Source organism: Micromonospora sp. NBRC 107095, assembly GCF_030269705.1.
Classification (GTDB): domain Bacteria; phylum Actinomycetota; class Actinomycetes; order Mycobacteriales; family Micromonosporaceae; genus Micromonospora; species Micromonospora parva.
On sequence record NZ_BSTU01000002.1, the window covers coordinates 368,296 to 424,263 of the forward strand.

Sequence of the window (55,968 nt, forward strand, 5' to 3'; positions counted from 1 at the left end):
AACTCCGGACACAACAAAGAGCGCCTGGGGCCACAATCCCGCCAGGCGCACACAGAGTCTCTGGTAACCAAAACTGCAACCCGGTCAACCTACCACGGTTTTCCCCGCAGTGGTCAATGTTGGGCAGAATCCTCGGGCAACTGGGCGATCATGGCCGTGAGGCCCGCCACATCCAGCAGGTCGGCGGGCCGTACGGTCACCCCGTGCCGGACGTAGTGGAACGCCGCGCCCACCCGCTCGACCGGCACACCGGCCAGCTCCGCCCAGGCCAACCGGTACACGGCCAGCTGCACGGCGGCCACCTCCGCCGCCGGCCCGGTGGGCTGCGCGCCGGTCTTCCAGTCGACAACGTCGAACCGGCCACCCGGCCGGGCGAAAACCGCGTCCATCCGGCCCCGTACCACCACCCCGGCGATCACCGTGGCGAACGGCACCTCCACCTCCACCGGTGACCGATCGGCCCACTCGCTGGCCAGGAACCGCTCCTGAAGCTCGACAAGCGCCTCGTCGGGTGCGGCATCGGCGTCGGCAGCGCCGGGCAGCTCGTCCAGGTCCAACAAGCGGTCCGCGCCGAAGCGCTGCTCCAACCAGGCGTGGAAGGCGGTGCCCCGACGCGCGTACGGGTTGGGTTCGGTCGGCACCGGCCGGCGCAGCGTACGGGCCAACGCCGCCGGATCGCGCCGCAACGCGACGAGCTGGGTGACGCTCAGCGCCCCGGGCAGCTCCACCTCGACCGCACCGGAGAGCCGGGTCAGCTCGGCGCGCTCGGCCAGCAACAGGTCCGCCTCGCGCTGCCAGCGCGCCACCTCCGGATCCACCTCCGGCTCGGCCTCCGACCCGGTCGGCGTCACCGGCCCGGCGGGCACTGCGCCGGCCGGCGTCACTGACCCGGCGGGCATCGAGCCACTCGATCCGACCGGCCCGGGCAGCACCGGCCCGACCGGTCCCGGGAGCGCCGCCGCCGGACCGTCGGCCATCAGGCGACGCACCAGCCCGGCCGCCTCGGCCAGCGCCGGCCGGCGACCACCCAACGGGTCGGCCGGCCACTCCGCGCGGAGCACCACCTCGGCCGTGGGGTTCGTCGCGTCCGGGGTCGGCTCCGGTGCCCACACGTCGATCAGGTGCCCCGGCCCACCGTCGAGGCAGGCGTCGTACACCTCACGCAGGAAGACCGACGGACCTCGCGGTCGCTTCGTACCCTCCCCCCACCAGTAACCCGAGCAGAGCAGCAGCCGGCGCGGCCGGGTCACCGCCACGTACGTCAGCCGCCGTTCCTCCCGCTCGTCGTGGGCCCGCCACGCGTCGGTGAAGTCGGTCACCGCCCGCGCCACGGCCCGCTGGTCGCCCGCCTCGTCGAGCGCCAACTCGGGCAGCCCGTCGGCGTCACCGCGCAGCGGGAACGGCAGCACACCCAGCCCGCCCAACCAGTGGTCGGAGTTGCGGACCGGCCCCGGCCACAGCCCGCGACTGAGCCCGGCCACCGCCACCACGTCCCACTCCAGACCCTTGGCGGCGTGTGCGGTGACCACCTGCACCGCGCCCTCCACCACCTCGACCTCGCCCGGTGCCAGACCACGCTCCTCGTCCTCGGCGGCGGCCAGATAGGACAGGAAGCCGGACAGGGTGGCGCCCGGCGTCTCCCCGCTGAACCGGGCCGCCACGTCGCCGAGCGCGTCCAGGTGCCCCCGGGCCAGGCCCGCGTCGCCGGCGCCGTCACGGCCGGCCCGCACCGCGACCTCCACGTCCAGGCCGATGGTCCGCTCGATGTCCGCGATCAGGTCCGGCAGCGCCTGGTCCAGTCGGTAACGCAGCAGCGCCAACTCCCGGCCGTACGCGCGCAGCCGCGCGAAACCCTCCGCCGAGTACGCCTGCGCCGGCCCGAGGTCGGCCAGCGCCTCCACCAGAGTCGCCTCGTCCAACAGGTCGGGGCTGATCTCCGCGCCGTCGTCGGCGGCCACCTGCCGTCGGGCCTTCGCGATGGCCCGGGCCCGCCGGTGCAGCGCCACCAGGTCACGCGGCCCGATCCGCCAACGGGCACCGGTGAGCAGCCGCAACAGCGCGGCCCCGTCGGTCGGGTCGGCCAGCACCCGCAACGTGCAGACCACGTCGCGCACCTCGGGGGTGTCCAGCAGGCCGCCCAGCCCCACCACCTCGACCGGCAGACCACGCTCGCGCAGCGCCGACTCGATCGCCGGGATCTGGCTGCGTACCCGAACCAGCACGGCGGTCGTCGGGCGCCGCGCCACCGGGATGTGCTCCGGGGCCACGCCCGGCGTCCCGGCCGCCCCACGCCACGCGGCCAGCACGCTGTCGGCAATCCAGTCAGCCTCGTCGGCGTACGTGGGCAGCATCGCGCAGTGCACGGTGCCCCCGGCCGCACCGCCGGGGCTGCGGTGCGGGATCGGGTCCCGGACGGTCAACGCCGAGCGCAGCTCCGGCACCCGGGCACCCGCCGCCCGCAGCGGGGTGGAGAGCGCGTTCGCCACCCGGAGGATCTCCGGGCGGTTGCGCCAACTCGTGGTGAGCCCCAGCGCCGGGGCCGGCTCACCATCGGCGCGGGCGAACTCGGTCGGGAACCGGTCCAGGGTGCCCGCGCTGGCCCCCCGCCAGCCGTAGATCGACTGGCACGGGTCACCCACCGCGGTCACCGGGTGCCCCCCACCGAACAGCGCGTTGAGCAACACCACCTGGGCGTGGCTGGTGTCCTGGTACTCGTCGAGCAACACCACCCGGAACCGGTCCCGCTCGATCGCGCCGACCGCCGGATGGCCCCGTGCCACCCGCGCCGCCCGGGCGAGCTGGTCGGCGAAGTCCATCGCCTCGAAGTCCACCTTGCGCCGGGCGTACGCCCGCACCAACGGCAGCAGCCGCAACCGGGTCTGCTGCAGGGTGAGCGCCTTGCGCACGTCGGCGTACACCCGACCCGGCCGGGACTGCACCTCGGCGAAGAACCGGCCGGTCCAGGCCGCCAACTCGTCCGGCGCGACCAGGTGCTCGTCCAACTCCCCGGCGAGCGCCAACACCGCGTCGGTGATGGTGCTCGGCATCCGGTCCACCTCGGACATGTCGCCGTCGTAGTTGCGCACCAGCAGGTCCACCAACTGCCAGCGGGACGCTTCGGTGAGCAGCCGGGTGGACGGCTCGTAGCCGGCCCGCAACCCGTGCTCGGTGACGATCCGTCCCGCGTACGAGTGGTAGGTGGAGACGGTGGGTTCACCGGCGAGCGGATCGTCCAACGGGTCCCGCCCCTGCCGGCCGACGCGGCGGATCAGCTGGTCGAGCCGGGTCCGTACCCGATGGGCCAACTCGCCGGCCGCCTTGCGGGTGAAGGTCAACCCGAGGATCTGCTCCGGCCGCACGTACGAGTTGGCCACCAGCCAGACCACCCGCGCGGCCATCGTCTCGGTCTTGCCCGACCCGGCACCGGCGACCACCAGCAGCGGCTCCACCGGGGCGGCGATGATCGCGGCCTGCTCCCGGGTCGGCGCCGGCAACCGCAGCAGCTTGGCCAGCTCCACCGGCGTGTACCGAGGGCCGGAGTCCGCGAGCCGGGGCGTCGGCGCGGGGCCCGCGCCGAACAGGGTGGGCTGACTCACGGTGTCGTCACAGGCTGCAACACCGGCTCACTCCTCGCCCTCACTGGTGCGTCGGACGGTGGGCGGCTCGACGACCTGGCGCCCCTGCCCGGAGACCGGGCAGCTGGTGCGCACCGGGCAGACCCGGCACTTCGAGTTGGCCACCGCCGCGAACGTGGCGGCTGCCATCGTATCGGCGGTTCGCCGGACCAGCGCGGTCGCCCAACCGGCCGCCGGCCCCTCGCTGGCCGCCGGTTGGTTCTGCTCTTTGGCGTCCTTGGCGGTGGTCCCCAGCTGCACCAGCGCAGCACCCCCGGACTCGTCACCGAACTCGGCGAACGCCCCCGCCTCCACCGCCGCCTGGTAGGCGCCAAGCTGTGGGTGCTCCGCCAGGTCGGCGCCGGTGACAGCGGTGGACTTGCCGGTCTTCAGGTCGATCACCACCAGCCGCCCGGCCTCGTCGACCTCCAGCCGGTCGACCCGACCGGTCAGCTCGACGGGCCGGTGGGGATCGTCCAGGCGGACGGCGAACTCGTGCTCGATGGCGAGCAGCCGCCGCGGGTTGGTGGCCAGCCAGCGCAGCAGCTTGTCGACCATCGACTCGGCGCGTTCCCGCTCCGGCCCGGCCATCCACCGGGCCGCCAGCTCGATCGCGTCGAACCGGGCGGCCACGTAGTCGAGCAGCGCGCCCCGGTCGGCACTGGCGTCCTCGGCGAGCATCGCGGCGGCGTGCACCAGGTTGCCCACCCCCTGCGCGGTGCTGGTCGGCCCGCTGCCGCCGTGCCGTTCCAACAGCCACCGCAGGCTGCACCGCAGCGCGCTCTCCATGGCCGACGGGGTGACCCGCACCGGGTCGCCGTCGTCGACGAGCGGCCGGTCGTCGGAGAGCGCCCGCAACCCCCACCAGTCGTCGGGGTGCGCGCCGGGCACTCCGGCGGCGGCGAGCCGGGCCAGTTCGGCCGCCGCGGCGCGCCGCCGGGTCGCCGGGGCAGCCGGGTCGGTGATGGCGGTACGGAGTTCCGCTACCAACGCCGGCAGGGTGAGCGCCCGGGGTGGACGGGTCACCGGCAGCGCCCCCGGATGGTCCGGCTCCTCGTCGCCGGTCTCGCCCGCGGTGGTGCCACCGGAGGACGGCCCGGTACGCGGACCGGGCGGCGGGCCCGGCGCTGTCGGCGGGGTGCCGGGCGGCGGGGTGCCGGGCGGCGGGGTGTTCGGGATCAGCTCGTGCAGGAACCGGCTCGGCTGCTCCTCGTGATCGTCACCGCCGACGGCGGCCGACGCCACCGCGCTGACCAGCAACCGGTGCCGGGCCCGGCTCACGGCGACGTGGAAGAGCCGACGCTCCTCGTCCAGCAACGCCGAGGTCTGACCCACCACGTTCGCCGCTCTCGCGCCGTCGACCGACCGGCCAGCCAACACGTCGACCAGCCGCTCGGAGCCGAGCAGGCTGCCGCGCAGCCGCAGGTCCGGCCAGATGCCCTCCTGTACGCCGGCCACCGCGACCAGGTCCCATTCCAGGCCCTTCGCCGCGTGCGCGGTGAGCAGGCGTACCGCCGCACCCCGGTCGGCGGTCGGCGCGATGGTGTCGGCCGGCAGATCCTGGGCGAGCACGTGATCGAGGAACACCTCGGTACGGGCCCCGGGCAGCCGGTCGGTGAACCGGGCCGCCGCGTCGAAGAGGACCAGCACGGCGTCCAGGTCACGGTCGGCCGCCTCGGCCCGCCGTCGCCGGGCCAGGTCACCCTCGCCGGCCTCCGGGGGGCCCTGGTTGATCGCGCCGGCCCAGCGTTCGGCGAGACCACTGGCGTGCCAGACGGCCCAGAGCACGTCCTCGGCTGTCGAACCCGGCCGATCGGCGGCCTCGCGTGCGATGGCCAACAGCCCGGCCACCGCCTGCACCGGTTCCGCCCAGCGACGGTCGATGCCGGCCAACTCCTCCGGATCGCGTAACGCCTCGACGATCAGCTCACCGGAGGGGCGTCGGTCACCGGCAGCCAGCGCGAGCGCCCGCAGGCCCTGCCGCAGTCGCCGCTCGGCCAGCGGGTCCGCCCCACCCAGCGGCGAGTGCAGCAGCGCGACCGCCGACTCCTCGTCGAGGCGTTCCGGCTCCAGTGCGCAGCGCAGCAGGAGCAGCAGCGGCGCTACCGCCGGTTGCAGGTGCAGGGGCAGGTCCTCGCCGTGCACCACTGTGGGCACCCCGGCCGCGTGCAACGCCCGTCGCAGGGTGGGCAGCTGCAACGCGGTGGACCGCACCAGCACCGCCATCCGGGACCAGGGCACGCCGTCGAGCAGGTGCGCCGAGCGCAGCGCGTGGGCCAACCAGGCGGCCTCGCTGGTCGCCGAGCGGAACGTGTGCACCTCGACCACACCGGGCGGCGCGTCCGGCAGCGGGTGCAGCCGACGGTGCGCGGCCGGACCCCGCAACCGGCGACCCAGCCGGGCGATCGCCGCGAGCAGACCCGGCCCGGCCCGGTACGACGTGGACAGCAGCACCTGCGCGGCGGGCGCACCGGAGGCCGTCCGGAAGCGGTGCGTGAACGTCGTCACCCCGGCCGGGTCGGCGCCCCGGAAGGCGTACGTGGACGAGTCGGGGTCGGCGAACGCGACAAGCGACTTGCCGCCGCCCGCGATGACCGAGAGCAGCTCCAGTTGGGCGGGGTCGGTGTCGGCCAACTCGTCGAGGTAGACGTGGGCGAGCCGGCGACGCTCGGCGGCCAGCAACTCGTCGTCGTCGCGCAGCAGCCCGGTGGCCGCCCGGACCAGCTCCGCCGGGTCGTACGCGATGGAGCCGCGGTTGCTGACGTCGCGCAGCGCGAGCACTGCCACGTACTCCCGCAGGAAGCGGGCGGCAGCGGGCCAGTCGGCGCGGCCGAGCTTCTCACCCAGCCGGGCCAGGTCGGCCGAGCCGACCCCGCGTTCGGCGGCGCGCATCAGCAGGTCACGCAGTTGGCCGGCGAACGCCCTGGTCCGCAGGGCGGGGCGCAGGTCGGTCGGCCAGCCGACCGGGTCGTCCTCGGGCTCCTCGCCCACCACGTCCAGCAGCTCACGGATGATCAGATCCTGCTCGGGGCCGGTGAGCAGCCGGGGCGACGGTTCGCCCCGCTCGGCGGCGGCGCGGCGGAGCAACCCGAAGGCGTACGCCGGGAAGGTGCGCACCAGTGGCTCGCGCAGCACCCGGTGGCCGTCCTGCGCGATGCGGGCCTCGATGCGCTGCCGCAGTGCGGCGGCGCCTCGGCGGCCGAAGGTCAGCACGAGGATCCGTTCGGGGTCGACCCCGTCGGCCACCCGGGCGGCGACCGCCTCGACCAGCGTGCTGGTCTTGCCGGTGCCCGGGCCACCGAGGACGAGCATCGGCCCGTCGGTGTGCCCGACCACCTCGGCCTGCACCGGATCGGCCCGCCAGCCGCCGCCGACCGCCACCCCAGACCCGATCGAACGCTCGGCCCCACCAACGCCTACGGGCCCATCGGAGCGCGCGGACCCACCCGCCGCCCCGACACCGCCGCCGCTGGCAGGCACGGAAGCGCCGTCAGGCGTCGCCCCGTCCCCCCGCGCCGGCCCACCGGGCCGCCGCACCAACCGGTACGCCTGCATCAGCTCATCCCATCAGACCCATCCGACACCAACCCACCCCCACCCCAACCCACCTCGTCGATCATGAAGTTAGCGGCGCGACACGCCGACAGCGACGTCGATAACTTCATGATCACCGCGAGCGACCGGGGGCGGGGCCAGGGGGTGGGGGGTCAGGTTAGGTGGGATTCGAGGATGTCTACGGCCTCGGTGACGGTGGTGGTCACGGTCAGCAGGTCGCGGCCGGCGGGCTTCAGGAAGGTCTGGTCGGCCAGCGCGTCGAGCCAGTCCAACAGGGGGCGGTAGAACCCGTCGGTGTCGATCAGCACCATCGGCTTGGCGTGCAGGGCGAGGGTGGCGGTCGTCCAGACCTCGAACAACTCGTCCAGCGTGCCCAGGCCGCCGGGCAGGGTGAGGAAGGCGTCCGACTTGTCGATCATCACGGTCTTGCGGGCGGCCATCGAGTCGGTCACCAGCAGCTCGTCCGAGGCCAGGTCGGCGACCTCCAGATCGACCAGCGACTGCGGGATCACGCCGACGGTACGCCCACCAGCGGAGCGGGCGCCGTCGGCCACCGCGCCCATCATGCCGACGCAGCCACCGCCGCTGACCAGCGTGTGCCCGCGCCGGGCCAGCTCCGCACCGGTCTCGGCGGCCAGGTCCAACCACCGCTGGTCGAGCGTACGAGAGGAGGCGCAGAAGACGCAGATCGCCGCCATCAGTCGTGGTCCCGGGGCTGCTCGGTGGCCTGTTCAGCGGCGGCCCGCTGGTCCGCCCCGGTACGGGCGACGGCCTCCTCGCGGACCGCCTCCTGCTCGGCGGAGAGCACGGCCTCGGCCTCGACGATGTACCGGACCGCCTCGTTGACCTCGTCGGTGAGACAGATCAGGTCCAAGTCGACCGGCCCGATCTTGCCGGTGGCGGCCATCGTGTCGCGCAGCCAGTCCAGCAGGCCCTGCCAGTAGGCGACGCCCATCAGCACCACCGGGAACCGGGTGACCTTGCCGGTCTGCACCAGGGTGAGCGCCTCGAACAGCTCGTCCATGGTGCCGAACCCGCCGGGCAGCACGACGAACGCCTGGGCGTACTTGACGAACATCGTCTTGCGGGCGAAGAAGTAGCGGAAGTCGATGGCCAGGTCGACCCAGTCGTTGATGCCCTGCTCGAACGGAAGCTCGATGCCGAGGCCCACGGAGAGCCCACCGGCCTCGCTGGCGCCGCGGTTGGCAGCCTCCATCACTCCGGGGCCACCGCCGGTGATCACCGCGTAGCCGGCCCGGGCCAGCGCGCCGCCCAACTCCTCGGCCAACTGGCACTCGGCACTGTCCGGCGCGCTGCGCGCGGAGCCGAAGACACTGACCGCCGACGGCACGTCGGCGAGGGTGTCGAAGCCCTCGACGAACTCGGCGAGGATGCGCAGCGCGCGCCAGGCGTCCTTGGTCTTCCAGTCGCCACGCCCCCGCGAATCCAGCAGACGCTGGTCCGCAGTGCTGCTCGGGATCGCCCCCCTGCGCAGGGTGACCGCACCGCGATGCCGCTCCTGTCCGGGACCCCGACCGGCCTCCCGCCCGTTGCTCTGGCTCATGGAGCAACCGTAGTGGAGCAGCACCGGCCGGGTGCGCGGGGCGGCGACGCCGAGAAATAGTTCGCGATCAAGGGCAACTATTCGGCTTCCCCGTACGTCTTACTATTCACATACCGGGTATGCCCCGGCGCGCGCCTTCGGGGAGGAGCCAGCGTGATCAGCAACAGCGAGATGATCCGGATTCGTCGCCAGATGCAGCGACGGATCCGAGACGTGGTGGCCGAACGCCGCCGCACCCGTGACCTGACCCTCTCCCCCGCAGCTCCCGCACCGACCGGATCCGATCAAGAGGTTTGCGTCGCCGACAACGGGCCAGGCTGACGCAAACCTCTTGATCACCGGCGGGGCAAGGTGGGCGGGGGCGGGGCGTGCGTCAGGCCGGGGCCAGCCAGCGGTGCAGGGTTGCCGCGCCGTCGCGGATCTTGCTGATCTCGACGTGCTCGTCGGGGTGGTGGGCGAGATTCGGGTCGCCGGGGCCGAAGTTCAGCGCGGGGATGCCCATCGCCGCGAACCGGGCCACGTCCGTCCAGCCCAGCTTGCCGATCGGCGCGGCGCCGACCGCCGCCAGGAACTCCTTCGCGGGGGCCGCTTCGAGCCCGGGCGCGGCACCAGCAGCCGTGTCGGTGACCGTCACCTCGAAGCCGGCGAAGACCTCCCGCAGGTGCGCCTCTGCCTCGGCCGGAGTGCGGTCCGGCGCGAACCGGTAGTTGACCTCGACCTCGCAGTGGTCGGGGACAACGTTGCCGGCCACGCCGCCGTTGATCCGTACCGCGTTCATGCCCTCGCGGTAGTCGCAACCGTCGATCGTGACCCGGCGGGCCTCGTACGTCTGGAGGCGTCGCAGCACCTCACCGGCGGCGTGGATGGCGTTCACCCCGTGCCAGGAGCGCGCTGAGTGGGCGCGTACCCCGGTCGTGGTGACCACCGAGCGCATGGTGCCCTGGCAGCCCGCCTCGACGATGCCGTACGTCGGCTCCAGCAGCACCGCGAAGTCCGCCTGCAACCACTCCGGGAACGCCTGGGCGACGAGGTTGAGGCCGTTGTACCGGGACTCGATCTCCTCGGCCTCGTAGAAGAAGTACGTCACGTCGTAGCGCGGCTCGGGCAGGGTGACCGCCAGGTGCAGCGCGTACGCGGTGCCGGACTTCATGTCGGAGGTGCCGCAGCCGTACATCAGGTCGCCGCGCATCGTCGACGGGAAGTTGTTGTTCAACGGCACCGTGTCGAGGTGCCCGGCCAGCACGACACGCTGCGACCGACCGAGGTCGGTGCGCGCCATCACCGTGTTGCCGTGCCGGTGGGTGGTCAGGTGCGGTACGCCCCGCAGCACCTCCTCGACACAGTCGGCGATCGCCTTCTCGTTCAGGGACACGGACTCTATGTCGACCAGAGCGCGGGTCAGCTGCACCGGATCGGCGAGGACCTCGGGGGTCAGCGGGTTCTCCATGGTTCGCACGGTACCTTCAGGTCTGTCAGTGCGAGGAGCGAGCCGAGGTCAGCCCGGCCGTGACCGAGAGGTGTAACAGTGACGTCCGCAGATTCCGCCTGGGGCATCGGCCTGGCTACGGTCACCGCAGACGAGCAGGTGCTCGACACCTGGTACCCGACCGGCAAGCTGGGCCTGGGCGAGCTGCCGCTGGTCGCCGGCGAGGACAAGGCGGACGTGCTCGACCTGCCGCCGGCCGCGCTCGGCGACCGGTCCCTGCCCGGTCTGCGTACCGTGCAGGTGGTCACCGTGATCGGCTCGCTGGACGACCCGATCAAGGACGCGTCCGACGCGTACCTCCGGTTGCACCTGCTCTCGCACCGCCTGGTGCGACCCAACCAGCTCAACCTGGACGGCATCTTCGGCAAGCTGGCCAACGTGGCCTGGACGTCCGCCGGGCCGTGCCCCCCGGAGCGGGTGGACGAGCTGCGGGTGATCGAGCGGGCCGCCGGCCGGCACCTGTCGGTGTACGGGGTGGACAAGTTCCCCCGGATGACCGACTACGTGGTGCCGTCCGGGGTGCGGATCGCCGACGCCGACCGGGTCCGCCTGGGCGCACACCTGGCGGCCGGCACCACCGTGATGCACGAGGGCTTCGTCAACTTCAACGCCGGCACCGTGGGCACCTCGATGGTCGAGGGGCGGATCGTGCAGGGCGTGCTGGTCGGCGACGGCTCCGACATCGGCGGTGGCGCCTCCATCATGGGCACCCTCTCCGGCGGCGGCACCGACAAGATCAGCATCGGTGAGCGGAGTCTGGTCGGCGCGAACGCCGGCGTCGGCATCTCGCTCGGCGACGACTGTGTGGTCGAGGCCGGCTGCTACATCACCGCCGCGTCGAAGATCACGCTCCCCGACGGCCGGGTCGTCAAGGCCCGGGAGCTGTCCGGCGTCGACGGGCTGCTGTTCTGGCGCAACTCGGTCACCGGCGGGCTGGAGGCCCGGCCGCGCACCGGCCGGGGCATCGAGCTGAACGCCGCCCTGCACGCCAACGACTGACGACCCGCCGGGTCCGCGGCGCTCGGCCGCGGACCCGGACGGGGTACGCCTCAGCGCAACCGGTACGCCTGGATGACCCGTTGGGTCACCGTGTTACCGGCGGTGTCCCGGGCGGTGGCCCGCAACGACACGTGGCCGGTGCCGGCCGGATGCCGCAACACTGCCGACCAGGCGTCGGTCGAGGTGCGGACCAGCTTCGCCCTGCCCCAGGTCTTCCCGCCGTCGTACGAGACGTCGACGGTGAGCTTCTCCACCCGGGCGGTCGGCGCGCCCGGCTGCCGCTGCACCCGGACCGGGACGACGAAGCCCTGACCGGCCGGAGCGCTGTTGTCGACCCGCAGCGGCGGCGCGAAGCGCACCACCGACAGGGGCAGTCGGGCCGGCGTGTCACCGGCGACGTGCCGCGACCGGAAGGTCCAGCTGGTCTCCACCTCGGTGCTCAGGTCGGTGAAGCTGCGCTTCGCCGACGTGACGAGCCGGTAGTCCGCCTTGCCCGGTGGCACTGTGAACTCTCCGTAGCCGGCGTACTCGCTCTCGCCGACCAGCTTGCCGTTGCGCCAGAGCGTGGTCTGCGCGCTGTCGTTCAGTGAGCCGCCCGGGTGCCCGGCCGCGTCGCTGTGGATCGGCACGTCGACCACTATCGTGTCGCCGTCGCGGGTGACGCTCTGGTGCGGCCAGCGCGGCTTCGGGAACGACGGTCCGTACGGGCCCTGGTTCCAGATCTCCTGCACCGTCCGCCCGGCCCGGTACGCGGTGGGAACGGAGAAGAGCACCGTCTGCGGGTTCAACCAGCCCTCGTCGTCCACCGTCCCGAAGGCGACCTCGGACTCCCACGTCACCCCCTTGGTGTTGTAGTGCTCGACCCGCTGGCCGGGCACGGCGGTGGGCAGGATCAGGGCGGAGCCGCCGACGTTGTACTCCAGCACGGGGTACACGATCCGCTCGGCCTGCATGCCCGGGTAGCCGCCACGGAACCGGTGCACGACGGTTGCCAGGTCCCGTCGGGTGTAGTCGCGGACGAACCCGGTCGGCATCCGGCCAGGGATCGCCTCGGCCAGCGCGTACAGGTATGGGCTGTTGGTCGGGTCTGGCGTGGTCCACTGGCTGCTGACGGTGGCGACGAACCGGTCGGCGGGGCTCGGCTTGCCGAGCTGACCGCTGGTCAGGTCGGCGAACGTCTCGGCCCAGAGCCCGACGGTGTACGCGCTGCCGTCGTCGGCGGTGAAGTTGCCGCTGACGTCGATCAGGAGCGGAACGGCGGTCCGGTCCGGAACTGTCGTCCGCACCGGCTTGCCCCTGCGGGCGTCCACCACGATCCGGGTGTCCCGCTCGACTGTCACCTCGGGCTGCGCCAACAGGGACATCCCGCGCGGCTCATCCTCCGGGCCGGGCTCGAAGACCAGACCACTGAGGCCGTAGCGCCCCTTGGGCACCCGCACGCTGGCCACCCCGTCGGAGCTGACGACGTCCCAGGCGCCGAAGGTGTCCATCCCGAGCAGCAGGGTCCAGTGGTCGGCGGTGCGCTCACCGGCCCGGTTCAGGTGCTCCACCGTCAGCGTGTAGCTCTCCACCTCCCGGTTCACCGCCAACGGGGTGACCGCGACCGCCGTCCCGGACCGGGCCACGATCCGCCCGGTCCAGTAGCCGTCGGCGTCGCCGAGGCGGGTGTCGGAGGTGACGGTCGTGGCGGCCGTGCCGCCGGCCGGCACGGTGAGTTGGTTGGCACCCAACTGGAACAGTCCGGCCGGCAGCGTGCGACCGTCGGGGCCGGCGCCCTCGACGCTCAGCTCCAGGGTGACCGCTGCCGGACCGTCGTTGCGCCAGGTCACCGTGCGGGTGATCGGCGCGTCGTCATCGTGCGGCCAGAGCGCACGCCCGAACGAGACGCTCACCGGGTCGGTGGTGACCTGCTGGGCGATCGCGTGCGCGACGTCGACCCGGCCGGCTCCCTGCTGGTAGGCGGTCTGCTCCGGGTGCGGCTTGGCGGCGGCCATCAGGGTGGCCTTGATCCGGTCGGCCCGCCATCCCGGGTGTTGCTGGGCCAGCAGCGCGGCCGACCCGGCCACGTGCGGGGTGGCCATCGAGGTGCCGGAGATGGTGACGTAACGGTCGTCGACCGGCTCGCCGATGAAGCCGTTGGCGGACCGGGCGGCGACGATGTCGACGCCGGGCGCGGTGATGTCCGGCTTCAACGCGTCGTCGCCGACCCGGGGACCCCGGCTGGAGAAGTCGGCCAGTTCGTCGTCCCGGTCCACCGCGCCCACGGCGAGCCCGGCGTCGGCGCTGGCCGGGGAGCCCACCGAGCCGTCCGAGCCGTCGTTGCCGGCGGCGAGGACGAAGAGGGTGCCGGTCTGGGCGGTCAGCGTCTGCACGGCCTCCTCCAGCGGGTCCACCTCGGGGGTGTCCCAGCCGCTGAGGCTCATGTTGACCACGGCGGCCTTCTTTTCGACAGCGGCCCACTGCATGCCGGCGAGGATCGCCGAGTCGCTGCAGCCGGCGTCCTCACAGACCTTGCCGTCCAGCAGCGTCGCGTCGGGCGCCACACCCCGGTACTTGCCGCCGGAGGCCGCGCCGCTGCCCGCGATGGTCGAGGCCACGTGGGTGCCGTGGCCGACCGTGTCCCGAGCGTCGGTGGCCTCGGTGAAGTTGCGCGCCTCGGCCACCTTGCCGGCCAGGTCGGGGTGGGTCGCGTCGACGCCGGTGTCCAGCACCGCGACGGACACTCCCGCGCCGGTGAACCCGGCCGCCCAGGCGGCGGGCGCGCCGATCTGCGGCACGCTGTGGTCGAGGGTCACCCGTCGACGGCCGTCCAGCCAGATCCGTTCGACGCCCCCTGCCGCGTCGAGCCGGGCCCCGGCGGGACCGGTGGTCACCGTCTCCCAGACCGCGCCCAGGGAGGACTTGTCACTGCTCAGGGCGGCGCCGCGGATGACCGGCAGGTCGCGGGTCAGCCGGGTGCCGGGCAGCGCGGCCGGGGCACGTCGGGCGGCACCCGTCGAGCCGTACGTCACCAGGAGCGGCAGGGTGTCGCGGTGGGCGTCGTCGTAACCCGCCTCGACCAGCCCGGTGACGTCGAAGAGTCGCCGGTCCACCCGGCCCGAGCGCAGCAACGGCAGCGCGTCCGTCGGCGTCACCGAGAGGCGTCCGCGCTCGCGCCGGACGAGGAACTGCACGCTCTCCCGGCCGGCGCCGGGCCGGACCGCGGCGCCGGAAGCGGTGACGGTGACCCGGTCACCGGTGATCAGCGTGACGGTGGTCGAGCGGTTGGCGGTGGGTCCACCCGGCGTGGCCTGTTGGCCGGTGCCGCCGGGTGGGGCGGGCGCGGCGGGCGCGGCTGAGGCGGAAGCCGGCGCGGAGAGCGCCAGCGTGAGCACGAGACCGAGGGCAGCCAATCTTCTTGCCTGATGCAACGGATCCTCCTGGTCAAGCGTCTTTGATACATGGGAGTCGCATTGACAACCCACAATTGCATACTGGGTATGCAAAAAGAAGTACAAAAAATGACGGACCCGCCACGAGCCGACGAACCGGGCCGGCATGATCGGGCGGTGACCTCCATGAAGGACAAGATGCTCGCCGGCGAGCCATACCTGGCCGACGATCCGGACATCGTCGCCGACCTGGCCCGGGCCGCCCGGCTGATGGAGCGCTTCAACACCAGTCCCGCCGACGACCCCCAGGCCCGGATCGCGGCGCTGCGGGACCTCCTCGGCGAACTGGGCGAGGACACCTGGATCCGCCCGCCGTTCTACTGCGACTACGGCTGGCAGATCCGCATCGGCCCGCGCAGCTTCGTCAACTACAACGCCGTCTTCCTCGACGTCGGTCGGATCACCCTCGGCGCAGACGTCCAGGTCGGCCCGAACGTGCAACTGCTCACCCCGACACACCCGGTCGAGCCCGGCCCGCGACGGGACAAGTGGGAGGCGGCCCGACCGATCACCATCGGCGACAACGTGTGGCTCGGCGGTGGCGCGATCGTGCTGGCCGGCGTGACGATCGGCGCGAACACCGTCGTCGGGGCGGGCGCCGTGGTCACCCGGGACCTGCCCGCCAACGTCGTGGCGGTCGGCAACCCCGCCCGGCCCGTCCGTCAGCTCGACTAGGGTGCGCCATCGAGGCCTAACTCGATCGGGGACACGGAGGACCGCATGGGCACGATCCACATCGACCTGTTCGCGACACTCGACCTGGTCGCCCAGGCACCGGGCGGCCCCGAGGAGGACCCCGAAGGCTTCCCCTACGGAGGTTGGCAGGCACCCCTGTTCGACGAGACCGGTGGCCGCCAGGTGATGGACGGCATGCGGGGCATGGACGCGCTGCTCCTGGGCCGCCGGACCTACGACATCTTCGCCTCGTACTGGCCGCACCAGGCCGACGGCGTCGACGGCGGAATCGCCACCCTGTTCAACAGCATCCCGAAGTACGTCGCCTCACGCGGCAACCCGGATCTGGGCTGGGAGGGCTCCACACACCTCGGTCCCGACCTGGCCACCGCCGTCCGGGCGGTGCGGGACAAGCACGAGAAGGTCCACGTGATCGGCAGCCTGAACCTGGTGCAGACGCTCCTGCACGAGCGTCTCTTCGACCAGCTCAACCTGTGGATCTTCCCCATCGTGCTGGGCGTCGGCAAGAAGGTGTTCGACGGCGGCGCGGTCCCCGCGAACCTGACCCTGCTCGAACCGCCAGCCACCTCCGGAAAGGGCGCGGTGCTCCTGCGGTACGGCCTCGCCGCCGGGACGCCCGGCACCGGGGACATGAGCCGCCCGGGACGCGGCGTCGAGCAGTAGCGCGCCCGGCTCGCCCCCGGTCAGGCCGGCGAGGGCTCCGACAGGCGGACCACCAGGTCGGCCCGGTCGGCGGTGGGAGTGATCAGGGCCGCGTTCGACTCGTCGCTGCCCAGCGCCCACGCCCGCGCCTGCTCCGGGGACCTACCGAACGCCTCGTGCCGGGCGGTCAGCCGGCGGTGCCGCACCTCGGCCTCCAGGTCGAGAAACCACGCCTCGTGCAGCAGCGGTCGGATCTCCTGCCAGGGGAAATCCGGCAACAACAGGTAGTTGCCCTCGGTCACCACCAGCCGGACCGAGGGCAGCACCTCGATGGCGCCGGCCACCGGCTCCTCCAACTCCCGGCGGAACTCCGGGGCGTAGACCGACGTCGGCTCCAACCGGTGCAACCGGCGCAGCAGCGAGACGTACCCGTTGACGTCGAAGGTGTCCACCGCACCCTTGCGGTCGGCGCGGCCCAGGCGGACCAGCTGCGCCTGCGCCAGATGGAAGCCGTCCATCGGCACCAGACAGGCGGCCGACCCGACCTCGGCGACGATCCGTTCCGCCAGGGTGGACTTCCCGGCCCCCGGCGCACCGGCGATGCCGAGCAGTTGTCGCGGGCCCGCCTCGGCAAGCGCCAACGCCCGCGCCACCAGCTCGTCGACGGAGAGCACCCGGGCCGGCGGCATCAGCCCAGAACCGGGTCGCTGATGGTGAACCGCGCCCGAACGGCCGCCTGCACGGTCTGCGGCTGCGGGTCCAGCTCAAGCTCCGGCGGGCCGCCGCCCGCGTCGCCGCCCCCGGCGAAGGCCGCACGGGCGAACATCGGCCGGTCGGCGGGGCCCGCGTCGGCCAGCTCGATCAACGAGGTGACCTGCGCGCCCAGCGCCTCCGCGTACTCCCGGGCGCGCAGCAGCGCGTCGCTGATCGCGGCGTGCCGGGCCGCACGATGGGCAGGGCTGTCGGGCCGGAGCTCCCACCACGGGCCGGCCACCTCGACCTGGTCCTGGTCGGCGAGCCGGAGCATCAGCTCACCCAGCGCGGTGAAGTCGGTGACGGTGACGGTGGTGGTGACACTGCCGTGCCAGGCGACCACCCGCTCGCCCGAGCGCCGGGTCTCCGGTCGCACCCGCAGGTCACCGGTCTCGCGCCGGGCCACCGCCGGCCCGGAGCCGTCCAACAGCACGCGGACCGCTGCGGCCCGCTCGGCCAACCGGGTCAGCGTCGCCTCCCGGTCCCGGTCGCGGGCTGTCGCGGTGACCGCGAACCGGGCCAGCTCGGGCGGCACCTCCTGGTACGCCTCGCCGCGCACCTGCACCACCGGACCGTCCACCGCCATGCCCCTCAGCCTAGTCAGCCACGGGACGCCGCGCCGTGTAGGAGACAGTGTCCGCGTCGACGTGCAGGCGGCTCAGATGGCCGCCGCTCACCCCCAGCTCCCGCAGCCAGGACACCTCCGCGGCGTGGTCACCACCGGCCGGGAACCGCCTGTCGTCCGCGTCGAACCGCCGGTCGCGCAGCGCCGCGCGGGCGGCGCGCGCCTCGTCGTACCGCGCGGTGAGCCCGGCAGCGTCGTCGGCGCGCAGCGCGGTGGTCAGGTCCTCCAGGAACGTGGTGACCTCGGCCAGCTCCCGCAGCACCCGGTCCCGGTTGCCCAGCAGCATGTTGGCGGTCCGGTCGGCCGGGGTCCCGGCGACCCGGGTGCCGTCGGAGAAGCTGCCGGCGGCGAGCGCGAGTATCGCGTCGCGCAGTGGTGCGCGCTGCACCGCACCGGCCAGCGCGCCGGCGAGCAGGTGCGGCACGTGTGAGGCGAGCGCGGCGGCCGAGTCGTGCTCAGTGGCCGACATCGGCACCACCCGGGCCCCGAAGTGCTCCACCAGCAGCGCGGCCAGCCAGCGGAACGCGGTGATCGCCGGCCCGGGGGCCGGACAGAGCACCCAGGCCGCGCCGGTGAGCAGGTCCGCCCGCGCGGCGGTCAGGCCGGCCCGGTCGGTGCCCGCCATCGGGTGGCCGGGCACGAACCGGTGCGTCAGTCCCTGCGCGGCGGCGAACGCCGCCACCTGTTCCTTGGTGCTGCCGACGTCGGTCAGCACACACCGCTCGCCGGTCATCGCCGCCACCTCGACCAGCGTCGACGGCAGGGTGGGCAGCGGACCGCACAGAAAGACCACGTCCCGGTCGGCCACCGCGTCGACCAGCCGGTCCGGCGCGGGTACGCCCGCCCGTCGGGTTTCCCGCCGGGTGGCGTCGTCCGGGTCCCACCCGACCACGTCGATGCCGGCGGCCACCAGCCGGAGCAGCACCGAGCCACCAATCAGGCCGGTGCCGACCACCGCCGCCCGCACCCGCGCACCTGGCCTGTCCACCATCCGCACACCTCGATGTTCCTGCTGGGCTCGTGGCGCCGCGACGGCCCCGATCAGGTCCGGCGCCGAGGATATCGGTCGGCCCCGGCTGGTCGTCGCCGCGAACCCGTGGACGGGCTCGACGGCCCGGACCGCGATCAGGCCAGGCGCGCGGCGACGGCGGCGACGTGCTCGTCGGACTCGGTCAGGGCGACGCGGACATACTGCCCGGCCGTCGGGCCGTAGAAGACGCCGGCGGCGACCAGGATGCCGCGTCGGGCCAGCCAGTCGACCGTCTCCCAGCAGTCCTCACCTCTGGTCAGCCAGAGGTACAGGCCCGCCTCCGAGTGCTCGACGGTGAACCCGGCACCGGTGAACGCCGCGGTGAGCACCTCCCGCCGGGCGCGGTAACGCTCCCGCTGCTCCTCGGCGTGTCGCTCGTCCTCCAGCGCCGCCACCATGGCCGCCTGCACCGGCGCGGGAACGATCATGCCGGCGTGCTTGCGCACCTTGAGCAGCTCGGCGACGAGCGCCGGGTCGCCGGCCACGAACCCGGCCCGGTAGCCGGCGAGGTTGGACCTCTTGGAGAGCGAGTGCAGAGCCAGCACCCCGGCATAGCTGCCCCCGCTGACCTGCGGAGACAGCACCGAAACCGGGTCGGCCGACCAGCCCAGGGGCAGGTAGCACTCGTCGCTCGCGACGACAGCGCCCCGCTCGCGGGCCCAGTCGACCACCTTGCGCAGGTGCGCTGCGGGCAGCACCCGCCCGGTCGGGTTGCCGGGCGAGTTGACCCAGACCAACCGGACCCGCGGGGTCGGCCCCAGCGAGGTGAGCGAGTCGGTACGGACGACGGTGGCGCCGGCCAGCCGGGCACCGTCCTCGTAGGTGGGGTACGCGATCGACGGCACCACCACCACGTCCCCCGGGCCGATCCCGAGCAGCGTGGGAAGCCAGGCCACCAGCTCCTTCGAGCCGATGGTCGGCAGCACACCGAGACCGTCGACGCCAGCACCACAGGCCCGGGACACCCACGCCGCGATGGCGGCCCGCAACGCCGGGGTGCCGGCGGTCAGCGGGTAGCCGGGAGCGTCGGATGCGTCAGCCAACGCCCGCCGGATCACCTCGGGCACCGGGTCGACCGGCGTACCCATGGAGAGGTTGATCAGGCCCTCCGGATGCGCCGCGGCCAGCGTGGCCGCGGCGTCCAGGGTGTCCCAGGTGAACTCGGGCAGCCGCGACGAGACCGGCGCGGGCCGGTTCAGTGGCCCTCGCCGCGCGGCGGCTGCGCGGCGACGAAGGTGGCGTCCTTCTCCACCTTACCGATCTTCGAGGCACCACCGGGCGAGCCCAGGTCCTCGAAGAACTCGTAGTTCGCGCCGGTGTAGTCCTTCCACTGCTCCGGGACGTCGTCCTCGTAGAAGATCGCCTCCACGGGGCAGACGGGCTCACAGGCACCACAGTCGACGCACTCGTCGGGGTGGATGTAGAGCATCCGGTTGCCCTCGTAAATGCAGTCGACCGGGCACTCCTCGATGCATGCCTTGTCGAGCACATCTACGCACGGCTCGGCGATGATGTAGGTCACCGGTCTTCTCCTCCGCAAGACTCGCCGCGATCTCCCGCGACGGTAAGAGCCTAGTATCTCGCCGGGGAGGGGGTCGATCGTGCTCCGACAGCAGGATGTGGGACACCGAATCGTGGTCCGCCGGATTGTGGGGATTCGCGAGGGCCGCCCGCTATTCTCCGACGCTCTCGGCGAGCTGGTCGAGCTGAGCGAGACTCATCTCACGCTGGCCACCGCGCAGGGGCAGCTCCGGGTTCCGGTGGCGCAGGTCCACCGGGCCAAGCGCGTACCGCCGACCCGTCGGCCGACGGCCGCCGCGGTGGTGGCGCTGGAGCGGGCCGCCGACGAGGCCTGGCCGGCACCGACCCGGGGCCGGCTGGGTGACTGGCTGCTCCGGTCGGCCGAGGGCTGGACCGGGCGCGCCAACTCGGCACTGCCGATCGGCGATCCGGACCGGCCGCTGGCCGCCGCTGTCGACGCCGTGCAGCGCTGGTACGCCGAACTGGGCCAACCCGCGCTGATCAACACGCCGCTGCCGCTCGCCGCCCCGGTCGGCACCGAACTGGACGCTCGCGGCTGGGGCACCCGCCCACCGACGCTGGTACAGACCGCACCGCTCCCCCGGCTCGCGTCGGCCTCCGACGACCAGCAGGGCGGCACGGCCGCCGACCAGGGCGACGCCAGGGGCGCACCGGACGATACTGCCGACCCCGCCTCCGGCACACCGGGCGCCGCCTCTCGGATCGACGCCGCCCCCGGTGCGCGAGCCGGCGGGAGCAGTGCGGTCGTCGAGCTGGTCGCCGCGCCGAGCGACGAGTGGCTGGCCATCGCCGCCGGGCGCAAGGGCGGCCTGCCGGACGCCGCCCGGCACGTCCTCACCGCAGTGGACCAGGTCCGCTTCGCCCACGTGTACGCCGACGGCACCCTGGTGGCGATCGGCCGCGGCGCGGTGACCGGCCAGGGGCGCTGGCTGGGCCTCAGCCTGATCGAAGTGCTGCCGGTGGCCCGCCGACAGGGACTGGCTCGCCGTGTGATCAACGAACTGGCCGGCTGGGGGGCTTCCGGCGGCGCGACGCACGCCTTTCTCCAGGTCGAGCAGCGCAACGAAGCGGCGGTCGCGCTCTACCAGCGGCTCGGGTTCGTCACCCACCACACCTACCTGACCCGGGTCGCCCCGGGCAGGTGATCGACTCGACTTTCAGCAAGTCGCGGCATTCCGGCGCCCGGGACACCCCAACTTCACGAAAACCGAGTTGATCAAGCTTCGGGGCGTGGGACGGACCGCCGGACGGGCCGAGGCTGGCGCGGGTCGAGCGGGGCCGGTGGTCAGCGGCGCACGACCCGGCGCGGCTTGGCGGCCTTGACCTCCGCGTACCGCTTGAGCTGCTGAGAGCGGTAGTCACGGCCGAGCGCGGTGAGCACCAGGTAACCGACCAGCACCCCCGCGCCGGTGGCGAGCAGGTAGAGCCAGATCTGGGCGAAGAACGTCCCCGCGCCACCGGCGAACGGGTTGTGACCGACCAGCAGAGGCCCGACCAGCACTGTCAACACCATCGCCACCGGCACCACGAGGGCCATGTCAGCCGACCAGTCCGCCAGCGGCCGGCGACGGCCCCAGCGGAAGGCGACCACGGCGAGGATCAGCCCGATCACCGCGAACATCGTCAGCGACACCCGGTCAGCGGCGGTGTCGTCACCGTCGAAGCCGAACTCGGTGATCAGTCGGGCGACCACGTTGACCGCGAACAACGCTGCTACGAGCACCCCGATGTCACGCCACCGCTTGTCCATCGCCGGACCCTCCTGCCGTACGCCCCGTCGTGGGGTTCGCATCCCTGGCAGGAATATCTACCACCCTTACCTGGGATCCGTCATCAGCCGGCAACAGCCCGACGTCAGCCACCGAGCACGGGCGGCTGCGGGGCGAGAATCTGCCGGAAACCCATCACCGCGAACGTCATCGCGCCCGCCACGATCATGGCCAGCCCGACCCAGTTGTCGCCGGCCAGCAGCAGGTCGCCCTCGCTGGTCCGGATGGCGGCGACCGCCATCAGCGCGAACCACGGCACCGCCGGCAACGCCACCGCCCAGCGACGGCCGACCGCCTCGTGCGCGAACCAGCTCAACGCGATGTTGGCGCCGATGGCGAGGAGCACCGACACACCGATGAGTTGCCCGCCGACGCGGACCGTGGCGAGCAGCAGCTCCAGCACGCCGGTCACCACCCCGGCGACGGCCACGACGATCGCACCAACCAGCCGCAGGCCCAGGTCCACCAGTCGCGGCGGTGGCCCCGCCGGGGGCGGGGCTTCCTGGTCGTCCACGACCGTCACCGGTGCGGCCGGCAGCGTCACCGCAGACCCGCCGCCGCGACCGGGGAACGGTCCGGGGCGGGCTCCGCGGGCAGGCCGGCGAACAGGTCGTCCTCCCAGCCGTACGGCCCGGCGCCCGGCCCCTTCTCGCCGACCGCGAGGGTGAAGAACTCCACACCCATGAACTCGCCGCCGAAGTTGCCGGCGATCGAGTAGAGCCAGGAGTTGGCCGGGATCTGGGTGGCGTGCGCCCGCATCGCGGCCTCCTTGGCCAGGTGCTGGTCGGTGCCGTCGATCCGGGCGGCGATCTGGGCGTCCGGAGTGCCGAAAGGCAGGTCGGCGATGTCCTCGATGCCGCCGAACGGGTTGTCGGACGACTCGGCGAAGTGCGCCATGCCGGCTTCCAGGACGCTGAGCGGCATGGCCGTCCAGTAGACCTTCGCCGGGGCGCAGCCCTGCGCGGCGGCCAGCTCGACGGCGCGCATGGCCACCCGGTGCGCCTGGATGTGGTCGGGGTGGCCGTAGAAGCCGTTCGGGTCGTACGTGACGAGCACCTGCGGGCGTACCTCCCGCATGATCTCCACGAGATGCCCGGCGGCCTCGTCGAGGTCGGCCTGCCAGAAGGCCCGGGGGTGCTCGTTGGTCGCGAGCCCCATCATCCCGGAGTCGCGGTAGCGGCCGGCGCCGCCCAGGAAACGGTGGTCGCGCACGCCGAGCGCGGCACACGCGGCAGCCAGCTCGGTGATGCGGTACCCGCCGAGCTGGTCGGCCTCGGCGGCGGCGAGCTGGGCCAACGCGGGCACGTGGATCTCGCCTTCCTCGCCGAGCGTGCAGGTCACCAGCGTGACGTGCGCGCCTGCGGCGGCGTAGTGGGCCATCGTCGAGCCGGTGCCGATCGACTCGTCATCGGGGTGCGCGTGGACCAGCAGCAGGCGGCGGTCGGGCAGCATCGTCACGACGGTCACTCTAACTGGCAGTTCTCCCCGGCCGAGGCTGACGCGTCCGCCCAGGTCGGCCACATCACCTCCGCTGCGGCTCTACGATTTGGCGTGTGGACTTTCCGGAGCTGGCCGCCCGCACCCGCCGGTTCAGCCACGGCGCGCCACGCGCTGTCTCGGTGGCTGAGGACGGCTCCCGGGTGATCTTCCTGCGCTCCGCCGGCCCCGAGGATCCGGCGGACGCGCTCTGGCTGCTGGACGTGAGCACCGGCGAGGAGCGGCTGGTCGCCGATCCGGCGACCCTGCTGGGCGAGGGCGGGGACGTCCGGTCCCTCTCCCCCGGCGAACGGGCGCTGCGCGAGAGGCTGCGGCTCAGCGCCGCCGGCATCGGCTCGTACGCGTTGGACGCCGCCGGCCGGGTTGCGGTGTTCGCGCTGGCCGGGCGGCTGTTCCGGGCCGACCTGGTGCACGGCGACGTGGTGGAGGTGACGGCCGTCGGCCCGGTGCTGGACCCCCGTCCGGATCCGAGCGGGCAACGGCTGGCGTACGTGACCGACGCGGCCGACGGTGTGCGTCGGGGTGAGCTGCGGGTGATCGACAGCGACGGCACCGACACCCTGCTGGCCGGCGAGGACGCCGGGGTGAGCTGGGGGTTGGCCGAGCACATCGCGGCGGAGGAGTTCGGCCGGTACCGGGGGTACTGGTGGGCCCCGGACGGCCGCATGGTGCTCGCCGCCCGGGTCGACGAGTCCCGCCTGGAGCGGTGGCACCTGCACGATCCGGCGCAGCCGGCGAGCCCGCCGACGGCTGTGGCGTACCCCCGGGCCGGTGGGCCGAACGCGGAGGTCAGCCTGCATTTGCTGGACCTGGACGACGGCTGGGTCGACGTGCACTGGGACCGGGAGACCTACCCGTACCTGACGGGGGTCAGCTGGGGTGAGGGCAGCCCGTTGATCACCGTGCTGCGCCGCTCGCAGCAGCACGGGCTGGTGCTGGCCGTGGACCCACGAACGGGTGAGACGCAGGTGCACGCCGAGCTGGCCGACCCGCGCTGGGTCGAACCGATCGCCGGCACCCCCGCCCACCTGCCGGACGGCCGGGTGCTGGTCGGTGGGGAGCTGGCCCACGACGGGTACGACGCCCGGTGCCTGTTCGCGGACGGCACCCTGCTGACCCCGCCGTCGCTGTACGTGCGGCGGGTGGTGGGGCGGCTGCCGGCTGCCGCCGGCCCGGCCGACCTGCTGGTGGAGGCGAGCGACGGCGAGCCGAGCGAACGGCACCTGTTCCGGGTCCGCACCACCATCGGCGGTGGGGTGGACGCGCGCCGGCTCACCACCGACTCCGGCTGGTACACCGCCGCGGTGGGCGGGGACGTGGTGGCCGTCGGCGTCGCGTCACTGGACCATGCCGGGGTGCGCTGGACGGTCCGCCGCGGCAACGAGGAGATCGCCGAACTGCAGTCGTTCGCCGCCACCCCGCCGTACTCCCCACTTCCGCTGCTGGAACGGGTGACTGATCGACGGTTGCCGGCTGCGGTGCTCTACCCGGACAACCACGTGACAGGCCGGCGGCTGCCGGTGCTGCTGGACATCTACGGCGGCCCGGGGCACCAGGAGGTCGTGGCGGCGCGGGCCGCGTGGTTGGAACGGCAGTGGTGGGCCGACGCCGGGTTTGCGGTGGTCACCATCGACAACCGGGGTACGCCGGGCGTCGCGCCGTCGTTCGAGAAGGCGATCCACCGACGGGTCGCCGACGTGATCCTGACCGACCAGATCGACGCGCTGACCGCGCTCGCCGGCAAGCACCCGGATCTGGACCTGGGTCGGGTGGGGGTGCGCGGTTGGTCGTTCGGCGGATGGCTGGCCGGGTTGGCGGTGCTGCGCCACCCGGAGCTGTTCCGGTGCGGGATCGCGGGTGCCCCGGTGACCGACTGGGCGTTGTACGACACCGCGTACACCGAGCGTTATCTGGGGTTGCCGGAAGACGGCATGGACATCTACGCGCACCACTCGCTGGTCGAGTTGGCCGGCGAACCGGTCACCGGCCCGGACCAGGCCCGCCCGTTGCTGCTGGTGCACGGCATGGCGGACGACAACGTGGTGGCCGCGCACACGCTGCGGCTCTCCGCGGCCCTGCTGAACGCCGGTCGGCCGCACGCCGTGCTGCCGTTGACCGGGGCCACCCACATGGCTTCCAATGGCACCGCCGAGCGGCTACTCCCCTTGGAACTGGATTTCCTCCGCACCCACCTGCTGTGATGGCCACGATCACCAACGCTCCACGAGGTGTTCCCGGCCCGGCGGCGGATCGTACGGCTCGGGCCAGTAGTCGATGATCTTGCTGATCAGCCCATGCTCGGACATCTCGAGCCAGACACACGCGTCCTGCTGCTCGACGCCAACACGAACGTCGAGCCACAGGGCAGCGAGGCGGCCATCGGCGATCACCCGTCGCGGCCGGAGGTGCCAGTCGCCGGGATATTCGGTGTTGAACCGCAGGAACGCGTCCTTGCCGCGAATCCGCTCCCGGGTCTGCGGCATCTCGTAGACCACATCGTCGGTGAGCAGCGCGGCCAACCCGGACCAGTCGCGGCGCTCCAAAAGATCAACGTAGGCGTGGGCGGCCCGCCGGGCCGTCGAGGTGTCATCCACGGCGCGGACCCTAGCCGTCACCAACGACAATTTGGCAAGCCGTCGCTGTATCAACGGCCCTACCCGGCCGACCTCCGGTGACGCCGTGGCCGTGGCCGTAGCCGTAGCCGTAGCCGTAGCCGTAGATCTTGGACAGTTTCCGTTAGCGTGGAACGGAAACTGTCCAAGATCTCTTGTTCGCGCAGCGGCAAGTCGCGGTGATCACACCAGCAACTCCGGGCGGACACGGTGCGGCGAACTCGATGTCGCTGGTTTCAGGGGCGTGCGTCGTACCGGGTCCGGGCGTCGAAGACGCGGTCCATGTGCGTCTCCGCCCAGTTTTTGATCGCGACCATGACCGGGAACAGTTCATGGCCGAGCGGGGTGAGCTCGTAGTCGACGCGGACCGGCACCGAGGCGGTCACCGTTCGGGTGACCAGGCCGTCGCGCTCCAGGGTGCGCAGGGTCTGGGTGAGCATCTTCTGGCTGACGCCGGCGATGCGGTGGGCGAGCTCGCCGTGCCGCTGCGGGCCGTCGGCGAGCGCGGGGATCACCAGGGCGACCCACTTGTCAGTGAGCCTGCTCAGCAGCTCACGGGTCGGGCACTGGTCCAGGAACGCGTCATAGTCGCGTTTGGCCTGCTCACGGCGTTGCGCCGCCGATGTCGTCGCCATCAATTCCCCTCCGGTGCCCTAGGCACTTTACGGTACCTACTTACTCACAGTGCCGACGATTCGTACGGTCGTGGTGATCAGAAAATGCCACGAAGGAGACGGCGATGCGCGCAGTCAGCTATGCACAGTTCGGAGGGCCTGAGGTCCTGCACGTGGCCGAGGTGCCGGTGCCCGAGCCCGGGCCCGGGCAGGTGCGGGTGCGGGTCGCGGCGTCGGTGATACATCCGGTCGATCTGATGATCCGCTCCGGTCGGTTCCCGGCCCCGTTGCCGACCGGCCTGCCGTACACGCCCGGCTGGGACGTGGCCGGCAGCGTCGACGCGGTCGGCCCGTCGGTCGACGGGTTCACGATCGGCGACGAGGTCATCGGCTTCTCGCCGTGGCTACAGACCACCGTCGGCACCCACGCCGAATACGTGGTCCTCGACGCCGCCTGGCTGACCTCCGCGCCCGCCGGCGTCCCCGCCACCGAGGCGGCGACCCTGCCGACCAATGGCCTCACCGCCGCCCAGGCTCTCGACCTGCTCGCGCTCCCCGGGAACTCGACAGTGCTCGTCACCGGCGCCGCCGGGCAGGTCGGTGGGTTCGCTCTGGCGCTGGCCCGGGCGGCCGGTCTGCGCGCCACCGGGCTCGCCGGACCCGGCGACCGCGAGTTCGTCGAGTCGCTGGGCGCGGCGTTCCTGTCGCGCACCGACGACCCGACCGGGACGTTCGACGCGGTCATCGACCTGGCGGTGATCGGTGCCTCGCTGCTGGACCTCGTTCGGGACGGCGGTGGGTACGTGGCCGCGTCACCCCCACTTCGCCCGGAGCCGGTACGCGGAATCCGGACCTTCGCGCTGGAGGTGCAACCGGACGGATCCCGGCTGGGCGAGTTGGTCAAACTCGTCACCAACGGCGACATCCCGCTCCGGGTCGCTGACGTGTTCCCCTTCGCCGACGCGGCGGCCGCCCACGACCGACTGGCTCGAGGTGGTGTGCGCGGCGGCGTGGTGATCGTCCCCTGACGTCCCCACCCGACGGTCATGGCCGGGGTGCGGAGGGCGACGAGTTCTGCCTTCCGCACCCCGGCCTGGGCCGGACTCTCAGGTCACGCCGGCTCGATGGGCAACCACAGTTCGCAGGTCGCGGTGCTGAAGTCGTCAGCGCGTTCGAGGATGGCGACCATCGAGGGGCCCGGCCGCAGCCGCCACGGGTTGGACGGGAACCACTCGCTCGCGGTCGCCGCCCAGGTGCTCTGCAGCGCCTGCGGATAAGGTCCGGCGGTCCGGAAGACCGCCCACTGGCCCGCCGGCACCTCGATGGCGTCCAGGTCGTCGGGGACCGGGGCGTCCCGGGACACCGCGACCCCGTGCAGGTAGGTCAGTTCGGTGCCCTCGGTGGCCTCGGCGTCGACGTCGGCGCTGACCTGCAGCAGCCCGGCGGGCTCGGTGTCGCTGAGCGCCTTGAGCCGGAGATGCTCCTGCGGTGCCAGCCCGGCGATGTGCTGCTGGATGTGCGGGTTGATGCCCTGGTGGATGAGTGGTACCCGGGCGGCGTGTCCGACGAGCCGGAACGCGGGCCGGTCGGCGATACGGGTGTCCATGGGGGTGCTCCCTTCGACGGTCAGGCGGAACCTGAGCTGCGGTTGTGTGCGAAGGGGGCCTCCGTCGCGGCGTACGTCACCGGGGCTGACACCGTGGACCGCCCGGAACGCCCGCCCGAACGCCTCGGTCGAGCCGTATCCGTGCCGGACGGCGATGCCCAGCAGATCGTCCTCGCCCCGAACGACGTCGGCGGCGGCGACGGTCATGCGGCGTCGGCGCACGTACTCGGACAGCGGCATGCCGGCCAACGAGGAGAACATCCGGCGCAGGTGGTACTCGGTGGTGCCGAGCGTCCTGGCCACCGCATTGACGTCGAACTCCTCGGCGAGGTGCTCTTCGAGCAGGTCGACAAGCTTGTTGAGTGCCGCGATCACGAGGCCTCCTTTCGACGTCAAGCCTGACCGAAGGACCCTGCCCCGCACCCGACCGTAGCGGTCCGATCCGATCAGGGGCGCGGCTTCCCGGACGACGACAGGGGCCCCCTCCCGACGGCGTTGTCGGAAGGGGACCCCTGAACTTCTGCGCTGTGCCTTACGGCTTGACGTACGCGTTCACGAACGCCGGGTAGCCGAAGACGCTGGAGATGAAGACTCCGCCGGCCTTGGACCCGTGCACGTTGTACGCCACGTCCACGTAGAGCGGCACCACCGGCGCGTGCTCCTTCATGATCCGCTCGTCGAGCTTGGCCCACTCCGGGCCCTGGTCGGCCGGGGCGAGCGCCAGGATTCGGTCCATCTCGGCGTTGACGGCCGGGTCGTTGAAGTACGACTGGTTGCTGTTGCCCTCGGCCTTGATGGTGCGGCCGTCGTAGAGCACCGGCAGGATCGACGCCCCGCTCGGCCAGTCCGCCGCCCAGTTACCGATGTACAGGTCCCAGGGGTTGTTCTTCTTCTTGATCTCGTCGAGCTTGGCGTCGTCGGAGATGTTCCGCAGCGTGATCTTGAAGCCGGCCCGCTCCAGGTTGGCCTTGAGCTGTGCGCCCTGCTGCTGCTCGGTGGAGTTGTCCGCGACGCCGAGGACCAACTCCGGCGTCTTTCCGCCGAGCAGTTCCTTGGCCTTGTCGACGTTGCCGTTGGGCCCGGCCGGGTACGCCTCGTACGCCTTGTAGCCGATGGTCGCCGACGGCATCAGCGTGGTCAGCGGTGCGGCGACGTTCTGGCCGCCGAGCACCTTGATCATGCCTTCACGGTCGATGGCGTAGTTGAGCGCCTGCCGGACCTTGAGGTCGGTGACCCGCTGGTTGTTGATGACCAACTGGTTGGCGCTCGGGGTCGGCGAGAGGATCGTCCGGGACTTGAGCGCGGCGTCTCCGGCCACCTTGGCGACCAGCGAGGCGGGCACGGTGTTGAACGCCAGTGCGCTCTGGTCGGCGCCGTTGTCGGCGATCACCCGGTTGTTGGCGGCGTCCGCGGTCGGCCCGAAGGTCCAGACGAACCGGTCCGGGTACTGGTGGCGCACCGGGTCGGTGTTGGCGTCCCAGTTCGGGTTGCGCTCCAGGGTGAGCTGGACGCCCACCTGGTTCTCGGCGACCCTGTACGGGCCGGAGGAGAACGGCTGCTTGTCCACGTTGATGCCGGTGTCCTTGTCGGCGGGCAGCGGCGCGGTGGTCGGCAGCGAGGCGGCGAACGGCAGGTCGCAGCGGGGCTTGGCGAACTCGAAGCGCAGCGTCTTGGCGTCCGGCGTGGAGAGGCCGGGCGGCAGCGACGTCTTGTTCTTCTTGAAGTCCCACTTGGTGTCGAACTGCGCGGTGTCGGCCAGCCACTCCTGGATGTAGGTGGGGCCGCCCGAGAGGTCGGGGTCGAAGGACCGGGCGATGCCGTACGCGATCTCCTTGGCGGTGATCGGCCGGCCGTCCTCGAACTTCACCCCGTCCTTGATGGTGAATTCCCAGACCTTGCAGTCGTTGTTGACGTTCTTGCCCGGGTTCTCGGCCAGGTCACCCACCAGGACCAGGCCACCCTTGCCGTCGTCCTTCCAGGTGGTCAGGTAGCGGGACCAGAGCGGGTTGGCCATGAGACCGGCGAACGAGTACGTCCGCTGCGGGTCGAGGTGGGAGATCGGCGATTCCCGGATGACGGTGAAGGTGCCACCCTTCGCGGCGCCGCTCACCTCGGCCGCCGGCCCCTGCGAGTCCTTGGGGTCGGTCGCGATGACCCCGGTCTGCTTCCGGTCGGTGTCCACCGTCGTGCCCTCGCCCGTGTTCTTCGAGCACGCACCCAGTGCCACAACCAGAGCGATCGCGCCGCCTGCGGCAACCGCCACGCGTGGTCGCATGAAGTACCTCCTTCAGCCATGTGCCGTGCGGTTTCGTCGGGGCGAGAACCGCCGACGTCCCGAGGATCGTAAGGAAGAAAACCTACGAGTTGTGTAACAGTTGTCGATAAATTTCGCCATCCGTCGGCGCGGCGGGCACCGTGGGGTCAGCGCAGCCGGACCCGGGGGTCGATGGCCGCGTAGAGCAGATCCACCAACACGTTCGCCAGGACGACGAAGACGGCCGCGATCAGCACGGTGGCCATGATGGTGGGCAGGTCGCCGGAGCGCACCGCGTCCACCGCCGTACGCCCCAACCCCTGGATGCCGAACGTCGTCTCGGTGATCACCGTCCCGCCCAGCGCCCCGCCCACGTCCAACCCGGCGATCGTCACCACCGGGGTGATCGCCGCGCGCAGCGCGTGCCGCCCGTACACGGTGGGTTTGGCCAGGCCCTTGGCCCGCGCGGTCCGGACGAAGTCCTCCGACAGCGTCTCCAGCATCTGCGCCCGGGACAACCGGGCGTAGATGGCCGAGAACAGGAACGCCAGCGACACCCAGGCGAGCGCCAGCCCACTGGCCCACTTCACCGGGTTGTCGAACAGTGACGTGTAGCTGGGCACCGGCAGCAGCCGCAGGTTGTAGACGAAGACCATCAGCAGCACCGCGCCCACGAAGTACAGCTGCAACGACGCGCCGGTCAACGAGAAGCCGATGGCGGCCCGGTCCAGCCAGGTGCCCCGACGCAGCGCGGAGATCATGCCGAGTCCGACACCGAGCAGCAACCACAGGATCGCCGCCGGGATCACGATGCTCAGCGTCACCGGCAGCACCCGGGCGATGGTGTCCGAGACGGCCTCGTTGGTGACGTACGACCAGCCCAGGCAGGGCGCGTCGCACCGACCACCCTGGGCGCTGCCCAGGTCCCGGCCGGTCACGATGCCCTTCATGTAACCGGCGTACTGGCTGATCAGCGGGTCGTTGAGACCCAGGTCGTCGCGGACCCGTTCCAACCGCTCCGGGTTGCAGTTCTTCGAGCAGATGCTGCTCACCGGGTCGCGCGGCAGGGCGAAGAACATCAGGAAGGTCAACACGCTCACCGCGAACAGGGTCAGCGTGGCCGAGAAGAGCCGCTTGAGCAGGAACCGCGCCATGGGGTACCCCCTACCGGGACGACTTCGGGTCGAGCGCGTCCCGCAACGCGTCGCCGAAGAGGTTGAAGGCGAACACCAGGGCGAAGATCGTGACGCCCGGGAAGAACACGTACGCCGGGTCGGTCTGGAGGTAGTCCAGACTGTCGTAGATCATTCGGCCGAAGCTCGGCGTCTCGTCACTGAGCCCGACGCCGATGAACGACAGCGCCGCCTCGCTGGTGATGAACTGCGGCACGGCGAGGGAGAACGAGACCAGGATCGGCGCCCAGATGTTCGGCAGCAGTTGCCGGAAGAGCATGTGCCCCAACCCGGCGCCGCTGGCCTTGGCCGCCTCCACGAACTCCCGCTCCCGCAGCGCGATGACCTGCCCGCGGACCAGCCGCGCGGTGCTGGTCCAGCCGAAGATGGCGAAGACGGCGATCAGCACACCCACCCCGAACGCGGACGACACCTGCCCCCGCTCACCGTAGAAGCGCAGCGTGATGGCGGGGGTGAGCGCCAGCGCGATGATCAGGAAGGGCATCGCCAGGGTCAGGTCGGTGATCCAGTTGATCACCGCGTCGAGCCAGCCACCGAGGTAGCCGGCGAGCGTGCCGAGCGCGACGCCGATCGTCGCGGTGATCAGCGCGGCGGCGAGGGCGATGAACAGCGACGTGCGCAACCCGTAGATCAGCCGGACGAAGATGTCCCGGCCCAGCCCCGGTTCCAGCCCGAACCAGTGGTCACCGGTGACACCACCGGCGTACCCCAGCGGCATGCCGTTGCCGTCCAGCAGATTCTGGAACTGCTCGCGCGGCCCGACCCCGTAGACCATCTCGATCAGCGGGGCGGCCAACCCCAACACCATGAAGAACACCAGGAGTACGCCGCTGACCACTGCCGTACGGTCACCGCGCAGCCGCAGCCAGGCGAGCTGCCCGGGTGAGCGGCCGACAACGCCCCTGGCGGCGGTCGTACTCGCGTCCGGGTCGGACTCGATCTCGGCCAGCGCCACACCCTCCACCGGGGAGAGACTCACGACGACACCTCCTCGACGGTCGGGGCCGCCACCTTGGGGCTTGTGCTGGCTGCTTCCCCTTCCGGGAAGTGACACGCGGTGGCCTGCCGGCCGCCGTCGCGCGGGACCAGCGCCGGCTCCTCGGTGGCGCAGATGTCCTGCGCCTTCCAGCACCGGGTGCGGAACCGGCAACCCGACGGCGGGTCGAGCGGGGTGGGCACGTCACCGGTCAGCCGGATCCGGCCCGCCGGGCCGAGCTGGGTGACGTCCGGGATCGCCGAGAGCAGAGCCCGGGTGTACGGGTGCTGCGGGCGCTCGTAGATGTCCTCCCGGTCGCCGATCTCCACGATCCGGCCCAGGTACATAACGGCGACCCGCTGGCAGAAGTGCCTGATCACCGCCAGGTCATGCGCGATGAAGACGAACGCCAGGCCGAGTTCCCGTTGCAGGTCACGCAGCAGGTTGACGACCTGCGCCTGGATCGACACGTCCAGCGCGGAGACGGGCTCGTCGGCGACGATCAGCTTGGGCCGCAGGGCCAGCGCCCGGGCGATGCCGATGCGTTGGCGCTGACCGCCGGAGAACTCGTGCGGGTACCTGTTGTAGTGCTCCGGGTTCAACCCGACCAGCTCCAGCAACTCCTGCACCCGCGCCTTGATCCCGCCCGGCGGCTTGATCCCGTTGACCTGCAACGGCATCGCCACGATCCGCCCGACGGTGTGCCGGGGGTTCAGCGACGCGTACGGGTCCTGGAAGATGATCTGGAGTTCCTGACGCAGCGGACGCAACTCCCGGCGGCCGGCGTGCGTGATGTCCCGCCCGGCGAACTCGATGCTGCCGGTGGTCGGCTCCAGCAGCCGCACCAGCATCCGACCGGTGGTGGTCTTGCCGCAGCCCGACTCCCCCACCAGGCCGAGCGTCTCGCCCGGGCGCACGTCGAAGTCGAGCCCGTCCACCGCCCGCACCAGGCCGGTGGCGCGCAGCCCCTGCCGTACCGGGAAGTGCTTGGTCAGGCCGCGTACCCGCAGCAGTGGTTCGTCGGTCATCTCCACAGTCCTCCGTTCGGGACTGCCGTACTCCGCTGCGCTGCGTTCCTCGCCCTCACCGAGCGACCCCCACTCGTGCGATGTCCTCGGCGTAGAACGTGGCGCGTTCCTCTTCGCCGAGGTGGCAGGCGACCAGGTGACCGTCCGCGCCGGCTGTGCCGGTCCCACCCGCCGGGCGCAACTCCGGCACGTCGGTGCGGGAGCGGCTGCCGGCCCGGTCCGCGTACCGGCAGCGTGGGTGGAACGCGCAGCCCTGCGGCAGGTTGATCAGGCTGGGCGGGTTGCCGGGGATGGGCACCAGGTCCGCGTCCGCGTCGCCGTGCAGCGACGGCACGCTCGAGAGCAACCCCCAGGTGTACGGGTGCTGCGGCGAGCGGAGTACCTGCTCGACGCTGCCCCGCTCGACGGCCCGCCCGCCGTACATGACCAGCACGTCGTCGGCGACCTGGCCGACCACGCCGAGGTCGTGGGTGATCAGGATGATCGCGGAGTGGAACTCGGCCTGCAGGTCGGCGAGCAGGTCGAGGATCTGCGCCTGCACCGTCACGTCCAGCGCGGTGGTCGGCTCGTCGGCGATCAGCAACGCCGGGTCGTTGACCAGGGACATCGCGATCATCGCCCGTTGGCGCATGCCGCCGGAGAACTCGTGCGGGTACTGGTCGAAGCGACGCGCCGGCTGCGGGATGCCCACCCGGTCCAACATGTCGACAGCCCGCTGGCGGGCCTCCCGCCGGTTGGCCTTCGGGTGGTGCACCCGGTACGCCTCGGCGATCTGCCGGCCCACCGTGTAGTACGGGTGCAGCGCCGACAGTGGATCCTGGAAGATCATCGCCATGTCCCGGCCGCGCAGTCGGCGTACCTCCTCGTCGGCGAGACCGACCACCTGCCGGCCGCCCACGGAGATCTCCCCGGTGATGGTGGTCCGTTTCGGGTCGTGCAGGCCGAGGATGGCCAGCGAGGTGACGCTCTTGCCGGAGCCGGACTCACCCACGATGCCGAGGGTGCGACCCCGGTCGACGGCGAACGACACCCCGTCGACGGCGCGCACCACGCCGTCCGAGGTGTCGAACCGGACCCGAAGGTCATCCACCCGCAGGTAGGCGTCCTGGTCGGAGCGCTGTGCCGGCACGGCGGGACGGTCGTCCGGTTCACCGGACGGCAACGGTTCCGAGCTGTCCACGGCCACCTCCCTCAGTGACGAAGGGAACTTACAGGAAAGTCCCGAGGGTGAAAATAAGCTACAAAGTCGGCACGTGTCAGCGGGCCCGAGCGTAACGAGTCGGCATCGGCCCCGCACCCCCGTCACCTCCCCATCCACGCCCATTCATGGCTCCAAGCGCACGTCAAGTGCGATCATTGGGCGAGCAGCCAACAGAGGATGTCGGTGGCTCGAGGTGGAGGTGACGATGACCGCGGCGGTGTTCAACCACGAAGGCCCGTGGACCGAAGAGGAGTACCTCGCCCTCGGCGAGACGCAGCAGCGCGTCGAACTCTTCGACGGGAGCCTCCACGTGACCCCAGCGCCCACCCCCCGACACCAGAACATCTCCGGCGAACTGCGCGCGGCCCTACGGGCTCCGGCTCGCGAAGCCGGTCTGCACGTGCTGGAAGCGGTAAACGTCCGACTCAGGCCCGGCCGAATCCCCATCCCCGACCTGGTGATCACCGGACCGATCGACTTCGACGAACTCAACGTCGAGGCGGGTGATGTACGGCTGGTTTGCGAGATCATTTCGCCGAGCAACGCGTCCACCGACAAGGTACTCAAGATGCACTACTACGCATCGGCCGGGATCGAGTGGTACCTGCTGGTGGAGCAGACGAATGGCACGCTGCACCTCTACCGGCGGCAGGGCAGCCACTACACCGAGCAGTCCGTGACCAGGCCGGGTGATCTGCTCGTGCTCACCGAGCCGGTGAAGGCCAGCATCCGGCCGGAGGAACTGCTTCCCTGACAGGTGTGGACGGCTGGCCTAGGGTCGGTCCATGACCGAGTTCGACGCGGCCACCGCCGCCGTACAGGCCGCCCTCGACGCGGGCGCGCGGTACGCCGATGCCCGGGTGATGCACCGCCGCTACGAGTCGATGACCGCGCGCAACGGTGACGTGGAGGAGCTGACCCAGGACGAGAGCATCGGGCTGGGAGTCCGCGCGTTGGTCGGGGCGAGTTGGGGCTTCCACGCCGTACCCGATCTGTCGGACGCCGCCGCCCGCGACGCCGGACGGCGCGCAACCCGGACCGCGATGGCGAGCGCTCGGGTCCCGGGCCCGCCGGTCGACCTGGTGCCGGTCGAGGCGGTCACCGCCAGCTGGGCCTCCGACTGCCGGATCGACCCGCTCGGGGTGCCGCTGTCCGACAAGGGCGATCTGCTGGTCGACGCGACCCGCATGATGACCGAACACGGCGCGGACCTGGCCGAGGGGCTGTACCAGATCTGGGACACCGCGAAGTGGTTCGTCTCCAGCGAGGGCCACCGGATCGACCAGCGCATCCGCGAGTGCGGTGGTGGCATCTCGGCCACCTCCATCGGTGACGGCGAGACGCAGCGCCGGTCCTGGCCCAGCTACCGCGGCCAGTACGGCACCACCGGGTGGGAGCTGGTCGAGTCGCTGGATCTTGCCGCGCACGCCGCGCAGATCGCCGAGGAGTCCCGGGCCCTGCTCACCGCGCCGCAGTGCCCGGCCGGTGAGACGGATCTGATCCTCGGCGGCGAGCAGTTGGCCCTCCAGATCCACGAGTCGGTGGGGCACGCCATCGAACTGGACCGGATCCTCGGCTGGGAGGCGGCGTTCGCCGGCACGTCCTGGCTGGACCTCGCCCAGCTCGGCTCGCTGCGCTACGGCTCGGAGCTGATGAACATCACCATCGACCCGACGATCCCGGGCGCGTTGGGCAGCTTCGGTTTCGACGACGAGGGCTCCCCGGCGGTCAAGCGGGACGCGGTCCGCGACGGCCGCTGGGTGGGGGTGCTGGCCGGTAGGGATTCCGCCGCCATGGCCAGCCTCGACTACGGCGGCAGCGTACGGGCCGACGGGTGGGCCCGGCTGCCGATGGTGCGGATGACCAACGTCGGCCTGGAACCCGGCCCGCACACCCTGGAGGAGATCATCGCGGCCACCGACGACGGGGTGCTGATGGACCTCAACCGGTCCTGGTCGATCGACGACAAGCGGCTCAACTTCCAGTTCGGCTGCGAGGTCGGCTGGGAGATCAAGAAGGGGCGGCGGGGGCGGATGCTGCGCAACCCCACGTACACCGGGATCGGCCCGCTGTTCTGGCGCTCGATGGACATGCTCTCCGGTGAGACGGTCTTCTGGGGGACGCCCAACTGCGGCAAGGGCCAGCCCGGCCAGATCGGGCACACCGGCCACCCGGCCGCGCCGGCCCGGTTCCGCAACGTCCGGGTGGGGGTTTCAGCGTGAGCGCGAGGAGTGAGCCGGTTTTGCGAGCCCCGCAGTCGCGAACGAAAGGCGGCCCCGTGAGCGCGAGGAGTGAGCCGGGTTTGCGAGCCCCGCAGTCGCGAACGAAAGGTGGCCCAGCGTGAGCGCGAGGAGTGAGCTGGAGCTGGCGGGGCAGGTTGTGGAGTTGGTGCGGCGGCTCGGCGGGCCGGCCGCGCAAGCGGAGGCGGTGGTGACCCGGGCGGACCTGGCGTTGACCCGGTTCGCCAACTCGGGCATCCATCAGAACGTTTCCGAGTCGACGGTGGGGGTCCGACTGCGGGTGCACCTCGACGGTCGGACGGCAGCCGGCGGCGGCAGCGTGGTCACCGCCGACGGGTTGTCCGCACTGGTGGAGCGCACCCTGGCGGCGGCGCGGCTGTGCCCACCCGACCCGGGCTGGCCGGGGCTGACCGCGCCCGTGCCCGTGCCGCAGGCGCCGTCCGTCGACGAGGCCACCGCGCAGGCCGAGCCGGATCAGCGGGCCGACCGGGTGGGGGCGTTCGTGGCCGCCGCCGGGGGCCTGAGCACCGCCGGTTACTGCCGTACCGCGCACCGCTCGTCGGCGTTCGCCAACTCGGCCGGGCACTCGGCGTACGGCCGCTCGGTGGAGGCGGCGATGGACGGCATCGCCCGCCGCGACGGCGCGGACGGGGTGGCCAGGCGCAGCGCTGACCGGCTGTCCGACCTCGACGGCGCCGAGTTGGGCGCGCAGGCGGCGGCGAAGGCGCAGGCGGCGGCCGACCCGGTCGAGTTGCCGCCGGGGCACTACGAGGTGGTGTTCGAGCCGGCCGCCGTGGCGGACCTGCTGCAGAACCTGTCGTTCTACGGCTTCAACGGCAAGCGGTACAACGAGCGGCAGTCGTTCGCCGAGCCGGGCGCGGCCCAGTTCGACCGAGCGGTGACGGTGGTGGACGATCCGCTGGGCGGGTCCGGGTTGCCGTTCGACGCGGAGGGCACCGGCCGGAGGGCGTTGACGCTGGTCGACGCGGGCACCACCAGGGCGGTGGCCCACGATCGCCGGACCGCCGCCGAGGCGGGCACGGAGTCCACCGGGCACGCTGTCGCGGGGGGTGCCACCTGGGGCCCGATGCCCCGCAACCTGCGGCTGAGTGGTGCGGCGGCGGGCCCGGCCAGTGCGGCGGGCCGGAGCACCACCGGCGCGGCGGCCGGCGCTGTCGTCGACGCGGACACGGCCGGGCTGGTGGCTGGGGTACGCCGGGGACTGCTGGTCACCGACCTCTGGTACACGCGTGTGCTCGACCCGAAGAGCCTCGTCGTCACCGGGCTGACCCGCAACGGTGTCTGGCTGATCGAGGACGGCACTGTCGTCCGGGCGGTCCGTGACCTGCGGTTCACCGAGTCGTACCCGAGGGCGCTGGGGCCGGGGGCGGTGCTCGGGCTGGGTGCGCGGGCGGTGCGTCAACCGGAGCGGGTGGACGGTGCCTGGTGGGCGGCGCCCTCGTTGCGGCTGGCGTCCTGGCACTTCACCGGAGGCGCCTCCGGTTGATGTTCAACCGGCGCGCGGAAAACCGGCGAGCTGGGGCTTTTCCGCAGGCCAGACACACGGGACACTCCCTTGCGCGGACGGCCCGCAGAGATCGGCGTAACGTGTGTCACTTAGCTGCGTCGGTCGATCCGGCGCGGTCGTTGGTGTGCGCATGACGTGGCAGCGGGTGCGGGTTCGCCGGTCCGCGTGCCGACCGGAGAGAGATCAGCCCGCCCGTACGGGCCCGTCGAGGAGACGACTCGAATGACTTCAACGGCAACGAGGCCGAGGGGGGCGCGGGCGCGCGCCGCCATCGCGGCGAAGACGTTGCGTACCGACCGATGGTGGTTCGCCCCGCTGATCACCGTGATCGGGCTCAGCGCCTGGGTCGTGTACGCGACGGTCCGCGTCTTCATGCACGACTTCTACTGGGTCGCGGATTACCACTACCTGACCCCGTTCTACTCGCCCTGCGTCACGGAGCGGTGTATCGAGGGCGCCTCGCACTTCGGCCGCTTCCTGCCCGGCTGGTGGATCATCCCGGACGCCGCGCTGACGCTGCCGTTCCTGCTGCTGTTCCGGCTCACCTGCTACTACTACCGCAAGGCGTACTACCGGTCGTTCTGGCTGTCGCCGCCGGCCTGCGCCGTCCCGGACGGGCACAAGGAGTACAGCGGTGAGACCCGTTTCCCGCTGCTCGGGCAGAACCTGCACCGCTACTTCTTCTACGCCGCGGCGATCATCTCGCTGATCAACACCTGGGACGCGATCCTCGCGTTCCACTCGCCGAAGGGCTTCGGCTTCGGGCTGGGCAACATCATCCTGGTGCTCAACGTGGTGATGCTCTGGGCGTACACGATCTCCTGCCACTCCTGCCGGCACATCATCGGCGGCCGGCTCAAGCACTTCTCCAAGCACCCGGTGCGCTACCGGGCCTGGACGTTCGTCTCGGCCCTGAACGTCCGGCACATGCAGCTCGCCTGGATCACCCTCGGCACCCTGGCGCTGGCCGACTTCTACATCATGGCGCTCGCTGCCGACTGGTTCCCCGACCTGCGGTTCATCAACTAAAGGGCCCCTGACATGACCACAACCACTCGCATCGAACGACACCACTACGACGTCGTCGTCATCGGGGCCGGCGGCGCCGGTCTGCGCGCGGCGATCGAGGCCCGACTCGCCGGCAAGAAGACCGCGATCATCTCCAAGTCGCTGTTCGGCAAGGCGCACACGGTGATGGCCGAGGGCGGCGCGGCCGCCGCGATGGGCAACGTGAACAGCCGGGACAACTGGCAGGTGCACTTCCGCGACACCATGCGCGGCGGGAAGTTCCTCAACAACTTCCGGATGGCCGAGCTGCACGCGAAGGAGTCGCCGCAGCGGATCTGGGAGCTGGAGACGTACGGTGCGCTCTTCGACCGCACCAAGGACGGCAAGATCTCGCAGCGCAACTTCGGCGGCCACGAGTACCCGCGCCTGGCGCACGTGGGCGACCGGACCGGCCTGGAGCTGATCCGCACCCTCCAGCAGAAGATCGTCTCCCTCCAGCAGGAGGACCAGCGCGAGTTCGGCTCGTACGACGCCCGGATCCGGGTGTTCTCCGAGACGACCATCACCGAGCTGCTGCTCGACGGTGACCGGGTGGCCGGCGCGTTCGGCTACTACCGGGAGTCGGGCGAGTTCATCCTCTTCGAGGCGCCGGCGGTCGTGTTGGCCACCGGTGGCGTCGGACGCTCCTACAAGGTCACCTCGAACTCGTGGGAGTACACCGGGGACGGGCACGCGCTGGCGCTGCGCGCCGGGGCGACGCTGATCAACATGGAGTTCCTCCAGTTCCACCCGACCGGCATGGTCTGGCCGCCCTCGGTGAAGGGCATCCTGGTCACCGAGTCGGTACGCGGTGACGGCGGTGTCCTGAAGAACTCCGAGGGCAAGCGGTTCATGTTCGACTACGTCCCCGATGTCTTCCGCAAGCAGTACGCGGAGACCGAGGAGGAGGCGGACCGCTGGTACACCGACCCGGACAACAACCGGCGTCCGCCGGAGCTGCTGCCCCGCGACGAGGTGGCCCGCGCCATCAACAGCGAGGTCAAGGCCGGTCGGGGGTCCCCCGCCGGTGGTGTCTTCCTGGACATCGCGAGCCGACGCTCGGCCGACGAGATCCGCCGCCGGCTGCCGTCGATGTACCACCAGTTCAAGGAGTTGGCCGACGTCGACATCACGGCCGAGCCGATGGAGGTGGGGCCGACCTGCCACTACGTGATGGGCGGCGTCGAGGTGGACCCGGATTCGGGTGCCGCCTTCGGCCACGTACGCGGGCTGTTCGCCGCCGGTGAGGTTTCCGGCGGCATGCACGGCTCCAACCGGCTCGGTGGCAACTCTCTGTCCGACCTGCTGGTCTTCGGCAAGCGGGCGGGTGGGCACGCCGCCAGCTACGCCGACGGGCTGACCAGCCGACCGAAGGTGGCGGTGGACGAGGTCGAGGCCGCCGTGGAGACGGCCCTCGCTCCGCTGCAACGGGACACCGGCGAGAGCCCGTACATCCTTCAGCAGGACCTCCAGGCGGTCATGGGGGATCTGGTGGGGATCATCCGCCGGGAGGGTGAGCTGGCCGACGCGCTGGTCCGGCTCGCCGAGCTGCGGGAGCGGGTGGCCAAGGTGAGCGCGGCCGGCGGCCGACGCTACAACCCGGGCTGGCACCTGGCCCTGGATCTGCGCAACATGCTGGTGGTCTCGGAGTGCACCGCGAAGGCGGCGCTGGAGCGGCAGGAGTCGCGCGGCGGGCACACCCGGGAGGACTTCCCGGCGATGGAGCCGAAGTGGCGGCAGGTCAACCTGGTCTGCGCGCTGGACGGCGACACCGTGCAGCTGACCCGCAAGCCGCTGCCGAAGATGCGGCCGGAGCTGATCGGCCTCTTCGACCGGGCCGAGCTGGCCAAGTACCTCACCGACGAGGAGCTCGCCGACTTCGACGCCCTCGTCGCCGACGCTGGAGAGGCGGACAACCGATGAGCGCGAAGCGTCAGTTCCGGATCTGGCGGGGCGACGAGAGCGGCGGTGACCTCCAGGACTACATGGTGGAGGTGAACGAGGGCGAGGTCGTCCTCGACGTCATCCACCGTCTGCAGGCCACCGACGCGCCCGACCTGGCCTGCCGGTGGAACTGCAAGGCCGGCAAGTGCGGCTCCTGCTCCATGGAGATCAACGGCAAGCCGCGGCTGGGTTGCATGACGCGGATGTCGACCTTCGGCGACGACGAGACCGTCACTGTCACCCCGCTGCGCACCTTCCCGGTGATCCGGGACCTGGTCACCGACGTCTCGTTCAACTACGAGAAGGCACGGGAGACTCCGGCGTTCGCGCCTCCGGCGGACGTCGCCCCGGGTGACTACCGGATGCAGCAGGTCGACGTCGAGCGCTCGCAGGAGTTCCGTAAGTGCATCGAGTGCTTCCTGTGCCAGACGGTCTGTCACGTGATCCGCGACCACGACGAGAACAAGCAGGCGTTCTCCGGCCCGCGGTACTTCATCCGGGCGGCCGAGCTGGACATGCACCCGCTGGACGCCCGGACCGACCGCAAGGAGTACGCGCAGGCCGAACAGGGCCTCGGCTTCTGCAACATCACCAAGTGCTGCACCGAGGTCTGCCCCGAGCACATCAAGATCACTGACAACGGGATCATCCCCATGAAGGAACGGGTCGTCGACCGCAGGTACGATCCCCTTGTGTGGCTTGGTAGCAAGATCTTCCGTCGGGGCGAGACACCCCAGACCAGCGTGACCACCGCCCGTCAGGGCTCGGCGACGCCGGGCTCGGCCCGGGGTGGGGTGCACTCGCACGCGGGTGGCTCCCACGACTCGCGGGCTGAGGCGCAGGCACAGAGCGGCGTCAACTGGCACCGGGAGGTGCCCCACCCGACCGCTCCGGCGGTCGACGACCGGGGCAAGCTGCCGCTGACCGAGCTCACCTTCGACCGGGCCGCCGCGCCGTCGCCGTTCGGCGACGACGTGACCTTCCCGCTGCCTCCGGAGCACCTCAACTTCGCCCACCCGGAGCAGGACAACAAGCACTGACCACCGGAACAACAACGGGGGCCGTGGCGATAGCCACGGCCCCCGTCCCACTCCCACCCCACCCCGCCCCGCCCCGTTGATCATGAAGTTGTTGCCACGACACGCCGCGCGCGGTGGCAACAACTTCATGATCAACGCGAGCGGAGGAGGGGGCGGAGGGCTGCCACGATGGGGGCGTCGGCGGGGAGCCAGGTGACCGAGTCCAGTTCGTCGGCGGTGAGCCACCGCAGTGCCTCGTGCTCCAGCGCCTGCGGTTGGTCGCCGCCGAGCAGGCGGGCCGCGTACACCTTGAGCACCGAGCGGCCGTGCGCCATCCGTACGTTGCGGCCGACCCGGTCGCCGATCTCGACGCGTACGGCCAACTCCTCGGCGCACTCCCGGATCAGCGCGTCGGTCTCGGCCTCCCCCGGCTCGACCTTTCCGCCCGGAAACTCCCACATGCCCGCTACCTCGGGTGGCGCGGAACGCGCACAGGCGAGCACCCGCCCGTCCCGGATGATCGCCGCGCCGACGATCACCTTCAGGTCCCGTCGCTCGGCCTGCCCGCCACCATTCGCCCGTTCGGTCCGCACGGGCGTCCAGGGTGCCAGATCAATCGGCGGTTTGGGTACCGTAGCCGTCCGCTAGGCCAATAAGACACGGAAGTGTGGGCGTGGACACCCCCTCCGAGCAGCGAGAGACTAGGGGACACCGACAAGACACGGGATGGCGACGATTTGGCCACGAGCCGGCAACGGCGCTTGGGGGGTGCGGTGATGCGCGTGCTGTTCAACAGCAGGGCCAAGCACGACTACCTTTCCGACGCGTTGACCTTGCTATCTGGTTGGACACGCGAGGGCGAGCAGATCCGACGGACGCTCGTGATCGACGATACCCAACACGCCGCACTAACTGAACGGGTCAAGGTTGTCGCGGACGCGCTGCATCTGCGACCCGAGATCAGCCGCCGGGCCGACAGCACCCAGATCCGGGTCGGGCACGGGAGCGGCGGGCCCCTGACCGAGGGCGAGGTCCTGTTGGCCGCCCGCATCGAGGACGCGTACCGGGCGGTCACCGAGGGCTGACGACCGACGCCGACTCCGCGTCCTGCGGGTACCAGCGCAGTTCCACCGAGTTGCCGTCCGGGTCCCGCACGTAGATCGAGGTCGCCGAACCGCGGGCGCCGAACCGGCTGACTGGCCCGGTCAACACGGTGAACACTCCCGACCCGATCACCCGCGCCCAGTCCAGCGGTGCCACCACCAGGCAGAAGTGGTCCACGTTCGCGCCCTGCGGTTCACCTCGGACGAGGTCGATGATGCTGTCCGGGCTGATCCGCACCGACGGGAACGGGACTGCGCCCGCCCGCCACTCGTCGACCCGTACCGGCGCCAGCCCGAGCCGGCCGCAGTAGAAGTCCAGGGACCGTTCCACGTCGGCGACGGTCAGCACCAGGTGGTCGAAACCGATGACCCGCATCGCGCTCACGCCTCCTCCAGGTCGGCCGCCGCGCGCAGCCAGCCGCTGAACAGCGCCGGGTCGACGTCGGCGAGGTCGCGCAGCTTCACCGCCGCCATCGAACGCGCACCGGGCACCAGCCGTCCTGACGGGTCGGCGATTTCCTGCCCCCGCCACAACCCGAAGGTGACGAAGGACCCGTACGCCTTGATCAGGCAGACCGGGCGCTGGCCGGGACGGTCGCCCAGGCCCCAGACCGGGTGCCCGTGCCACATCGCTCCCGTCGCCGCGGGCAGGGCCGCCGCGATGATCGGCGTCAGCTTCTCGCCGATCTCGCGCAGTGGGCCGGCCAGGCCGGCCAGGTAGTCGTCAACGCTCACGTTCTCGCCTTTCGCTTGGTGTTCCCTGCCGCGTTCACGATTCCCTGACGCAGGACACCGACCAAGACCTGATGTCGCTACGATCGTTGCCCGCAGGTCAACGATGGGAGCGGTGTGCTGGAGCGGTACGAGGTCGAGACGTTCCTGACGCTCGCGGAGGAACTGCACTTCGGCCGCACCGCCGAGCGGTTGACAGTCAGCACCGGTCGGGTCAGCCACATCGTGAAGAAGCTGGAACGCCGGATCGGCGCACCGCTGTTCGCCCGTACCAGTCGGGTCGTCCGGCTCACCCCGATCGGCCGGCAGCTCGCCGAGGAGCTGGCCCCGCTGGTTGCCGGGATGGACGAGGCCGTCCGCCGCGCGACCGACGCCGCCCGGGGCGTGACCGGGACGCTACGGGTGGCCTTCCTCGGCGAGTGGACCGCGCCGGTGCTGCTCCGGGCAGTGGCCCTGTTCGGCGAGCGGCACCCCGACTGTCGGGTGGAGGTGCACGAGGCACAGTTGTCCACCACCCGTTCCGGGCTGCTCGACGGCTCGACGGACGTGCTGATCGCCTCGTACCCGTTCGACGGGATGGCCACCGGCCCGGCGCTGCTTCGCGAGGATCGCGTGCTGGCGGTGGCGGCGGGTCACCCGCTCACCCGGGAACGGTCGGTGTCGTTGGAGGTCCTCGCCGACCACCCGGTGGTGCAGTACCCGAGCGTGACCTCGGCGGAGTTCAAGCGGGACCGCACGCCAGAGCGGACCCCGGGCGGCCGTCCGGTGCCGAAGGGACCCGCCGGAAACACCTTCTCCGAGATGCTGTCCCTGGTCGCGCTGGGCCGGGGCGTGCTGCCGGTGGGCGAGCACACGCGGCGCTACTACCCGCGTCCCGACGTGGCGTACGTGCCCATCCACGACGCGCCACCGATCGAACGGGGGCCGGTCTGGCTGCCCGGCAACAGCACCACCCGGGTACGCGAATTCGTCCGCGCCGCGACCGACGCGAACCCCCGATGAGACACGCCGAGTTTCGCCACCACCGGCTGGTGCACGTGTACGACGCCGAGTGCCGGTGGGGCCCGGACGACGACTTCTTCCAGGCGGTGGTCGACGAGACCCCGGCCGCCCGGGTGCTCGACCTCGGCTGCGGCACCGGCCGGCTGACCGTTGCTCTCGCCGCCGCCGGCCACACCGTCACCGGTGTCGACCCGGCCGGCGCGTCGCTGGCTGCCGCCCGTGCCAAGCCGGGCGGCGAGCGGGTGACCTGGATCGAGGGCACCTCGGCGCTGCTGCCCGAGCGGGCGTTCGACGTGGCGGTGCTGACCAGCCACGTCGCGCAGTTCTTCGTCGACGACGCGGAGTGGGCGGGTACCCTCGCCGACCTGGCCCGGGCGCTCGTGCCCGGCGGCCGGCTGGTGTTCGACGCGCGCGACCCGGCGGACCGTCGCTGGGAGCGGTGGAACCCGGTGGATTCGCACCGGGTGGTCAGGCTGCCGGCCGGCGGCGAGGTCCGCGCGTGGACCGCCGTCACCGGGGTACGCGACTCAGTGGTCGACTTCACCCACCACTACCACTTCGACGACGGGGAGGAGATCCTCAGCTCGGCGTCGCTGCGCTTCCGCACCCAGGTCGAGCTGCGCGAGTCCCTGACCACTGCGGGGTTCCATGTGGACCGCGTGCACGGAGGCTGGCACGGTGAGCCGGTCGGCCACGGTGACGGCGAGTTCGTGGTCCTCGCCCGGGTGGGCCCGTTGGCACCGGTTTTCTAGCCTGGGTGGCATGGCGAACATCGCGTACGACCGCAAAGAGCAGGTCCAGCAGATCGAGAGTGGCCTCCTCGAAGGCGAGCAGATCATCGCCGTCTACGACGCCGTCGGTACCGGCACCGGGTTCATCGGGCTGACCGACCGCCGGGTGATCATCCAGGACCGCTCGTTCGTCGGGAAACGGTTCGCGATCACCAGCATCCCGTACTCGAAGATCACCAGCGTGAGCGTGGTCAGCAACAAGTCGTGGGGTGGTTCGTTCTTTTCCACCGGAGCCATCGCCATCCACGTCGGCACGCACACCTACGAGGTGGAGTTCCGTGGCGCGCAGAAGAGCCACCACGTACACAACGTGATCCTGCACCACATCTCCTGATCGCACGTCCCGGCGTGGGCCCGGCTGGCGTAATTGCCTTGCCGGGCCGCGGTGTCTCTGGTGTCCTCGGTCGACAGCCGCGCGAAGGGAGCAGCCGCCATGCCCGATACGACGAAGTCCCCCGAACCCACCGTCATCCGATCTGACGAATCGAGACTTCGTGAGCAGCACCGTTCCCCTGGCGCTGGGCGCCACTGACTCCAACCCCGGAGGCCGCTGATGTCGGTCTTCGACGATCCCGGCCTCTTCGGCCGGCTGTGGGCCGCCGACTACGACGACGGCGACACCAACCCTGACCCGGCCCCCGCCGTGGACTTCCTGGCCGACCTGGCCGACGGCGGCCCGGTTCTCGAACTGGCGATCGGCACCGGCCGGGTCGCGCTTCCGCTGGCCGAGCGCGGCCTCGACGTGCACGGCGTCGAGGCCTCCGAGGAGATGCTCGCGCTGCTGCGGGCGAAACCCGGCGGCGAGCGGATTCCGGTGGTCGTCGCCGACATGGCGGACGTACCGGTGACCGGTGAGTTCCGGCTCGCGTACCTGGTCTTCAACACCCTGTTCAACCTGGTGGACGCCGAGCGGCAGGCGGACTGCTTCCGCAACGTCGCCCGGGTGCTGTCGCCCGGCGGCGCGTTCGTCATCGAGACGTTCGTGCCCGACCCGCGCAGCTTCGACTCGGACGAGCAGGTGCAGGTACGTGAGGTGACCGAGGATTCCGCGACGATCCGGCTGCACAAGTACGACCGGCCGGCGCAGCGGTTCATCCGGCAGACCATCACGTTCGACGGCGACGGTGTGCACCTGAAGCCGTTCGCCATGCGGTACGCCTGGCCGCACCAGATCGACGAGATGGCGCAGCAGGCAGGGCTCCGGCTCACCGAGCGGTACGCCGACTGGCACCGCCGACCGTTCCAGGCCGACAGCCCGTCGCACATCTCCGTCTACCGGGCGGAGTAACGGTTTGGTCGACTCGGGTTCCGGAAAGTCGGAGTGTCATCGCCACGACGACACCCCGATGTCAAGGAACCCGAGTCGATCTCCCGCCGCCGGAAAGTGAGATGCCGCCATGAGCAGACGAGCCATCCAGGCGACCCTTGCCCTGTCGGTCCTCCTGATGACCGCCGGCATCATCCTCAAGGTGACCGGCGACGGCGGCGCCGACACGGTCGGCGCGGTGGCGGTGGCGCTCGCCTCGGTGGGTTCGATCGTGGCGAGCATCGGCTCGTCCTTCCGCGCCGCCCGCGGGAACGGCGGTCCGGACCGGTAGGTCGATCCCCTCTGCTCTCGGCTGATTCTGCTGGTAGCAGCAGTTGTTGATCCGTGGGGCCTGCGTCGGGTGAGCTGGCCACATGCCGTCGGATGCCTCCCGCTTCCCGCGCTCCTCGCCGTACTGGCCGGTGGTCAGTCACCCTCAGCTCCGGCGCGTGCTGCCCGGGCTCGCCGTCTCCGCGTTGGGCGACGGGATGGCGGTTGTCGCGGTGTCCTGGCTCGCCATCCAACTCGTCCCGCATGATCAATGGGGCCCCTGGATCGCGGTGGCCATGGCGGCGTACACACTGCCCAGCGCGGCCGGAACTGTCGTCTTCGGCCGGCTGCTGCGCGGTCGCGGCGGCGCCCAGCTCGCCGGGTGGGACGCAATCCTGCGGGCCACGGCACTCGCGGCGATCCCCATCGTCCACCTCTTCGGCGCGCTCACCATCGGGCTGTACGTCGTGCTGCTGGCCGCGTCCGCACTGCTGCACTCGTGGGGTTCCGCCGGGCGGTTCACATTGATCGCCGAACTGCTGCCGCAGCAACACCATCTGCCGGCCAACGCGGTGCTCTCCACCATCGGCGGGTTCGCCACCATCGTCGGTCCACCACTGGCGGGCCTCCTGATCGCCTGGGTCGGGCCGGTATGGGTGGTCGCCATCGACGCCGCCACCTTCGCCGCGCTGGCCCTGACGTACCGCCTCGCCCTGCCTGCCGCCGGCAGCGACCACCGGCACGAGCGCGACGCGTCGCGGACCGCCGGCTTCGCGGTCATCCGTCACAACCCCGCCCTGCTGGGCCTGCTGGCGCTGAGCCTCGCGTTCTTCTTCCTGTTCGGGCCGGTGTACGTGGCGATGCCGATCCACATCACCGATGACCTGCACGCCTCCGCGACGCTGCTGGGCGCCTACTACACCGCGTTCGGCGTCGGCGGTCTCGTCGGCGGCGTGGTCGCCGGACACCTGCGCCGCTGGCCGCTGCGGGCCACCACCATCGGCATCGTCGTCGGCTTCGGCATCACCATGCTCCCGCTGGGCCTGGGCGCACCCCTTGGCGTGTCGCTGCCGGCATTCGCACTGGCCGGCCTGATCTGGGCGCCGTACATGTCCACGTCGATGGCGCTGTTCCAGCGCAGCACGCCCATAGCGCAGCTACCGGCGGTGCTCGCCGCCAACGGCGCGGTCCTCGTGCTGGCGGTGCCCCTGGGCACCATGCTGGGTGGACCACTGGTGGGTGCCATCGGTGCCCGGCCGACGATGCTGCTCTGCGCCACGGCGATCGTGACCGTCGGCCTGGTCGCCGGAGGATTCGCCATTCCGTGGCGGAAGCCACGATCCTCCGGCGACCCGGCAGTCACCGAGGTCAGTGCCCGTCGCTGATCTGGACGTCGTCCGGCGCCGGCCGGCCGCGCCCCGTCTCAACCAGCTCCTTGAGACTCATCAGGAAGATCGCCCACTTGGTGCTGCACTCGTGCATGAGGTCGGTCGGCTCGCGCCAAGCCTCGTGCGTAAAGCCGACGATCGTGTAGCGACCCCGCTGGTCGAGCCGCCAACCGATCTCGGTGCCGATCCACTCCTCGGGGCCACCGACGACCCGCCACCGCACCCGGCCAACCGGGTCCAGCTCAAGGATCTCCAGGTCGAACCCGCCCTCGCACCCGAAGTGGACGGCCAACTGCCCGCCGACCTCGCTCTTGCCGGTCGTGTCGATCGACCACCATCCGGCGACGCCCTCGGGGGTCGCCACCGCTTGGTAGACGTCGGCAAGCGGAGCGACGACGCCGACCTGGTGCAGAATGTCGACCACCTCAGCCTCCCTGGCTGTCGCTGCGACCGCGTTCGATCGTCTCGGCGATGCGCTTGATCCGGCGGAGTCGGGCGTCCCAGGTGGAGCCCACCGCCGACAACTGGGCGACCGCGCGGGCGAGTTGCGCCTCGTCCACCTGGTAGTGACGCTCGCGACCGGCCGGCTCGGCTTGGATCAGCCCAACCCGGTCCAGCACCGCCAGATGTTTCGAGACGGCCTGGCGGGTCACGGGTAACCGCCTGCTCAACGAGGTGGCGGTGCCCGACCCGTCGGAGAGCAGCAGATCGATCATCGTTCGCCGGATCGGGTCGCCGATCGCCGACCACAACTCGTCGTCGACCACCGCGCTCATTTGGTCGCGACCAGCCGCGAAACGTACGCACCGAGCCGGGGCAGGTAGTGGTCCCAACCATTCTGGTGGTCGCGGTACTGCTCTTCCAGGACGGCGACCTCCCACCCCTGCTCACGGAACCCGGTCTCGGTCATCCGGATCTGCGTCCCCGTGCCGTTGGGGATCAGGTCGAAGGTGACGAGCAGCGCCTGCCCGCTGCGGTCCGGCTCGGTGAAGCACCACCGGAAGGAGAACCGCTTCGGCGGGTCGACCTCGACGACGGCGAACGCGACGGTCGTCGTCTCGCCGGTGTCGGCGTCGCGCCACACCAGCTCGCCGGGCGCGCCGGCGACCGACTCGAACCGTGCGTCGTCTGGCCACCACTCCCGCATGTGCTCGGGCTGGCTGACCACCTCGAAGACCACCTCGGGGGACGCGTTGACGTGGATGTCGCGTTCGATCGTTCCCTGTTCCATGCCCATCACCTTTCGCAACCTTTGGTTGCACTCAACCTACGGCAACCGGACGCCATCGCGCAACCTTTCGTTGCATGTCGCGGGTTCCGTCGTACCCGGGATGCACAATGCCGGGCATGTCTGAGCCGTCGCCGCACCGCCACCACGCCATCGACTACATCGAGCTCACGGTGACCGACCTCGCCGCAGCCAAGCGCTTCTACGCCGACGCGTTCGGTTGGCAGTTCACCGACTACGGGCCGGAGTACGCCGGCATTCGCAGCCCGCACGGCGACGACGCACCCGAGGTGGGCGGGCTCCGTCTGGATACGGAAGTTCGGGCGGGCGGCCCACTCGTGCTGCTCTACTCCACCGACCTGGACCGGTCGGTGCAGGCCGTGAAGGAAGCCGGCGGCCAGGTGGTGAACGGGCCGTACGAGTTCCCCGGTGGCCGGCGGTTCCACTTCACCGACCCCAGCGGCAACGAGCTGGGGGCCTGGGCCGAGCAGTAGGACGGCGTTCATGGTGAGAAGGCCGTCCGTCACTGACCTGTCAGAGGTCCTCGCCGCTGAGGACGAGACAGCCGAACATGTCCGCGAGGACGGCCCGCTGGTGGTCGGTCAACGGGTTCACGAAGACCGCGACGCCGACCCCGCGCTGCTGGCACGCGTCGGCTACTTCGCCGGCCCTACCGGGGCTGAGCAACGTCCGCCGCGAGAACGGGTCGCCCATCTTGTCCGCGCCGCCGGAAGAGACACCCCGCCGCTGCACGTGCCGGCTCACGATCCGGCCACCGTGGGCTTCCACCAGGCTGGCCAGCAGATTGAGCTTGCTGTCGAACTCCTGGTCCTTCGCCGAGAACAGTCCCACCAGCGCCACGTCGGCACCTGCCAGCACAGCTTTCAACGCCCCGCCCCGATGCCGCTTCGCCGGCTGTCAGCGTCGCCGGGCGCGCAGCACGCCGGTCAGCATGGGCACTGTGAACTCGCCCTGGGCGGTTTCCGGTCGGCTTCCGAGGAAGGCGCGGACCCGGTCGAGCGTGGCCACTCGCTCCCCGTCCGGCATGACCAGCATCCCGGCCCGCGTCGCGAGCGTCGCGGCGAGCGAGTCGGCGGTACGCCGCTGACCGTGCGGGAACTCGACCTGCTCCGCCGACCCGAACCGGGCGATCAGGCCGGTGCGCGCAACGAGCATGTCCGCCGTCGCCGCGCGCCAACTGCTCAACGTGTCACGCGGGCCGATGGCGGCACTCCCGCTCACGCGTTCGAGCCCGGCAACCCAGTCGACCCGGTCGTCCATGATGTTCCACAGACCGGCCAGGACACCGCCCGGTGCGAGGACTCTGGCGATTTCCGCCCCGGCGACGGTCATGTCGAACCAGTGCAGCGCGTTGCCGGCCAGCACGGCGTCGACGGACGCATCCGGCAACGGGATGGCCTCCGCGCTACCCGGCAGGGCACGGACCGCCGGCAGCGCACGGCGTAGCTCGGCGAGCATCGCCGCGTCGGGCTCGACCGCCACCACGTCCGCGCCCACCGCGACCAGCGTCGCGGACAGCTTGCCGGTGCCGGCGCCCAGGTCGAGCACACGCAGGCCGGGCGCGGGCTCCAGTGCCCACCGCACCGCGGCCTGCGCGTAGTCCGGGCGGTGCTCGGCGTACGCGGCAGCCGCCGCACCGAACGACGATCGCAGCAGCTGTTCGGCCATGCGGTCAACCTACCGCCGTTCGTGGGCATCGACTGCCCCATGACAGCGTGCAGAGACCCTGCGGAGCCGGTGGGGCGTCCGCCAGCCCGTCTATGTGCTCGGCATCGCGGTCAGCATGGCCATGATCCACTCATCTTCCTGAAAACCGCGCTATCCAGGTCGGAGGGACACCGCGACGTCAATGAAGCCGAGTCGATCATGCACGTCAGACGTTGAAGCGGAACTCCACCACGTCGCCGTCCTGCATGACGTACTCCTTGCCCTCGATGCGGACCTTGCCCGCCGCCTTGGCCGCCGCCATCGAACCGTGCTCGACCAGGTCCTGGTACGAGACCACCTCGGCCTTGATGAAGCCGCGCTGGAAGTCGCTGTGGATGACGCCCGCGGCCTCCGGCGCGGTGGCGCCGATCGGGACGGTCCAGGCGCGCGCCTCCTTGGGCCCGGCCGTGAGGTACGTCTGGAGGCCGAGGGTGCGGAAGCCGACCCGGACGAGCTGGTTGAGGCCGGGCTCGTTCTGCCCGATCGACTCCAGCAGTTCGCGGGCCTCCTCCTCAGGCAGGTCCACCAGCTCGGACTCGATCTTGGCGTCCATGAAGATGGCCTCGGCGGGGGCGACCAGGGCGCGCAGCTCGTCGAGGAACGTCTCGTTGGCCAGCTCGGCCTCGTCGACGTTGAAGACGTACAGGAAGGGCTTGGTGGTGAGCAGGTGCAGCTCGCGCAGGTGCTCCAGCTCGATCTTGGCGGCGGCTGCCCCGGAGTAGAGGGTGGTGCCACCGTCGAGCACCTCGATCGCGGCCTTCGCGGCGGCGACGGCGGCGGCCCGGTCCTTGCGGAGCTTGGCCTCCTTCTCCAACCGGGGCAGCGCCTTGTCCAGGGTCTGCAGGTCGGCGAGGATCAGCTCGGTGTTGATCGTCTCGATGTCGTCGGCCGGGGAGACCTTACCGTCGACGTGCACCACGTTCGGGTCGGAGAAGGCCCGGACGACCTGGCAGATCGCCGAGGCGTCCCGGATGTTGGCCAGGAAGGCATTCCCCCGGCCCTGCCCCTTCGATGCGCCACGGACCAGGCCGGCGATGTCGACGAACGACACCGGCGCCGGCAGCACCTTCTGCGAGGAGAAGATCTCGGCCAGCTTGCTCAGCCGCTCGTCGGGGAGCCCGACCACGCCGACGTTGGGCTCGATGGTGGCGAACGGGTAGTTCGCCGCCAGCACGTCGTTCTTGGTCAACGCGTTGAAAAGCGTGCTCTTGCCGACGTTGGGCAGGCCGACGATGCCGATGGTGAGACTCACGACGGGCCAGCTTACGCCGGTCCCGGCCGGGCCGGTCCAGGCGGCTCCGATTCGGCGCTGGGCAGGTGGTCGATGTTCGGGTCCGCCGGGCCCCTGACGCGTTGCTACCCTGCCGGTTCGATCTCCCACTGCTGGAGGTGAGATGGCCTCGACGTTGCCTGAGCTGTACATCGCCGTCGATGTGGAGGCGGACGGGCCGATCCCCGGGCCGTACAGCATGATCTCGCTGGGCATGGCCGTGGCCGGCCGCCCGGACCTGACCTTCTACACCGAGCTGCGTCCCATCTCCGACGAGTTCGTCCCGGCGGCGCTGGCCGTCTCCGGCCTGGACCGGGAACGTCTGCTGCGGGAGGCGCCCACCGCACAGGAGGCGATGTCCGCCGCTGCGGCCTGGGTCAACGGGCTGCGCCGGGTCGGCCGTCCGGTCTTCCTGGCCGCCCCGGCCGTCTGGGACGGCATGTTCGTGCACTGGTACTTCGTCCGCTTCGTCGGGCACAGCCCGTTCGGCGCGACCGGCTCCGGTGTCGATCTGCGCAGCTACTGGATGGGGTTGACCGGCAGCGATTGGGTCCAGACCCGCAAAGGCACGATCAAGCACGAGCTGGGCCTGCACGACGTGCCGCACACGCACCACGCCGGTGAGGACGCCGCCGAGCTGGCCCAGGTCTTCGACGCGGTGCTCCGCCGCCGACAGCCCGCCGAAGAGGCGTCACGCCCGGCCGAGCAGGCGTGACGCTCAGCGAGGCGTGACGCTCAGCCGAGCAGGCGAGGGGCGATGACCGCCTCCCGCACGCTGCCGTCCGCGCCCCGGCTGACCTCGTACGCCGAGACGCCCTCGCGGTCCGCGACTGCCTCGACCAGCCGGGTGCCCCGGTAGACCAGGCCGACGCCGTCGTCGGTGCAGTGACTGGTGGGGAGCGTGCCGTCGCCGACCAGTTCGTGCATGAGCGGGCGGCGCTGCCCCTCGCTGTCGTAGTGCACCCCGTTGCCGTACGGGAGCCAGGCCAGGCCGTCGGTGAAGCCGCGCAGCCGGGGGCCGAAACTGTCGGTGGCACCGCCGACATGCCAGCAGATCGAGCCGGCGGAGACACCGGCCAGCACCACGCCGGCCTGCCAGCACTCGTGCAGGATCTCGTCGAGCCCGTGCACCCGCCACACCGCGACCAGGTTGGCGACGCTGCCGCCACCGACCCAGATCACGTCCTGGGCGAGCAGGTGGGCGCGGACGTCCTCGACGTTCGGCATCGGGAACAGCGCGAGGTGCGACGGCTGGAACCGGGTGTCGGCGAACGCCCCGTAGACGCCGGTCAGCGAGGTGGGCTGGTCACCGACGGCCTGCCCGAGGTAACAGATTCGCGGCCGCGAACCGGCCTCGGCCAACTCGGCCGCCAGCTCGAAGACCGGGCCGGGACGCAGGTCGTAGGGCCCACGGTCGCCCCGGAGGAAGCCCATGCTGGTGGCGATGATGGTCGGTTCGCTGGCGGGCATCTGGGCGTCCTTCCGTTGCGGGCGGTGCGGCGTCCATCCTGCCGCAGCCGGCCTCCCGCCCGTTGCGATCCGGTGCGGGGCCCGACCTTTACCCGTGGCGATCATGGTGGTGGCGGGGTGTCCGACAGTCGCGGCCCCCGCCAACCACCATGATCAACCAGACTGGTCGGGACGCCGTTGCCGGGGCACCTCAACGTCGGGCCACTGCCCCAGGGCGGGACGGTCGGCCGGCGGCAGTTGCCCGGCGGCGGCCCGGGGCAGGGTGAACCGGTCGGCGGCGGCCGGTCCGGCCGAAGCCGACTCGCGCAGCATCCACCGCACCTCGTCGGCCGTCCAGCCCAGCCCCGGCCGCGCGGCGAGCTCGCGGATCAACCGCCGACCGACCCTCGTGTCGTCGTCGTAGAAACGCATGCACCAGTGGTGCGTCCACATCCCGAGCGCCCGCAGGCCGGCGTCGTCCAGCGAGCCCACCAACCGGCCGCACGCGGTGTCGGGGAAGCTCTGCTCGGGATCGCCCGTCCGGTCCCGTTCGATGGCACCGACGGCGGCCGGCGCGACGGCCCGCATCCGGCGGTAGAAGGACTGCGCCACCGCGCGGGGCAGCGGCGGGAACGCACCCGGTGTCGACGCCGTCGTCCAACCCGCCACGCTCGTCATTCGCCGCACCCCTTCTTCAGTTGGTGGCCGGACGTTACCCGGCGCGCCCGACACTTTCGGGCCGAAAAACCCCACCGATCGTGGATAGCGACGATGACCTGGGACGTCTGTATCTGTGACAACGAAACGGGGTGGTGGGTGGACGAGGACGAGCGCGCGCGGCTGGCCGAATTCGTCGGCAGCCGGACTCCGGCGCTGATGCGGGTCGCGTACCTGTTGACGGGGGACCGCAACGCCGCCGAGGACCTGTTCCAGTCGGCGTTGGCGCGAGCCATCCCCAAGTGGGGCAGCATTCGACACGCCGATCCGGAGGGCTATCTGCGGGTGGTGATGTACCGCGAGCAGATCAGCTGGTGGCGGCGGTTTCGACGGCGGCGGGAGACCCCGCTCAACCCGGCGGACGAACCGGTCGGCGGTGACCCCAGCGGCGGCTCCGACGTGCGGTTGGCGATGCGTGCCGCGCTGCGTCACCTGCCACCGACGCAGCGGGCGGTGGTGGTCCTGCGCTACTACGAGGACCTGCCCGAAGCCCGGGTGGCCGAGTTGCTCGGCTGCTCG

56 protein-coding genes (1 of these 56 only partly in view) are annotated in these 55,968 nt (G+C 71.4%); 23 read left to right on the plus strand and 33 right to left on the minus strand.

What is annotated here, in order from left to right; genetic code table 11:
* Window positions 1-113 precede the first annotated feature (113 nt).
* The 4 genes from QSK15_RS14030 to QSK15_RS14045 all read right to left on the minus strand — a co-directional run bounded on the left by QSK15_RS14030 (window position 114) and on the right by QSK15_RS14045 (window position 8,733).
* Window positions 114-3,596 (minus strand): ATP-dependent helicase, encoded by a 3,483-nt coding sequence (locus tag QSK15_RS14030; RefSeq protein ID WP_285794641.1) that lies wholly within the window; start codon window positions 3,594-3,596, stop codon window positions 114-116.
* A gap of 27 nt (window positions 3,597-3,623) precedes the next feature.
* Window positions 3,624-7,169 carry an ATP-dependent helicase gene (locus QSK15_RS14035; protein WP_285794642.1) on the minus strand — a complete coding sequence of 1,182 codons (3,546 nt, stop codon included), beginning with the start codon at window positions 7,167-7,169 and terminating at the stop codon, window positions 3,624-3,626.
* 152 nt (window positions 7,170-7,321) lie between these two features.
* Window positions 7,322-7,867: an LOG family protein gene (locus QSK15_RS14040; RefSeq protein ID WP_285794643.1), complete on the minus strand. Its 546-nt coding sequence runs from the start codon at window positions 7,865-7,867 to the stop codon at window positions 7,322-7,324.
* Window positions 7,867-8,733, minus strand: coding sequence for an LOG family protein (locus tag QSK15_RS14045; protein WP_285794644.1), 867 nt, complete (start codon window positions 8,731-8,733; stop codon window positions 7,867-7,869). The genes QSK15_RS14040 and QSK15_RS14045 overlap by 1 nt, the downstream gene beginning before the upstream one ends.
* Window positions 8,734-8,886: 153 nt before the next feature.
* Between QSK15_RS14045 and QSK15_RS14050 the strand changes: the two genes are divergently transcribed.
* On the plus strand, window positions 8,887-9,054 hold the full coding sequence (locus QSK15_RS14050) for a hypothetical protein (protein WP_285794645.1): 168 nt from the start codon (window positions 8,887-8,889) through the stop codon (window positions 9,052-9,054).
* Between the two features lie 52 nt (window positions 9,055-9,106).
* Here the strand turns inward: QSK15_RS14050 and dapE are convergent, their stop codons facing one another.
* Window positions 9,107-10,180, minus strand: coding sequence for a succinyl-diaminopimelate desuccinylase (dapE, locus tag QSK15_RS14055; protein ID WP_285794646.1), 1,074 nt, complete (start codon window positions 10,178-10,180; stop codon window positions 9,107-9,109).
* A 78-nt stretch (window positions 10,181-10,258) separates the two neighbouring features.
* Here dapE and dapD point away from each other — a divergent pair, with 78 nt between their 5' ends.
* Window positions 10,259-11,218, plus strand: a complete 960-nt coding sequence (gene dapD, locus QSK15_RS14060; protein WP_112640841.1) for a 2,3,4,5-tetrahydropyridine-2,6-dicarboxylate N-succinyltransferase — start codon at window positions 10,259-10,261, stop codon at window positions 11,216-11,218.
* 50 nt (window positions 11,219-11,268) lie between these two features.
* Here dapD and QSK15_RS14065 read toward each other — a convergent pair whose 3' ends face one another.
* Window positions 11,269-14,592 (minus strand): S8 family serine peptidase, encoded by a 3,324-nt coding sequence (locus tag QSK15_RS14065; RefSeq protein ID WP_285794647.1) that lies wholly within the window; start codon window positions 14,590-14,592, stop codon window positions 11,269-11,271.
* Window positions 14,593-14,766: 174 nt separating this feature from the next.
* On the opposite strand from QSK15_RS14065, the gene QSK15_RS14070 reads away from it, so the two are divergent.
* Window positions 14,767-15,324, plus strand: a complete 558-nt coding sequence (locus QSK15_RS14070) for a sugar O-acetyltransferase (protein ID WP_285794648.1) — start codon at window positions 14,767-14,769, stop codon at window positions 15,322-15,324.
* A gap of 45 nt (window positions 15,325-15,369) precedes the next feature.
* Window positions 15,370-16,008, plus strand: coding sequence for a dihydrofolate reductase family protein (locus QSK15_RS14075; protein ID WP_285794649.1), 639 nt, complete (start codon window positions 15,370-15,372; stop codon window positions 16,006-16,008).
* Window positions 16,009-16,028: 20 nt separating this feature from the next.
* Here the strand turns inward: QSK15_RS14075 and QSK15_RS14080 are convergent, their stop codons facing one another.
* The 5 genes from QSK15_RS14080 to fdxA form a co-directional block, all read right to left on the minus strand.
* On the minus strand, window positions 16,029-16,676 hold the full coding sequence (locus tag QSK15_RS14080; protein ID WP_285794650.1) for a nucleoside/nucleotide kinase family protein: 648 nt from the start codon (window positions 16,674-16,676) through the stop codon (window positions 16,029-16,031).
* Window positions 16,676-17,326 carry an SIMPL domain-containing protein gene (locus tag QSK15_RS14085; RefSeq protein ID WP_285794651.1) on the minus strand — a complete coding sequence of 217 codons (651 nt, stop codon included), beginning with the start codon at window positions 17,324-17,326 and terminating at the stop codon, window positions 16,676-16,678. The genes QSK15_RS14080 and QSK15_RS14085 overlap by 1 nt, the downstream gene beginning before the upstream one ends.
* A gap of 10 nt (window positions 17,327-17,336) precedes the next feature.
* Window positions 17,337-18,356 carry a prephenate dehydrogenase gene (locus tag QSK15_RS14090; RefSeq protein WP_285794652.1) on the minus strand — a complete coding sequence of 340 codons (1,020 nt, stop codon included), beginning with the start codon at window positions 18,354-18,356 and terminating at the stop codon, window positions 17,337-17,339.
* A gap of 134 nt (window positions 18,357-18,490) precedes the next feature.
* A complete protein-coding gene (gene dapC, locus QSK15_RS14095; protein WP_285795120.1) occupies window positions 18,491-19,594 on the minus strand; it encodes a succinyldiaminopimelate transaminase in 1,104 nt (367 codons plus the stop codon).
* A complete protein-coding gene (gene fdxA / locus QSK15_RS14100) occupies window positions 19,591-19,917 on the minus strand; it encodes a ferredoxin (protein WP_007464872.1) in 327 nt (108 codons plus the stop codon). The genes dapC and fdxA overlap by 4 nt, the downstream gene beginning before the upstream one ends.
* 79 nt (window positions 19,918-19,996) lie before the next feature.
* On the opposite strand from fdxA, the gene QSK15_RS14105 reads away from it, so the two are divergent.
* Window positions 19,997-21,082: a GNAT family N-acetyltransferase gene (locus QSK15_RS14105; RefSeq protein WP_285794653.1), complete on the plus strand. Its 1,086-nt coding sequence runs from the start codon at window positions 19,997-19,999 to the stop codon at window positions 21,080-21,082.
* A gap of 140 nt (window positions 21,083-21,222) precedes the next feature.
* Here the strand turns inward: QSK15_RS14105 and QSK15_RS14110 are convergent, their stop codons facing one another.
* The 3 genes from QSK15_RS14110 to mshB form a co-directional block, all read right to left on the minus strand.
* Window positions 21,223-21,687 carry a hypothetical protein gene (locus tag QSK15_RS14110; RefSeq protein ID WP_285795121.1) on the minus strand — a complete coding sequence of 155 codons (465 nt, stop codon included), beginning with the start codon at window positions 21,685-21,687 and terminating at the stop codon, window positions 21,223-21,225.
* A gap of 104 nt (window positions 21,688-21,791) precedes the next feature.
* Entirely contained in the window at window positions 21,792-22,250 is a 459-nt protein-coding gene (locus QSK15_RS14115) for a hypothetical protein (RefSeq protein WP_285794654.1), read from the minus strand.
* Window positions 22,247-23,173 carry an N-acetyl-1-D-myo-inositol-2-amino-2-deoxy-alpha-D-glucopyranoside deacetylase gene (mshB, locus tag QSK15_RS14120; RefSeq protein ID WP_285794655.1) on the minus strand — a complete coding sequence of 309 codons (927 nt, stop codon included), beginning with the start codon at window positions 23,171-23,173 and terminating at the stop codon, window positions 22,247-22,249. Before mshB ends, QSK15_RS14115 begins: the two co-directional genes overlap by 4 nt.
* Window positions 23,174-23,259: 86 nt before the next feature.
* Between mshB and QSK15_RS14125 the strand changes: the two genes are divergently transcribed.
* Window positions 23,260-25,404, plus strand: coding sequence for a S9 family peptidase (locus QSK15_RS14125; protein WP_285794656.1), 2,145 nt, complete (start codon window positions 23,260-23,262; stop codon window positions 25,402-25,404).
* A gap of 9 nt (window positions 25,405-25,413) precedes the next feature.
* Here the strand turns inward: QSK15_RS14125 and QSK15_RS14130 are convergent, their stop codons facing one another.
* Window positions 25,414-25,827, minus strand: coding sequence for a nuclear transport factor 2 family protein (locus tag QSK15_RS14130; RefSeq protein WP_352232179.1), 414 nt, complete (start codon window positions 25,825-25,827; stop codon window positions 25,414-25,416).
* Window positions 25,828-26,051: 224 nt separating this feature from the next.
* A complete protein-coding gene (locus tag QSK15_RS14135) occupies window positions 26,052-26,450 on the minus strand; it encodes a winged helix-turn-helix transcriptional regulator (protein ID WP_285794658.1) in 399 nt (132 codons plus the stop codon).
* A 104-nt stretch (window positions 26,451-26,554) separates the two neighbouring features.
* On the opposite strand from QSK15_RS14135, the gene QSK15_RS14140 reads away from it, so the two are divergent.
* A complete protein-coding gene (locus QSK15_RS14140) occupies window positions 26,555-27,457 on the plus strand; it encodes an NADP-dependent oxidoreductase (protein WP_285794659.1) in 903 nt (300 codons plus the stop codon).
* Between the two features lie 83 nt (window positions 27,458-27,540).
* Here QSK15_RS14140 and QSK15_RS14145 read toward each other — a convergent pair whose 3' ends face one another.
* The 6 genes from QSK15_RS14145 to QSK15_RS14170 all read right to left on the minus strand — a co-directional run bounded on the left by QSK15_RS14145 (window position 27,541) and on the right by QSK15_RS14170 (window position 34,615).
* Window positions 27,541-28,410, minus strand: a complete 870-nt coding sequence (locus tag QSK15_RS14145; protein WP_285794660.1) for an AraC family transcriptional regulator — start codon at window positions 28,408-28,410, stop codon at window positions 27,541-27,543.
* A gap of 157 nt (window positions 28,411-28,567) precedes the next feature.
* Complete coding sequence (locus QSK15_RS14150; protein ID WP_285794661.1) at window positions 28,568-30,310, minus strand: ABC transporter substrate-binding protein; 1,743 nt, start codon at window positions 30,308-30,310, stop codon at window positions 28,568-28,570.
* 146 nt (window positions 30,311-30,456) lie between these two features.
* Window positions 30,457-31,443 carry an ABC transporter permease gene (locus QSK15_RS14155; protein ID WP_285794662.1) on the minus strand — a complete coding sequence of 329 codons (987 nt, stop codon included), beginning with the start codon at window positions 31,441-31,443 and terminating at the stop codon, window positions 30,457-30,459.
* Between the two features lie 10 nt (window positions 31,444-31,453).
* Window positions 31,454-32,461 (minus strand): ABC transporter permease, encoded by a 1,008-nt coding sequence (locus QSK15_RS14160; RefSeq protein ID WP_285794663.1) that lies wholly within the window; start codon window positions 32,459-32,461, stop codon window positions 31,454-31,456.
* Window positions 32,458-33,486, minus strand: coding sequence for an ABC transporter ATP-binding protein (locus tag QSK15_RS14165; protein ID WP_285794664.1), 1,029 nt, complete (start codon window positions 33,484-33,486; stop codon window positions 32,458-32,460). Before QSK15_RS14165 ends, QSK15_RS14160 begins: the two co-directional genes overlap by 4 nt.
* A 55-nt stretch (window positions 33,487-33,541) precedes the next feature.
* Window positions 33,542-34,615 (minus strand): ABC transporter ATP-binding protein, encoded by a 1,074-nt coding sequence (locus QSK15_RS14170; RefSeq protein ID WP_285795122.1) that lies wholly within the window; start codon window positions 34,613-34,615, stop codon window positions 33,542-33,544.
* A 277-nt stretch (window positions 34,616-34,892) separates the two neighbouring features.
* Here QSK15_RS14170 and QSK15_RS14175 point away from each other — a divergent pair, with 277 nt between their 5' ends.
* The 6 genes from QSK15_RS14175 (at window position 34,893) to QSK15_RS14200 (ending at window position 42,486) form a co-directional block, all read left to right on the plus strand.
* The gene (locus QSK15_RS14175; RefSeq protein ID WP_285794665.1) at window positions 34,893-35,441 is read left to right on the plus strand and encodes a Uma2 family endonuclease; all 549 of its coding nucleotides are present in this window, start codon (window positions 34,893-34,895) and stop codon (window positions 35,439-35,441) included.
* A gap of 31 nt (window positions 35,442-35,472) precedes the next feature.
* A complete protein-coding gene (locus QSK15_RS14180; RefSeq protein ID WP_285794666.1) occupies window positions 35,473-36,909 on the plus strand; it encodes a TldD/PmbA family protein in 1,437 nt (478 codons plus the stop codon).
* Window positions 36,910-37,027: 118 nt separating this feature from the next.
* Window positions 37,028-38,434 carry a TldD/PmbA family protein gene (locus QSK15_RS14185; protein WP_502889589.1) on the plus strand — a complete coding sequence of 469 codons (1,407 nt, stop codon included), beginning with the start codon at window positions 37,028-37,030 and terminating at the stop codon, window positions 38,432-38,434.
* Between the two features lie 243 nt (window positions 38,435-38,677).
* The gene (gene sdhC, locus QSK15_RS14190) at window positions 38,678-39,484 is read left to right on the plus strand and encodes a succinate dehydrogenase subunit SdhC (RefSeq protein WP_285794667.1); all 807 of its coding nucleotides are present in this window, start codon (window positions 38,678-38,680) and stop codon (window positions 39,482-39,484) included.
* A gap of 12 nt (window positions 39,485-39,496) precedes the next feature.
* Window positions 39,497-41,425 (plus strand): fumarate reductase/succinate dehydrogenase flavoprotein subunit, encoded by a 1,929-nt coding sequence (locus QSK15_RS14195; protein WP_285794668.1) that lies wholly within the window; start codon window positions 39,497-39,499, stop codon window positions 41,423-41,425.
* Window positions 41,422-42,486 carry a succinate dehydrogenase/fumarate reductase iron-sulfur subunit gene (locus QSK15_RS14200; protein WP_285794669.1) on the plus strand — a complete coding sequence of 355 codons (1,065 nt, stop codon included), beginning with the start codon at window positions 41,422-41,424 and terminating at the stop codon, window positions 42,484-42,486. The genes QSK15_RS14195 and QSK15_RS14200 overlap by 4 nt, the downstream gene beginning before the upstream one ends.
* 131 nt (window positions 42,487-42,617) lie before the next feature.
* On the opposite strand, the gene QSK15_RS14205 is transcribed toward QSK15_RS14200, so the two are convergent.
* Window positions 42,618-43,058, minus strand: coding sequence for a (deoxy)nucleoside triphosphate pyrophosphohydrolase (locus tag QSK15_RS14205; RefSeq protein WP_285794670.1), 441 nt, complete (start codon window positions 43,056-43,058; stop codon window positions 42,618-42,620).
* Between the two features lie 183 nt (window positions 43,059-43,241).
* On the opposite strand from QSK15_RS14205, the gene QSK15_RS14210 reads away from it, so the two are divergent.
* Window positions 43,242-43,550: a 4a-hydroxytetrahydrobiopterin dehydratase gene (locus tag QSK15_RS14210; RefSeq protein ID WP_285794671.1), complete on the plus strand. Its 309-nt coding sequence runs from the start codon at window positions 43,242-43,244 to the stop codon at window positions 43,548-43,550.
* Here the strand turns inward: QSK15_RS14210 and QSK15_RS14215 are convergent.
* Window positions 43,537-43,944: a VOC family protein gene (locus QSK15_RS14215; protein WP_285795124.1), complete on the minus strand. Its 408-nt coding sequence runs from the start codon at window positions 43,942-43,944 to the stop codon at window positions 43,537-43,539. The genes QSK15_RS14210 and QSK15_RS14215 overlap by 14 nt on opposite strands.
* Before the next feature lie 5 nt (window positions 43,945-43,949).
* A complete protein-coding gene (locus QSK15_RS14220; protein WP_285794672.1) occupies window positions 43,950-44,303 on the minus strand; it encodes a DUF1801 domain-containing protein in 354 nt (117 codons plus the stop codon).
* 114 nt (window positions 44,304-44,417) lie between these two features.
* On the opposite strand from QSK15_RS14220, the gene QSK15_RS14225 reads away from it, so the two are divergent.
* The 6 genes from QSK15_RS14225 to QSK15_RS14250 all read left to right on the plus strand — a co-directional run bounded on the left by QSK15_RS14225 (window position 44,418) and on the right by QSK15_RS14250 (window position 49,054).
* On the plus strand, window positions 44,418-45,302 hold the full coding sequence (locus QSK15_RS14225) for a LysR family transcriptional regulator (protein WP_285794673.1): 885 nt from the start codon (window positions 44,418-44,420) through the stop codon (window positions 45,300-45,302).
* Window positions 45,299-46,054 (plus strand): class I SAM-dependent methyltransferase, encoded by a 756-nt coding sequence (locus QSK15_RS14230; RefSeq protein WP_285794674.1) that lies wholly within the window; start codon window positions 45,299-45,301, stop codon window positions 46,052-46,054. Before QSK15_RS14225 ends, QSK15_RS14230 begins: the two co-directional genes overlap by 4 nt.
* A gap of 10 nt (window positions 46,055-46,064) precedes the next feature.
* Window positions 46,065-46,427: a PH domain-containing protein gene (locus tag QSK15_RS14235; protein ID WP_030337500.1), complete on the plus strand. Its 363-nt coding sequence runs from the start codon at window positions 46,065-46,067 to the stop codon at window positions 46,425-46,427.
* 219 nt (window positions 46,428-46,646) lie between these two features.
* Window positions 46,647-47,381: a class I SAM-dependent methyltransferase gene (locus QSK15_RS14240; protein ID WP_285794675.1), complete on the plus strand. Its 735-nt coding sequence runs from the start codon at window positions 46,647-46,649 to the stop codon at window positions 47,379-47,381.
* A 109-nt stretch (window positions 47,382-47,490) separates the two neighbouring features.
* Window positions 47,491-47,691: a hypothetical protein gene (locus QSK15_RS14245; RefSeq protein ID WP_285794676.1), complete on the plus strand. Its 201-nt coding sequence runs from the start codon at window positions 47,491-47,493 to the stop codon at window positions 47,689-47,691.
* An 82-nt stretch (window positions 47,692-47,773) separates the two neighbouring features.
* Window positions 47,774-49,054: an MFS transporter gene (locus tag QSK15_RS14250; RefSeq protein WP_285794677.1), complete on the plus strand. Its 1,281-nt coding sequence runs from the start codon at window positions 47,774-47,776 to the stop codon at window positions 49,052-49,054.
* Here the strand turns inward: QSK15_RS14250 and QSK15_RS14255 are convergent.
* Genes QSK15_RS14255 through QSK15_RS14265 form a run of 3 tightly spaced genes read right to left on the minus strand, consistent with a single transcriptional unit; the run spans window position 49,038 to window position 50,288 of the window.
* Window positions 49,038-49,481: an SRPBCC family protein gene (locus tag QSK15_RS14255; RefSeq protein WP_285794678.1), complete on the minus strand. Its 444-nt coding sequence runs from the start codon at window positions 49,479-49,481 to the stop codon at window positions 49,038-49,040. The genes QSK15_RS14250 and QSK15_RS14255 overlap by 17 nt on opposite strands.
* A 1-nt stretch (window position 49,482) precedes the next feature.
* On the minus strand, window positions 49,483-49,833 hold the full coding sequence (locus tag QSK15_RS14260) for an ArsR/SmtB family transcription factor (protein ID WP_285794679.1): 351 nt from the start codon (window positions 49,831-49,833) through the stop codon (window positions 49,483-49,485).
* Complete coding sequence (locus tag QSK15_RS14265; RefSeq protein ID WP_285794680.1) at window positions 49,830-50,288, minus strand: SRPBCC domain-containing protein; 459 nt, start codon at window positions 50,286-50,288, stop codon at window positions 49,830-49,832. The genes QSK15_RS14260 and QSK15_RS14265 overlap by 4 nt, the downstream gene beginning before the upstream one ends.
* Window positions 50,289-50,404: 116 nt before the next feature.
* Between QSK15_RS14265 and QSK15_RS14270 the strand changes: the two genes are divergently transcribed.
* A complete protein-coding gene (locus QSK15_RS14270) occupies window positions 50,405-50,779 on the plus strand; it encodes a VOC family protein (protein ID WP_285794681.1) in 375 nt (124 codons plus the stop codon).
* Window positions 50,780-50,819: 40 nt separating this feature from the next.
* On the opposite strand, the gene QSK15_RS14275 is transcribed toward QSK15_RS14270, so the two are convergent.
* From QSK15_RS14275 to ychF, 3 genes are all read right to left on the minus strand, one after another.
* Window positions 50,820-51,146: an HflX GTPase family protein gene (locus QSK15_RS14275; protein WP_285794682.1), complete on the minus strand. Its 327-nt coding sequence runs from the start codon at window positions 51,144-51,146 to the stop codon at window positions 50,820-50,822.
* A gap of 57 nt (window positions 51,147-51,203) precedes the next feature.
* On the minus strand, window positions 51,204-51,974 hold the full coding sequence (locus QSK15_RS14280; protein ID WP_285794683.1) for a class I SAM-dependent methyltransferase: 771 nt from the start codon (window positions 51,972-51,974) through the stop codon (window positions 51,204-51,206).
* A gap of 205 nt (window positions 51,975-52,179) precedes the next feature.
* Window positions 52,180-53,265, minus strand: a complete 1,086-nt coding sequence (gene ychF / locus QSK15_RS14285; protein WP_279520053.1) for a redox-regulated ATPase YchF — start codon at window positions 53,263-53,265, stop codon at window positions 52,180-52,182.
* A 142-nt stretch (window positions 53,266-53,407) separates the two neighbouring features.
* Between ychF and QSK15_RS14290 the strand changes: the two genes are divergently transcribed.
* Window positions 53,408-53,998: an exonuclease gene (locus QSK15_RS14290; RefSeq protein WP_285794684.1), complete on the plus strand. Its 591-nt coding sequence runs from the start codon at window positions 53,408-53,410 to the stop codon at window positions 53,996-53,998.
* A gap of 20 nt (window positions 53,999-54,018) precedes the next feature.
* Here the strand turns inward: QSK15_RS14290 and QSK15_RS14295 are convergent, their stop codons facing one another.
* Complete coding sequence (locus tag QSK15_RS14295) at window positions 54,019-54,753, minus strand: Type 1 glutamine amidotransferase-like domain-containing protein (protein ID WP_285794685.1); 735 nt, start codon at window positions 54,751-54,753, stop codon at window positions 54,019-54,021.
* A 153-nt stretch (window positions 54,754-54,906) separates the two neighbouring features.
* Window positions 54,907-55,410 carry a hypothetical protein gene (locus QSK15_RS14300; RefSeq protein WP_285794686.1) on the minus strand — a complete coding sequence of 168 codons (504 nt, stop codon included), beginning with the start codon at window positions 55,408-55,410 and terminating at the stop codon, window positions 54,907-54,909.
* 138 nt (window positions 55,411-55,548) lie between these two features.
* Here QSK15_RS14300 and QSK15_RS14305 point away from each other — a divergent pair, with 138 nt between their 5' ends.
* Window positions 55,549-55,968: the 5' portion of a SigE family RNA polymerase sigma factor gene (locus QSK15_RS14305; protein WP_285794687.1), read on the plus strand. Its footprint extends 90 nt past the window's final position; the window shows 420 of its 510 coding nt (coding positions 1-420); its start codon is at window positions 55,549-55,551; its stop codon lies beyond the right edge, outside the window.

Bases quoted from the DNA above. Each gene is read 5' to 3' on its own strand.
- QSK15_RS14035 (WP_285794642.1), bottom strand. From the start codon at position 7,169: ATGCAGGCGTACCGGTTGGTGCGGCGGCCCGGTGGGCCGGCGCGGGGG.
- QSK15_RS14040 (WP_285794643.1), bottom strand. From the start codon at position 7,867: ATGGCGGCGATCTGCGTCTTCTGCGCCTCCTCTCGTACGCTCGACCAG.
- QSK15_RS14045 (WP_285794644.1), bottom strand. From the start codon at position 8,733: ATGAGCCAGAGCAACGGGCGGGAGGCCGGTCGGGGTCCCGGACAGGAG.
- dapE (WP_285794646.1), bottom strand. From the start codon at position 10,180: ATGGAGAACCCGCTGACCCCCGAGGTCCTCGCCGATCCGGTGCAGCTG.
- QSK15_RS14075 (WP_285794649.1), top strand. From the start codon at position 15,370: ATGGGCACGATCCACATCGACCTGTTCGCGACACTCGACCTGGTCGCC.
- QSK15_RS14080 (WP_285794650.1), bottom strand. From the start codon at position 16,676: ATGCCGCCGGCCCGGGTGCTCTCCGTCGACGAGCTGGTGGCGCGGGCG.
- QSK15_RS14085 (WP_285794651.1), bottom strand. From the start codon at position 17,326: ATGGCGGTGGACGGTCCGGTGGTGCAGGTGCGCGGCGAGGCGTACCAG.
- QSK15_RS14090 (WP_285794652.1), bottom strand. From the start codon at position 18,356: ATGGTGGACAGGCCAGGTGCGCGGGTGCGGGCGGCGGTGGTCGGCACC.
- QSK15_RS14110 (WP_285795121.1), bottom strand. From the start codon at position 21,687: ATGGACAAGCGGTGGCGTGACATCGGGGTGCTCGTAGCAGCGTTGTTC.
- QSK15_RS14135 (WP_285794658.1), bottom strand. From the start codon at position 26,450: ATGGCGACGACATCGGCGGCGCAACGCCGTGAGCAGGCCAAACGCGAC.
- QSK15_RS14140 (WP_285794659.1), top strand. From the start codon at position 26,555: ATGCGCGCAGTCAGCTATGCACAGTTCGGAGGGCCTGAGGTCCTGCAC.
- QSK15_RS14150 (WP_285794661.1), bottom strand. From the start codon at position 30,310: ATGCGACCACGCGTGGCGGTTGCCGCAGGCGGCGCGATCGCTCTGGTT.
- QSK15_RS14155 (WP_285794662.1), bottom strand. From the start codon at position 31,443: ATGGCGCGGTTCCTGCTCAAGCGGCTCTTCTCGGCCACGCTGACCCTG.
- QSK15_RS14165 (WP_285794664.1), bottom strand. From the start codon at position 33,486: ATGACCGACGAACCACTGCTGCGGGTACGCGGCCTGACCAAGCACTTC.
- QSK15_RS14175 (WP_285794665.1), top strand. From the start codon at position 34,893: ATGACCGCGGCGGTGTTCAACCACGAAGGCCCGTGGACCGAAGAGGAG.
- QSK15_RS14180 (WP_285794666.1), top strand. From the start codon at position 35,473: ATGACCGAGTTCGACGCGGCCACCGCCGCCGTACAGGCCGCCCTCGAC.
- sdhC (WP_285794667.1), top strand. From the start codon at position 38,678: ATGACTTCAACGGCAACGAGGCCGAGGGGGGCGCGGGCGCGCGCCGCC.
- QSK15_RS14195 (WP_285794668.1), top strand. From the start codon at position 39,497: ATGACCACAACCACTCGCATCGAACGACACCACTACGACGTCGTCGTC.
- QSK15_RS14200 (WP_285794669.1), top strand. From the start codon at position 41,422: ATGAGCGCGAAGCGTCAGTTCCGGATCTGGCGGGGCGACGAGAGCGGC.
- QSK15_RS14210 (WP_285794671.1), top strand. From the start codon at position 43,242: ATGCGCGTGCTGTTCAACAGCAGGGCCAAGCACGACTACCTTTCCGAC.
- QSK15_RS14215 (WP_285795124.1), bottom strand. From the start codon at position 43,944: ATGCGGGTCATCGGTTTCGACCACCTGGTGCTGACCGTCGCCGACGTG.
- QSK15_RS14230 (WP_285794674.1), top strand. From the start codon at position 45,299: ATGAGACACGCCGAGTTTCGCCACCACCGGCTGGTGCACGTGTACGAC.
- QSK15_RS14235 (WP_030337500.1), top strand. From the start codon at position 46,065: ATGGCGAACATCGCGTACGACCGCAAAGAGCAGGTCCAGCAGATCGAG.
- QSK15_RS14240 (WP_285794675.1), top strand. From the start codon at position 46,647: ATGTCGGTCTTCGACGATCCCGGCCTCTTCGGCCGGCTGTGGGCCGCC.
- QSK15_RS14245 (WP_285794676.1), top strand. From the start codon at position 47,491: ATGAGCAGACGAGCCATCCAGGCGACCCTTGCCCTGTCGGTCCTCCTG.
- QSK15_RS14250 (WP_285794677.1), top strand. From the start codon at position 47,774: ATGCCGTCGGATGCCTCCCGCTTCCCGCGCTCCTCGCCGTACTGGCCG.
- QSK15_RS14260 (WP_285794679.1), bottom strand. From the start codon at position 49,833: ATGAGCGCGGTGGTCGACGACGAGTTGTGGTCGGCGATCGGCGACCCG.
- QSK15_RS14265 (WP_285794680.1), bottom strand. From the start codon at position 50,288: ATGGAACAGGGAACGATCGAACGCGACATCCACGTCAACGCGTCCCCC.
- QSK15_RS14270 (WP_285794681.1), top strand. From the start codon at position 50,405: ATGTCTGAGCCGTCGCCGCACCGCCACCACGCCATCGACTACATCGAG.
- QSK15_RS14280 (WP_285794683.1), bottom strand. From the start codon at position 51,974: ATGGCCGAACAGCTGCTGCGATCGTCGTTCGGTGCGGCGGCTGCCGCG.
- QSK15_RS14290 (WP_285794684.1), top strand. From the start codon at position 53,408: ATGGCCTCGACGTTGCCTGAGCTGTACATCGCCGTCGATGTGGAGGCG.
- QSK15_RS14295 (WP_285794685.1), bottom strand. From the start codon at position 54,753: ATGCCCGCCAGCGAACCGACCATCATCGCCACCAGCATGGGCTTCCTC.
- QSK15_RS14300 (WP_285794686.1), bottom strand. From the start codon at position 55,410: ATGACGAGCGTGGCGGGTTGGACGACGGCGTCGACACCGGGTGCGTTC.